Raw genomic sequence first — 57,671 nt, forward strand, 5'->3', positions numbered from 1 at the left:
ATTCCATCACAGGCCCGCTGATCGGAAGACCGAAAAGCGCAACCTTCAGAACGCTGGATGTTGTCGGCCTCGATACTTTTGCCCACGTCGCCCGAAACGTGTATGACAAAGCAGAGGGAGACGAAAAAGAAGTATTTCACCTGCCTGACTTCATGAATGACATGCTGCAAAAAGGCTGGATCGGAAGCAAATCCGGTCAAGGCTTTTATAAAAAAGAAGGAAAAACGATTTATGAGCTTGACCCGATGACGCTTACTTACGGAGAACGGACAAAGATGAAAACGCCGGCTCTTGAAGCGGCAAAACAGGCTAAAGGGACAAAAGCCAAAATGAAAGCGCTTATTTATTCGGAAGACAGGGCTGGCCGGCTGCTGTGGAATATCACGTCGCAAACACTGCTTTACTCAGCCCAGCTGCTCGGAGAAATCGCCGACGATATTCATGCAATTGACCAAGCCATGAAATGGGGATTCGGCTGGGAACTGGGGCCATTCGAAATCTGGGATGCAATCGGTCTCAGACAGTCGGCGGAAAAGCTTGAACAGCTTGGAGCGGAGATTCCTGGCTGGATAAAAGATATGCTGGACAAAGGGAATGAAACCTTCTACATCAGAGAAAACGGAACAGTGCTTTATTACGAAAGCGGCGAATACAGGGCCGTAAAAGAAAACAAGAAACGCATCCATTTACAGTCAGTTAAAGAAACAAACGGCGTCATTGCGAAAAACAGCGGAGCGAGCTTGATTGATCTTGGTGACGATGTAGCGCTTCTGGAATTTCACTCGAAAAGCAATGCCATCGGGCTCGACATCATTCAAATGATCAACAAAGCATTGGAAGAAACAGAGCGGAATTACAAAGGGCTTGTCATCGGCAATCAAGGAAAAAATTTCTGCGTGGGCGCCAATCTTGCCATGATCTTAATGGAAGTGCAGGATGACAACTTTATGGAAGTTGATTTGGTGATACGGCGTTTTCAAGAGACAATGATGAACATCAAATACAGCACGAAACCTGTTGTTGCCGCTCCATTCGGCATGACGCTCGGCGGAGGGACGGAAGTGTGTCTCCCTGCTGCACGGATACAAGCGGCAAGCGAAGCCTATATGGGACTTGTAGAATCAGGAGTCGGCCTTATCCCTGGCGGAGGGGGCAATAAAGAACTGTACATCAATCATCTTCGCCGCGGTCTTGATCCGATGAATGCGGCCATAAAAACTTTTGAAACGATCGCAATGGCTAAGGTGTCAACTTCCGCTCAAGAGGCACGGGAACTGATTATTTTAAAAGAGGCTGACCGTATCAGCACTAACCAGGATCACCTCCTGTACGATGCAAAGCAGCTAGCCGCCTCTTTATACGATACCGGCTGGCGGCCGCCTGTAAAAGAAAAGGTCAAGGTGGCGGGGGAAACAGGCTATGCCGCGCTTCTGCTCGGTGCAGAGCAAATGAGGCTGTCCGGATACCTATCTGAGCATGATATGAAAATTGCAAAAAAACTCGCTTTTGTGATTGCCGGCGGAAAAGTGCCGTTCGGTACAGAGGTGGATGAAGAGTATTTATTAGAAATTGAGAGAGAAGCGTTTTTAAGTCTGGCAGGCGAGGCGAAATCTCAGGCGAGAATGCAGCATATGCTGGTGAAAGGCAAACCTTTACGGAACTAGGAGGGAGTTTATGAAAGAGGCAGTCATTGTGGCAGGAGCAAGAACACCGGTTGGGAAAGCGAAAAAAGGATCATTGGCCACCGTTCGCCCGGATGATTTGGGAGCCATTTGCGTGAAAGAAACGCTGAAACGAGCAGGCGGCTACGAGGGCAATATTGACGATTTAATTATAGGCTGTGCGACACCTGAAGCGGAACAGGGGCTCAATATGGCGAGAAATATCGGCGCGCTTGCGGGTCTGCCATATACGGTGCCGGCGATTACAGTCAACCGCTACTGTTCCTCAGGTCTTCAGTCCATCGCATATGCGGCAGAAAAAATAATGCTTGGCGCTTATGATACAGCCATTGCAGGCGGAGCAGAATCCATGTCACAGGTTCCGATGATGGGGCATGTGACCCGTCCGAACCTCACATTGGCCGAAAAAGCGCCGGAGTATTACATGAGCATGGGACACACAGCAGAACAGGTTGCGAAAAAATACGGCGTTTCCCGTGAAGATCAGGATGCTTTTGCAGTGCGCAGTCACCAGAAAGCTGCCAAAGCTCTTGCAGAGGGGAAATTTAAAGATGAAATTGTCCCAGTCGAAGTCAGAGTGACAGAAATCGGCGAAAACCATAAGCCTCAGGAAAAACATACTGTTTTTTCTCAGGATGAAGGTGTACGCCCGCAAACGACCGCAGATATTTTAGCCACATTGCGCCCGGCCTTTTCCGTTGACGGAACAGTCACTGCCGGAAATTCCTCGCAAACTAGTGACGGGGCGGCGGCTGTCATGCTGATGGATCGCGAAAAAGCGGATGCGCTTGGTTTGACGCCGCTTGTCAAATTCCGTTCCTTTGCCGTTGGCGGGGTGCCGCCGGAAGTCATGGGCATCGGACCCGTCGAAGCCATTCCGCGTGCACTGAAGCTTGCCGGGCTTCAACTGCAGGACATTGGGCTGTTCGAATTGAACGAAGCGTTTGCATCACAAGCCATCCAAGTCATCAGGGAGCTGGGGATTGATGAGGAGAAAGTGAATGTCAATGGAGGCGCTATCGCACTCGGGCACCCGCTTGGATGTACGGGCACAAAGCTTACACTCTCACTGATTCACGAAATGAAACGGAGAAACGAGCAATTTGGAGTCGTCACAATGTGTATCGGCGGCGGGATGGGAGCAGCCGGCGTATTTGAACTATGCTAAAGGGGGAAAAACAAATGACGAGAAAAACGGCTGAAGTACAAAAAGGCGGCGGCTTCTTAATAGAGGAAGTCACATATGATCAGATGTATACACCGGAGGATTTCACCGACGAGCATAAAATGATTGCGAAAACAACGGAGGATTACATTGAACAAGACGTTCTGCCGCATATAGATGACATTGAGAACCATCAATTTGAACATTCTGTCCGGCTTTTGAAGAAAGCGGGAGAACTCGGCCTTCTCGGTGCCGATGTGCCTGAGGAATACGGCGGGCTGGGCCTTGATAAAATCAGCTCGGCGCTGATCACTGAAAAATTTTCGCGGGCGGGAAGCTTTTCACTTTCTTACGGTGCGCATGTCGGTATCGGTTCCTTGCCGATCGTCTTCTTTGGAACGGAAGAGCAAAAGAAAAAATATCTCCCTGATTTGGCTTCAGGGGAAAAGATAGCTGCGTACGCACTGACTGAGCCAGGTTCCGGATCCGATGCGTTAGGCGCAAAAACGACCGCGGTGCTGAATGAAGCAGGAACGCATTATGTATTAACCGGGGAGAAACAGTGGATTACCAACTCAGCCTTTGCCGATGTCTTTGTCGTTTACGCAAAAGTGGATGGCGAAAAGTTCTCTGCTTTTATTGTAGAAAAAGATTTTCCTGGCGTATCAACCGGACCTGAAGAAAAGAAAATGGGAATTAAAGGTTCATCGACGAGAACCCTCATTTTAGATCAGGCTGAAGTGCCGAAGGAAAACCTTCTTGGAGAAATCGGCAAAGGGCATGTTATCGCCTTTAATATTTTAAATATCGGCCGCTACAAGCTGGCAGTAGGAACGATCGGCGCGTCAAAACGGGTGATCGAGCTGTCCGCCGCTTACGCAAATCAGCGCCGCCAATTTAAAACGCCGATCGCAGGCTTTTCGCTGACACAGGAAAAAATTGCGACGATGGCATCAAGGCTGTACGCAATGGAAAGCTCCGTGTACAGAACCGTCGGGCTGTTTGAAGACAATATGAGCCAGTTCACAGCTGAAGACCAAAAGGATGGAAGGCAAATAGCAAAGTCCATTGCCGAATACGCCATTGAATGCTCTCTCAACAAAGTGTTTGGCTCTGAAACGCTTGATTATATTGTTGATGAAGGTGTGCAAATTCACGGCGGCTACGGATTTATGCAGGAGTATGAAGTGGAAAGAGCCTATCGGGATTCCAGGATCAACCGGATTTTCGAAGGAACCAATGAAATTAACCGGTTAATCGTGCCAAGCACCTTCCTGAAGAAAGCAATGAAAGGAGAGCTGCCTCTTTTTGAAAAAGCACAGGCGCTTCAAGAAGAACTCATGATGCTCATGCCTGAGGAGCCCGGCACTGGCGTATTAGAGCAAGAGAAATATATCGTCAAGCAAGCCAAAAAAATCGCCCTGTTCGCCGCGGGTCTAGCTGCGCAAAAATACGGGAAAGCGATCGATCGGGAACAAGAAATCCTCGTAAACGTTGCTGATATTGTCAGTAATGTATATGCAATGGAATCAGCGGTGCTCAGAACGGAAAAGGCGATTGCCGCGCAAGGAAGCGATAAAGCAGCGCAAAAGCTGCTGTACACAGAAATTTTCGTTCAAGAAGCCTTCAATGAAATTGAAGCCCATGCGAAAGAATCTTTACTTGCAATGGAAGAAGGAGATTCTCTCCGTATGATGCTCTCGGCCCTCCGCAAGCTGACACGCGTGACGCCTAAAAATGTCATTCGGAAAAAACGTGAAGCGGCAGCGGGTGTGTTCGAGGCTGAAAAATATATTGTCTGAGTCCCAAGGAGCTCCGCACATCCGGAGCTCTTTTTTTATGAAGCACTGTTTTAGGTTTTTAAAACAAACTGTGTTAAAATAACCTCGATTATTTTATTGAGGGGGAAGAAGATGTCGTTAACTTTTTACTGGTACCCTAAATGCGGAACGTGCCGCAAAGCAAAAAAATGGCTTGAAGAGCATGGAAAAGAAATCAACGAAATACATATTGCAGAGCAGCCTCCAAGCAAAGAGGAGCTAAAATCGCTTTATGAAAAAAGCGGACTGGATGTAAAGAAATTTTTTAACACAAGCGGCATGAAATACCGTGAACTGAATCTGAAGGAAAAGCTGTATCACATGTCAGAGGACGAACAGCTTGAACTGCTGGCTTCAGACGGAATGCTGATTAAGCGCCCACTCACAACAGACGGCGAAAAAGTGACAGTTGGCTTTAAAGAAGATCAATTTGAAGAAAACTGGTCATAATGTAAATTTTTTTTGAAAAGTGTGGTATCTTCTTATTATAGTGCTGTAAAAAATGGAGGGATTCAATTGAGCATACCTAAAGATTTGCGTTACTCAGAAGAACACGAGTGGGTAAAAGTTGAAGGAGAAAAAGCCAAAATCGGCATTACCCATTTTGCCCAGTCCGAGCTCGGTGACATCGTGTTTGTTGAGCTTCCTGAAGTCGGCGCTGAAATCAAAGCGGACGAGCCTTTCGGAAGTGTTGAATCCGTAAAAACGGTATCTGAGCTTTACGCACCGATTAACGGAACTGTAGTGGAAGTAAACGAGGATCTTGATGACAGCCCGGAATTCGTCAACGAATCTCCGTATGAAAAAGCATGGATGATCGTCGTTGAACCGTCTGACGCGTCTGAAATTGAAAAACTAATGACAGCAGAGCAATACGAAGAGATGACACAACAAGACTAAAACTGGATAGCTGAGCAGGCAATTGGATACGCTAACGCTATGGGAGGTGTCCAATATGGCTTTCAGCAAACAAAAGCTCGATGTCACCAATGATGTGACAGGCCGCTTTCAAAATGGCCGGCTCTCGTTATATCATGAAGATGAGATGATCGGCCAAATGACAGGCATGAATGAATATGAGCTAAAGTCCGGCTTTACCTATGAAAATGAAAAATTTTATAAAACAGCCGACGTGGTTTCAGGAGACGATCAGAAATATGTTGATTGTGACTACGAAAGCGGCTGGTGTTGATGTTGGCGGTGAATTTCACTGCCTTCTTTTACAATCTGAACGTTTCAAATTTGACGCGGCAGGTGAAGCAGATGAACATGGACGAACTGGAAAAAGTCATGATTGTTGAAGGGAAATCAGATAAAGAAAAGATCGAAAGCGTCCTGAATGAGCCAGTGCGCATTATCTGCACAAACGGAACAATCAGCCAGCTGAAGCTGGAAGAATTGGCAGACGAGCTTTACGAGAAGGACGTCTATATTTTGGTTGATGCCGATGAATCAGGCGAGAAATTGAGAAAACAGCTGAAAAGGGAATTTAATGAAGCCTACCATTTATATATCGACAGAGCCTATAAGGAAGTGGAGGCGGCGCCCAGACACCATATAGCATCTGTATTACTGAGCGCGAATCTGAATGTCCATACGAATTTTCTTGAAAGAAAGACCTGAGGTGTTATAACGTGAAAGAACTCCAAGAGCAAGAGCTTGAACACATTACTGATGATGTGTATCTCCTATATTTATATACTCCGTTTTGCGGTACCTGCCAGCTGGCAAGCAAAATGCTGACGGTCGTCGAAGACATGCTCCCGTCTGTCGCCTTCTATAAAAATAATCTCAACTATTCTCCGGCGTTTGCTAAAGCATATCAAATTGAAAGCGTCCCTTGTTTTCTGCTGTTTAAGGACGGAAAAGTAATTGAAAGAGGGTATGCGTTTCATTCCGTTTCTTATTTATATGAGCTGATCAAACAAAAATCATCTTCTGCATCTCATTTATGACATTTTTCTCGGCGCATTCCAATGAATTTGTCGTTCGTTTTATAAAGGGGTTCTTGCGCTGAAGAGAGAAATGTGTATGTATGACCAACAAACTAGGAGGTTGTACAAATGGAGAAAGCGGAAGTTTTAGAAGATGATTTACAGCATCTGTTTTTAAAACCCCTTTTGAACGCTTCGACATTGCTTATTACCTTCCAAGGAGAAACAGAAGCCTTAACCGTCTCAATAAACGAACAGGGAGAAATGACAAAAATTTCTCCGCCCCAAACGTCCAACCTGACCTTTTATGGAAACCAAACAGAAATCATTCATCTTTTGCATGGAGACATTTCCCTTCAGCACCTGATCCAGAGCGGAAGCCTAAAGGTAAAGGGTTCATTCAGAGCGCTGTTAAAGCTGGAAGCCATTCTTTGGCTGACAAACGGTTTTTTTCAGAGGATTCTAAAGAATTAAAAAATAGCAAATTATTATAATAGTAAAAGTTTACATCATTTATTTTATTGACATTTTATGATTCGCCATGCTATTCTACATTAAGAATTTCCGGACGAAAAAGACTATATATTTCTCTTATCAAGAGAGGTGGAGGGAAGTGCCCTATGAAGCCCGGCAACCATCAACATTGTTGAAATGGTGCCAATTCACACGAAGCGTTAAGCTTTGAAAGATGAGAGAAAGGCGTTTTATATAAGCCTTTCTGCTCAAGTGTGCAGAAAGGCTTTTCTTTTGCAGAAAAAACCGGAAGATTTCTTAGAATAGTGTTAAGGCAGGTGATCGCTTTGATCAATCTTCAGGATGTTTCAAAAGTGTATAAGTCGAAACATGGAGATGTCAATGCTGTCCAAAATGTCTCGCTTTCCATTAAAAAAGGTGAGATTTTTGGAATTATAGGATATAGCGGAGCTGGTAAAAGTTCCTTAATCCGTCTGCTGAACGGACTTGAGAAACCAAGCTCAGGAATCGTGGAAGTGGCGGGAACGAAGATTAATGAAGTAAACGGACGCAATTTAAGAAAAGCGCGCCATGACATCAGTATGATTTTCCAGCACTTCAATTTGCTCTGGTCGCGAACTGTCAGAGATAACATCATGTTTCCTTTAGAAATTGCCGGTGTGAAAAAAAGCGAGCGGATCAAGCGTGCCAATGAACTGATTAAACTGGTAGGTTTAGAAGGAAAAGAGAAATCTTACCCGTCTCAGCTGAGCGGCGGACAAAAGCAGAGGGTCGGAATCGCCAGAGCGCTCGCAAACAATCCGAAGGTTCTCCTTTGTGATGAAGCGACATCAGCTTTAGATCCGCAAACTACCGATTCAATCTTGGATCTTTTGTCCGATATTAATGAAAGACTCGGTTTGACGATTGTGCTGATCACACACGAAATGCACGTCATCCGCAAAATCTGCAACAGAGTCGCCGTTATGGAAAACGGAAAGGTTGTTGAAGAAGGAGAAGTTCTCGATGTCTTCAAGAATCCAAAGGAAGACATGACAAAACGGTTTGTTCAGCAGGTGACTGAGCCTGAAGAAACAAAAGAAACGCTTCAGCATCTTCTTGACGAAAAAGCGTCAGGAACAACGGTTCAGCTCACATTTGTCGGTGATTCAGCTGAACAGCCTCTGATTACAGAGATGATCAGAAACTTCAATGTCAGCGTCAATATTCTGCAGGGGAAAATCTCGCAGACGAAGGACGGGGCATACGGTTCATTGTTTATCCATATTGACGGTGACGAGGAAGAAGTGCAAAACGTGATCCGGTTTATTAATGACAAACAGGTGAAAGCAGAGGTGATCACGAATGTTTGAAAAATACTTCCCGAACGTTGATGTAACTGAATTATGGAACGCGACATACGAAACGCTTTATATGACGCTGATCTCCTTGGTTTTTGCCTTTGTCATCGGGGTGATCCTCGGCCTGCTGCTCTTTCTTACAAGCAAAGGGAGCCTCTGGCAGAACAAAGCAGTCAACACTGTAATTGCGGCTATTGTCAATGTATTCAGGTCTATTCCGTTCCTCATTTTAATTATTTTATTACTAGGTTTTACGAAGTTTTTAGTCGGCACCATCTTAGGGCCGAACGCGGCACTGCCGGCGTTAGTCATCGGCTCAGCCCCGTTTTACGCGCGGCTCGCTGAAATTGCGCTGCGTGAGGTGGATAAGGGCGTCATCGAAGCTGCGAAATCAATGGGAGCCAAAACATCAACCATTATTTTCAAAGTGCTGCTCCCGGAATCCATGCCGGCCCTTATTTCTGGGATCACGGTTACGGCCATTGCTTTGATCGGCTCAACAGCCATTGCGGGCGCCATCGGTTCAGGAGGACTTGGAAACCTTGCATATGTAGAAGGATATCAGTCTAATAATACTGATGTTACCTTCGTTGCTACTGTATTTATTTTAATCATCGTTTTCATTATTCAAATGATCGGTGATGTCATAACAAATATAATAGATAAACGATAAGGGAGGATTTACTTTGAAAAAGCTATTTTTGGGTGCATTACTACTTGTATTTGCAGGAGTTATGGCTGCCTGCGGTTCTAATAACGCTGAATCCGGCAAGAAAGAAATTGTTGTTGCAGCTACAAAAACACCGCATGCAGAAATTTTAAAAGAAGCTGAACCATTGTTAAAAGAAAAAGGCTACACACTGAAAGTGAAAGTGCTTAGTGATTACAAAATGTACAACAAAGCCTTAGCTGATAAAGAAGTGGATGCAAACTTCTTCCAGCACATTCCTTACCTTGAGCAAGAAATGAAAGAAAACAAAGATTATAAACTTGTGAATGCCGGTGCGATTCACTTAGAGCCATTCGGTATTTATTCTAAAAAATATAAATCATTAAAAGAGCTTCCCGACGGTGCGACAATTATCCTGACAAATAACGTTGCTGAACAAGGCCGTATGCTTGCAATGCTTGAGAATGCAGGATTAATTACACTTGACTCCAAAGTGGAGACAGTCGATGCAACACTGAAAGACATTAAGAAAAACCCGAAACACCTTCAGTTCAAAAAAGTAGCGCCTGAATTAACGGCAAAAGCATATGAAAACAAAGAAGGAGACGCGGCCTTCATCAATGTGAACTACGCGATCCAAAATAAATTAAATCCTAAAAAAGACGCGATTGAAGTGGAATCAACAAAAGATAACCCATACGCCAATATCATTGCAGTGAGAGATGGCGAAGAGGATTCTGCAAAAATCAAAGCGCTGATGGAAGTTCTTCACTCTAAAAAGATTAAAGACTTCATCGAGAAGAAATATGACGGAGCTGTTCTCCCAGTCTCTGAATAAGAATGAAACCCCGGATGAGAAATCCGGGGTTTTTTTCGGGTATTTTCCTAAAAGCTGTTCATAATAAAAAGGAATGTTAAACAGATGGAGGGATTTTCTTTGAATCAAGACAGAGGAAGCATGCAGGACGCGCTAAAACAGTATAAATTAGGTTTAGGCACATTTGAACAAAAGATGCCGCTAATGGGAAGAAAGTTTAACGAGTTTACTGAACAATGCTTTGCCGGCAATTCTCTGACTGAAAGAGAAAAACAGCTGATCGCCCTCGGAATCGCCATCAATGCTCAGGATGAATATTGCATGATCTATCACACAAAAGGCTGTCTTGATGAGGGAGCGACAGAAGAAAACATTCTCGAAGCAGTCAGTGTGGCAGCGGCGTTCGGAGGCGGAGCTGCTCTAAGCCAAGGTGTGACAGTTGTCCAGCAGTGCATAGAGGAATTTGGAAACACTACGCATTAGAAGAAGGAATATTCCAAAAAACGATTCTCATTTTAACTCAAAGGGTCCTTTCGTCTCATCCGATGTTATATCAAGCCATATCCATTTTGCAGCATCGGTCTTGGAGCTGATACAATAGCAGTAAATAAATGAAGGGATTGATTCATTATTTGCAGCAGCCAGGACAGACTGGACCTCGATTATACGTCAGAAATGGAAAAAGCGATGCAGCTGTCTCATGGAATCGGATACGAGGAATACGGACGCCGGCTGGATACAAGAATGGAAGTTGAGCGGCAGAGAGAGCTTGAATATAAAAAATGCAAGCGGTATTCTGCTGAGCTTAATGAGAAAATCGGTCTTTAAAAAAAGGGTGGGAATCCACTCTTTTTCTTTTTCAATTGCTTTAATAAAGTGCTGAACTTTGTTAAACTTGAGAAATGTGCAAGGCACGATAAAAAGTTGTATTTACTTTTCATTTGTTATAAAATTAGAATGAGAATAAAATGAGAATAATGATTATATATTTTTGGAGGTATAGATATGGCTGCTTCAACATTAACGATCAAAGATCTTCACGTTGAAATCGAAGGGAAAGAGATCTTAAAAGGTGTAAACCTTGAAATAAAAGGCGGAGAGTTCCACGCGGTAATGGGACCGAACGGTACTGGTAAATCAACTTTGTCAGCTGCCATTATGGGGCATCCTAAATATGAAGTAACAAAAGGCAGCATCACGCTTGACGGCAAAGATGTACTGGAGATGGAAGTGGACGAGCGTGCGCAGGCAGGTTTGTTCCTTGCGATGCAGTACCCTAGTGAAATCAGCGGTGTGACAAATGCCGACTTCCTTCGTTCTGCGATCAACGCGCGCAGAGAAGAAGGCGATGAAATTTCTCTTATGAAATTCATCCGCAAAATGGACGAAAACATGGAATTCTTAGAAATGGACCCTGAAATGGCTCAGCGCTACCTCAACGAAGGTTTCTCAGGCGGGGAGAAAAAACGCAACGAAATTCTTCAATTAATGATGATTGAACCGAAAATCGCCATCCTTGATGAAATCGACTCAGGTCTTGATATTGACGCTCTGAAAGTTGTATCAAAAGGGATCAACAAAATGCGCAACGAAAGCTTCGGTTGCCTGATGATCACTCACTATCAGCGCCTGTTAAACTACATCACTCCTGATGTTGTTCACGTTATGATGCAAGGCCGCGTTGTGAAATCCGGCGGTGCAGAGCTTGCACAGCGTCTTGAAGCAGAAGGTTATGACTGGATCAAAAAAGAACTTGGCATTGAAGACGAAACTGTAGGCCAAGAAGCGTAAGCGTTAGGGGGATTAATATGACACTAGATACAAAACTATCCGTAGATCAGGAGTATCTCAAAAGCTTTTCCGAAAAGCATCAAGAACCTGCCTGGCTGAAAAACCTGCGCTTACAGGCTCTTGAACAAGCTGAGGATCTGCCGATGCCGAAGCCTGACAAAACAAAAATTACAAACTGGAACTTCACGAACTTCGCGAAGCATACAGTTGATAATGAGCCGCTTTCTTCATTAGAGGATTTGACTGATGAAGCAAAAGCGCTGATCGATGTTGAAAACGAAGATAAAACGTTATATGTTCAGCGTGATCAGACGCCTGCATTCATTTCTCTTTCTCAGGAATTGAAAGACAAAGGCGTCATCTTTACTGATATTTTGACTGCTGCACGCGAGCACAGCGACTTAGTGGAGAAATACTTTATGAAAGACGGCGTGAAGGTTGATGAGCATAAATTAACCGCACTTCACGCAGCTCTTGTGAACGGAGGGGCATTCCTATATGTTCCGAAAAATGTTCAGGTGGAGACGCCGGTTCAGGCTGTTTATGTCCATGAGAGCAACGATACAGCACTATTCAACCACGTATTGATTGTGGCGGAAGACCATAGCTCAGTAACGTATGTAGAAAACTACATCAGCACGGTCAACCCGAAAGATGCTGTATTCAATATTATCAGTGAGGTTATCACAGGTGATAATGCCAGTGTGACATACGGTGCGGTGGATACTCTGTCTTCTGGCGTGACAACTTATGTCAACCGCCGTGGTGCTGCGCGCGGACGCGACAGCAAAATCGAGTGGGCACTCGGCCTCATGAACGATGGCGACACCATTTCCGAAAACACAACAAACCTTTACGGTGACGGCACTTACGGCGACACGAAAACGGTTGTTGTCGGAAGAGGAGAGCAAACAGAAAACTTTACGACACAAATCATCCATTTCGGTAAAGCTTCTGAAGGATATATCTTGAAGCACGGTGTGATGAAGGATTCCGCTTCTTCTATCTTTAACGGAATCGGCAAAATCGAACATGGCGCTTCTAAAGCGAATGCGGAACAGGAATCCCGTGTGCTGATGCTCAGCGAAAAAGCGCGCGGAGACGCAAACCCTATTCTTTTAATTGACGAAGACGATGTAACGGCAGGACATGCGGCATCTGTCGGCCGTGTGGATCCTATTCAGCTTTACTACCTGATGAGCCGCGGTATTTCGAAAGAAGAAGCAGAACGCTTAGTCATCTACGGATTCCTTGCGCCGGTAGTTAACGAACTTCCGATTGAAGGCGTTAAGAAACAATTGGTTTCTGTTATCGAAAGGAAAGTGAAGTAATGAATATCACAGATATTCGTGAACAGTTCCCGATCCTTCATCAGCAAGTGAACGGACATGATCTCGTTTATCTCGACAGCGCGGCGACTTCCCAGAAGCCGCGTGCTGTCATTGAAACACTGGATAAGTATTATAACCAATACAATTCCAATGTTCACCGGGGCGTCCATACGCTTGGAACCAGAGCGACAGACGGTTATGAAGGAGCGCGTGAAAAAGTCCGCAAGTTTATTAACGCGAAGTCAATGGCTGAGATTATTTTCACAAAAGGCACGACCACATCACTGAACATGGTGGCGCTGAGCTATGCACGCGCCAACCTCAAACCGGGTGATGAAGTGGTCATCACCTATATGGAGCATCATGCGAATATCATTCCGTGGCAGCAGGCTGTCAAAGCGACTGGCGCCACATTAAAATATATTCCGCTGCAGGAAGACGGCACGATTTCATTAGATGATGTCAGAGCAACGGTCACAAGCAATACAAAGATTGTTGCGGTCTCTCATGTGTCTAACGTTCTCGGCACGGTCAACCCGATAAAAGAAATGGCGAAAATCGCTCATGACAATGGGGCTGTCATTGTGGTGGACGGTGCACAAAGCGCGCCTCACATGAAAATTGACGTGCAGGATCTCGATTGCGACTTCTTTGCGCTTTCTTCCCACAAAATGTGCGGTCCTACTGGAGTAGGTGTACTGTACGGAAAGAGAGCCCTGCTGGAAAACATGGAGCCTGCCGAATTCGGCGGTGAAATGATCGACTTTGTCGGGCTTTATGAATCAACTTGGAAAGAGCTTCCGTGGAAATTCGAAGCGGGTACTCCGATTATTGCTGGAGCAATCGGTCTTGGTGCCGCCATTGATTTTCTTGAAGAAATCGGCCTTGATGAGATTTCCCGCCACGAGCACAAGCTTGCAGCTTATGCGCTTGAACGCTTCCGTCAGCTTGACGGCGTGACGGTTTACGGACCGGAAGAGCGTGCCGGGCTGATCACATTTAATCTTGATGATGTTCATCCGCACGATGTGGCAACCGTACTTGATGCGGAAGGGATCGCTGTCAGAGCCGGTCACCATTGCGCCCAGCCGCTGATGAAATGGCTGGATGTAACTGCTACTGCGAGAGCAAGCTTTTATCTGTATAATACAGAGGAAGAGATTGATAAGCTTGTGGAAGCTCTTCAAAAGACAAAGGAGTATTTTACAAATGTCTTTTAATGCAAACTTAGATACATTGTACAGACAAGTGATTATGGATCATTACAAAAACCCGCGCAACAAAGGGGTTTTGAATGACAGCATCGTCGTGGATATGAACAATCCGACATGCGGCGACCGTATCAGACTGACAATGAAGCTTGACGGAGACATCGTGGAAGATGCGAAATTTGAAGGGGAAGGCTGTTCCATTTCAATGGCATCCGCTTCGATGATGACTCAGGCGATTAAAGGGAAAGATATTGAAACAGCCCTTTCCATGTCTAAGATTTTCTCAGATATGATGCAAGGGAAAGAATACGATGATTCTATAGATTTGGGTGATATTGAAGCCCTTCAAGGCGTTTCAAAATTCCCGGCCCGTATTAAATGTGCAACCCTGTCATGGAAGGCACTTGAAAAAGGAGTCGCTAAAGAAGAGGGCGGCAATTAAAAGGATTGGAGTGAAAATGGATGGCTAAAAAAATGCCTGATATTGGTGAATACAAATATGGTTTTCACGACAAGGACGTTTCCATTTTCCGTTCAGAGCGCGGATTGACAAAAGAAATCGTAGAAGAAATTTCTCGCATGAAAGAAGAGCCTCAATGGATGCTTGATTTCCGCTTGAAATCACTTGAACATTTCTACAACATGCCAATGCCACAATGGGGCGGAGATCTAAACTCACTGAACTTTGACGAAATTACGTACTACGTAAAACCGTCTGAGCGTTCAGAGCGTTCTTGGGATGAAGTTCCTGAAGAAATTAAGCAAACATTCGACAAGCTCGGGATTCCTGAAGCTGAACAAAAATACCTTGCGGGTGTTTCTGCTCAGTACGAATCTGAGGTTGTATACCACAACATGAAGGAAGATCTTGAAGCGCAAGGCATCGTCTTTAAAGACACAGACAGCGCGCTGAAAGAAAATGAAGACATTTTCCGTGAGCACTGGGCAAAAGTGATTCCGCCGACTGATAACAAGTTTGCGGCGCTGAACTCAGCTGTTTGGTCCGGCGGATCTTTCATCTACGTGCCAAAAGGCGTAAAGGTTGAAACACCGCTTCAAGCTTACTTCCGTATCAACTCTGAAAACATGGGTCAGTTCGAACGTACGCTGATCATCGTTGACGAAGAAGCAAGCGTGCATTACGTTGAGGGATGTACTGCGCCTGTTTACACAACAAACTCTCTCCACAGTGCGGTTGTTGAGATTATCGTGAAAAAAGGCGGCTACTGCCGTTATACAACGATCCAAAACTGGGCGAACAACGTTTACAACCTAGTAACGAAGCGTACAGTATGTGAAGAAAACGCAACGATGGAATGGATCGACGGCAACATCGGTTCTAAACTGACAATGAAATATCCTGCTTGTATCCTAAAAGGCGAAGGCGCGCGCGGTATGACGCTTTCTATCGCTCTTGCAGGTAAAGGCCAGCATCAGGATGCGGGTGCGAAAATGATTCACCTTGCACCAAACACATCATCCACAATCGTATCAAAATCGATTTCAAAACAAGGCGGAAAAGTAACGTACCGCGGAATCGTCCACTTCGGACGCAAAGCGGAAGGCGCCCGTTCCAACATCGAGTGCGATACGCTCATTATGGATAACAAATCTACTTCAGACACAATTCCTTACAATGAAATCTTAAATGATAACATTTCATTAGAGCACGAAGCGAAAGTGTCTAAAGTATCTGAAGAGCAGCTCTTCTACTTGATGAGCCGCGGTATTTCCGAAGAAGAAGCAACTGAAATGATCGTAATGGGCTTCATCGAGCCATTCACAAAAGAGCTTCCAATGGAATACGCAGTTGAAATGAACCGTTTGATTAAATTCGAAATGGAAGGTTCAATCGGTTAATGTAAAAATAAAACCCGGCGGAATACCGCCGGGTTTTATTTGTTTACAGACGAACACTAATCGTGACAACTCCTAGTACGCTTGTTCCCTTATAGATAGTAACTTGAGCAGAACCAGGAATTGACTTGCTGTATACCACTCCGCTTTGACTCACAGAGATATAATCACGACCGGAAGTTACAACATAGCTAGTGGCTCCTTCTCTAGCAATATTTAAGTAACTGTTTACTTTCATTTGGTAAAAGGCATCCATGACTTTAATAGGGCTGTTTGATACATTTTGAATTGAAGGTGTTGGAGTAGCTGACATTTCTTCAGCAGAGGCCACACTGCCTAAGCTTAAAGCCAAAGCTGAAACTGATAGTGCAGAAATAATCGCTTTTTTACATTTCATTTGTACACTCCTTTTTTATTTTTCCTTACACCTTACAATTTGGATAAAGAAAGGTTAGTTCCTGTTACTTAATATGTATAATTTGTTAACATGTGGTTATTGGCTAAATGATGTATACTTTAAATGATGAGAACCGCAGGCATGTTTAAGCCTGCGGTTGCTATTTCAACTTTCGGATATATCATTAGGATGAATATTGATGGTGGATGCTGAGGGAATATCAACTTTTTTCATCTCTAGCAATTGAGCATAGGCTGTGTCGAATTCATCTTTTGTCATCTGCTTTGCGGCTAATGCAGAGCATAAAACGGCAAAGGCAATCGGCATTGTGTCAATGTGAATATCAATATGGACTTCCGAATTGCCGCTGTTTTCAATAACAGAGCCATTTTTGGGCATTTCCGCAGCATGTCTGTTGATAGGAATAATATTTTCGTTCATTACTCTTCCCCGTCTTGTGACTGCGCCTGTGCCTGGTCCTGATCAGTATTCACGTTGACCACAACATTTGAATTGCCGCTGTTTTGGACTTTTGCAACTGCTGTATTGCGGTCTGTGTTTTCTTCATTTTCATGACGATTTTCGCTCATGGTATCATCCTTTCTCTATTGATAGTGACAGGATATTCGATAGGAGAGTGAAGAGATTGGACGAACTTCGCGGTTTTTCCATATTGGGGCTAAAGGTCGAAGGAAAGCACTCTATTTGGTAAAATGAATAGATATTATAAAAGAAAAGGTGTTTGCATATGAAGTCTTACATCATCGTCGGCGCAGGCATACTAGGTGCGTCGACGGCTTATCATCTCGCAAAATCAGGAGCCCGGGTTACGGTGATTGACCGGAATGAACCGGGACAAGCGACTGACGCGGCGGCGGGAATCGTCTGTCCTTGGCTGTCGCAGCGCCGCAATCAGGATTGGTATCAGCTCGCTAAGGGCGGAGCGCGATACTATAATGATTTAATCAAGCAACTGGAAGAGGACGGTGAAACAGACACCGGATACAAGCGTGTCGGCGCGATCAGCATACACACTGATGCGGCGAAGCTCGATAAGATGGAGGAGCGGGCGTATAAGCGGCGCGAGCATGCGCCGGAGATAGGTGACATCACCCGTTTGTCCGCGAGTGAAACGAAAAAGCTGTTTCCCATTTTAGCTGATGGCTATGAATCGGTTCATATCAGTGGTGCCGCCCGTGTGAACGGGAGGTCGCTTTGCCGGTCGCTTTTGAATGCTGCCGAGAAACATGGTGCGGTCATTGAAAAAGGAAATGCGTCCTTGTGTTTTGAAAGCGGAAGAGTCACCGGTGTCCAAACAGACAAACAGCAGTTTGAGGCTGATAGTGTGATCGTGACTGGAGGGGCGTGGGCCAATGAGTTGATGAAGCCTCTGGGCATTCATTTTCAAGTATCCTTTCAGAAGGCGCAGATTATGCATTTTGAAATTCCTGGTGCAGATACCGCATCGTGGCCGGTGGTGATGCCGCCGAATGACCAGTATATTTTGTCCTTTGATGACGGCAGAATTGTAGCAGGCGCCACCCATGAAAATGAGGCCGATCTTAAAGACCTGCGTGTGACAGCAGGGGGACAGCATGAAGTCTTGAGCAAAGCACTTGCCGCAGCCCCTGGGCTTGCTGACAGCACAGTCATTGAAACAAGAGTGGGCTTCAGACCGTTTACACCGGGGTTTCTGCCAGTGGTGGGTGCCGTGCCGAATGTTCAAGGACTTTACGCCGCTAACGGTTTAGGCGCGTCGGGACTAACGATGGGACCGTTTCTCGGTTCAGAGCTCGCAAAGCTAGTTCTCGGAAAGCAGACAGAAATAGACCTTAGCCCTTATGATCTTGCCTGTGCGCTTGCATAATAATGAAAGGCATGACAAACAAATATAGTAAAGCTGTTCTAGCTTTTCTCTCCTGTCTGTGTTAGCATTTATCTTTAATGAAAAAGAGGACGTGAACTGATTTTGATAAAAATTGATATACCCGCACCGAATGTCACCATCACTGAACGACAGCAGTCAGCTAATGATAACGAGCCGAAAATAAAGGCGATTTACGGATTCATCGACTTTCACCAGATACCAAGGGATAAAGGCGGCATCTTCATGTTTTACAACATTCATGACGAACTGCTATTTGTCGGTAAAGCCAGAAAGTTAAGACAGAGAATTAAGAAACATTTTGAAGACACTGTCTCACCGATTAAACATCACAGGGACGAAGTTTATAAAATTGAAGTATGTGTAGTTGAAGATCCAATGGAAAGAGAAATTTATGAAACCTATATCATCAATACACAGCACTCGAAGTATAATATAGACAAGGTATTTTTTAAATAAGAAGTCAGTCTGCGGATTGAACAGCGAGGCCAGAGCTTATATTAAGTTCTGGCTTTTCATTTGGGCATTTTTCCGCAGATAGATCTTTGTCTATTATTCGAGTAAATTAATGAGAAATTTCAGAAAATAATATTGACATTCCTATCTCTGGACTTTAATATAACAATATATAATGTTATATAACGTTATATAATAAAAACGAGGAGTGAAGGATTTGAGTCAGGTCACAGCAAAAGTTAATCGTGAGGTTCAAGCTTTCTTGCAGGATTTGAAAGGAAAAACCATCGACCATGTATTCTTTGTCGCATGCGGAGGGTCTTCGGCCATTATGTATCCGAGTAAATATGTGTTTGACAGGGAGTCAAAATCAATCAGCTCTGACCTTTACAGCTCTAATGAATTTATTCAGCGAAACCCTGTGCAGCTTGGTGAAAAGTCTCTTGTCATTTTGTGCTCGCACTCGGGAAATACCCCGGAAACGGTAAAAGCCGCTGCATTTGCGAGAAGCAAAGGCGCGCTAACGATTGCAATGACGTATAAGCCGGAGTCTCCTTTAGCACAGGAAGCGCAATATGTCGCCCAGTATGACTGGGGTGATGAGGCGCAGGCGATCAATACGAACTATGGTGTTCTATATCAAATCGTTTTCGGCGCTTTGCAGGTATTAGAAAACAATACGACATTTGAACAAGCAATTGAAGGTTTAGATCAATTGCAGGCTGTGTATGATGAAGCCCTTAAGCAGGAAGCTGACAACGCACAGCAATTTGCAAAAATACATGAAAAAGAAAGCATCATTTATACAATGGCAAGCGGTGCAAACTACGGTGTCGCTTACTCCTACAGCATCTGCATTCTCATGGAAATGCAATGGATTCATTCCCACGCCATTCATGCCGGAGAATATTTTCACGGACCGTTCGAAATTATTGATGAATCCGTGCCGTTTATCATCCTGCTCGGTTTAGATGAAACAAGGCCTCTTGAAGAGCGGGCGCTTACCTTCTCGAAAAAATATGGCAAAAAGCTGACTGTGCTCGATGCCGCATCTTACGACTTCACTGCAATTGACGATTCAGTAAAAGGCTATCTTGCTCCGCTCGTTCTTAACCGTGTGCTGAGAAGCTATGCGGACGCTTTGGCAGAAGCGAGAAATCATCCTTTATCTCATAGAAGATACATGTGGAAAGTTGAGTATTGATCTGAAAAAGAGGAACCATTATGCATTAGACTATAATGTTATATAACATTATAGTCTAATGTCCAGAGGAGGCCAACCCTTTGAAGAAAATGTTTTTATTTTTGATCATTGCAGCTGTCAGTATGCTCACCATTGCGGGCTGTTCGAGCCAGGGCAGTTCAGCGGATGGAAAGGTGATATTGAAATTTTTCCACAGATGGCCGAAGGAGCCGGAAAAAAGGTATTTTGAAGAGGTTGTAAAGGAATTTGAAAAAGAGCATCCGGATATCGACATTCAAACTGAAGCGGTTTTGAATGACTCCTATAAAGATAAAATTAAAGTTATGCTGGGAACCAGCAGCCCTCCTGATATTTACTTCTCATGGAGTGATGAGTTTGCTTTTAAATTTATCAGAGGAAAGAAAGCACTTGATCTCTCGTCCTACTACAAAGATGATACAGATTGGTCATCACAGCTCGTTCAATCGCAAGTTACACCATTTACGTATGAAAACAAACAATATGGCGTGCCGTGGCAAATGGACGCTAAATCATTTTTCTATAATAAAGACATATTTAAAAAGCTCAATCTAGAGCCCCCGGCGACTTGGGATGAACTCATCGATGTCTCGAAGAAGCTGAAAGAAAATGGCTATACACCGATTAGTTTCGGAACAAAAGCGACTTGGACAATCTCACATTATATCGGCACGCTGAATCAGCGGATGGTCGATGAAAAAACAAGAGAAAAGGACTATAACGCCAAAACGGGTGAATTTACCGATGAAGGCTATGTGAAAGCACTTGAAAAGCTGCAAAAACTGATGCCTTACTTCAATAAACATGTAAACTCCGTCGACCATGAATATGTGAGACAACAATTTAAGAGCGGAAAGTCGGCGATGATATATGCGGAAACTGCTGAAATCAAACTGGTTGAGCCAGTGAATCTAGGGATGTTCTCATTCCCTGAAATCAGCGGGCAAAAAGGATCTTCAGAAGCGTTAACGGGGGCGCCTGAAGGATTTATGATTTCCTCGAAAACAAAACATCCAAAGGAAGCAGTGGAATTTTTGCAATTTCTGACGTCGAAAAAAATGGGTGAAAAGCTCGTCAAAGACGTCGGCAAATACAGTGCGGTGCAAGGGACGGCAACCGAAGAAAATTCTACAGCCATACAGCGTGAAGCCGTTCAGCATATCGTAGATGCCAAATCAATGGTTCCGTGGTTCGACATGGATGTTGATGTTGAAATCGCAGATGTGTACTTAACAAGCGTCCAGCAAATGCTTGGGGGCGACATGACACCGAAGCAGGTCATGAAAGCCGTTCAAAAAGCAGCCAAGCAAGTGCGGGCGTCAGCTGAATAAATCAAAGAAAAGGTGAAGCGACGCACCTTTTCTTTTTATAAAGGAGATGAGTTATCCTTGGTCAATCAAAATAGAATAATCCCCTATTTGTTTTTGCTGCCGGCTCTTGTTTTTTTACTTTTCGTTTATATCCCGATTTTTGAGAATGTCTTTCTCAGTCTGTTTCAATGGAGCTCTTTTTCTCCGGAAAAAACGTTTATCGGATTGAAGAACTATGTTGAATTATTTCGTGATCCTGTCTTTTATCAAGCCCTCACGAATAACGTGCTCTACGCAGTGATCTCAATTGTATGCCAGGTGTTTGGCGGTTTAATTTTGGCGGCGGTGCTTGAGGATAAGCTGGTCAGAAAATGGTCGCCTTTTTTTCGTACCGTTTTCTTTTTGCCGGTTGTTATCTCGATGACGGTTATCGCGCTTTTGTTTGATTTTATTTACAACCCTGAGACGGGGCTTTTGAATCAGCTGCTTCAGGCGGTTGGTCTTGATCAGCTGACGAGGGCATGGCTCGGGGATGACAGCACGGCTATGCTTTCTGTCATTTTTGTATCTCAGTGGCAGTCTGTCGGTTATATCGCAATGCTGTACATTGTGTCGATTCAAAAAATACCGGATGAACTGTATGAAGCGGCGCGTCTTGACGGCGCGGGAAAAATTCAGCAGTTTTTTCACATTACCATTCCCCAGACGAAAGAGATGTCTTTTGTTGCGGTGGTCATGACGCTGACCGGCGCCTTTACGGTATTTAATGAACCATACATTTTGACAGGCGGCGGACCGGGAAACGCTTCTGAGGTATTAAGCACGTTCTTATATAAAAGCGCCTTTACAAAGGATATGATGGGCTATGCTTCAGCGATTGCCACTGTTGTGTTAATCATTACGCTTGCTTTGTCGCTCATGCAAATGAAGTTCTTTAAAACCGGAAAGGAGGACTAACAGATGCTGCCTCAAAAGAAGACAGATTCATTCAGATTAGAGCCTGTGCCTGACCGGCACATCGAGGTGAAAAGAAGGCCGAGGCGAAAATGGTATATCGGAGAAACGTCTGTGTGGGTTTTTCTGTTTCTCTATCTTATCGCGATTGCTTATCCGCTTTTATGGATGGTCATGAGCGCCTTTAAAAGCTCGGATGATATTTTTGAGAACAGCTGGTCGCTTCCGTCTTCGTGGCATCCGGAGAATTTTGTGTCCGCCTGGAATCAGGGAATTTCTTCTTATTTTATGAACAGTGTGATCGTGACGGCGCTGACATGTGTAATCACTGTCTTTATCAGCGCATGGGGAGCGTACGGGCTTTCGAGGTTCGAGTTTAAAGGAAAAGGGTTCTTTTTGGTGCTTTGTCTTGGCGGTTTGATGCTGACACCTCAGGTCAGTCTTGTGCCGCTTTATTCCATTATTCAGTCGCTGGGGCTTTACAATACGTATTGGGCTTTGATATTGCCTTATGCGGCTTATCGGATTCCGTTTACCATCATTTTGATCCGCTCTTATTTTCTTTCTATTTCTAAAGAATTGGAAGAGGCGGCTTATTTAGATGGGTGTACGAGTTTTGGAGTATTTTTCAGAATTTTCTTACCGATGAGTGTGCCTATTTTAGTGACGTCGGGCATTTTGACGGCTTACCATACGTGGAATGAGTTTATGTTTGCGATTATTTTCATAGATGACGAGAATTTGCGGACCATTCCGGCGGGGTTGATGCAGTTCCGAGATGCACTGCAGACGGATTGGGGCGTCTTGCTGGCGGGATTAACGATTTCTGCTGCGCCGATTATTATTCTATTTTTATTTATGCAGAAATATTTTGTCCGCGGGATTGCAAGCGGAAGCGTAAAAGGATAAAGGAGGAAGCACAATGAAATTAATTGCTGTTGGAGACAATGTTGTAGACTACTATCAGGATCAAGAAACATTCTACCCGGGAGGTAACGCTTTAAATGTCGCAGTGCTTGCAAAACGGCTTGGACATGAGGCTTCTTATATCGGAATCGTCGGCAATGACGAAGCCGCGGCTCATCTGCTGAATGTGCTGAAATTGGAGAAGGTTAACGCGGATTTTATTCGCCAGGCGCATGGGGAAAACGGAATGGCAATCGTTACCCTTGATGAACAGGGGGACCGGATCTTTGTCCGATCGAATAAGGGGGGCATCCAGTCGCGTCTCCGTCTTGTGTTTCAGGAAAAGGACTTATCTTTTATCAGCGGGCATGATCTGCTGCATACCAGTGTGTACAGCAGGCTTGAGAACGATTTGCCGCAGCTGTGCGGTCTGATTCCGGTCTCTTTTGATTTTTCAACAAATCGAGAGGATGAGTATTTGAAAAAGGTCTGTCCTTATGTGACGTACGCGTTCTTTTCAGGTAGCGATCTGAGTGAGACGGAGTGCGGCCAGCTTGCCGAAAAGGCACATGAGTACGGAGCAAAAATCGTTTGTATGACCCGCGGCGGGCAAGGGGCGATCCTGTCTGCGGGAGACCGAATCTATCATCAGCCGATTGTGGAAGCTGATATAATTGATACACTCGGAGCGGGAGATTCATTTATCGCGGGATTTTTGACTGCCTTCTGTGAGAATCAGAATATGGCGGACGCTTTGTGCCAAGGAGCGGAAACAGCTGCGAAAACATGCGGAGTGTACGGGGCATTCGGCTACGGCTATCCCTACCGCTTGGAGGAAGGGGGAAGCAGTGAAAAAACGAGAATACTATAAGCAGTGTCTCGTTTTTTATGCCTGTTATGTGTAGGGGCTGTTGATTGTAAATGTGACACGGTTTGTGTGCATTAAAAACAGTGAGCAGTAGATCGGCTGATCGTTTGAGGTAAATGCGGTTTTATCGATTTCAAACAGTGCATCTCCAATATCGCAATCCAAGTATTTGCTTTCCTCCTGCTGGGCATATACAACGTTTAATAGTTTCGTATTGTGAGTGGGAACAACTTGGTATTGCTGCTTCAAAATATCATGCATAGATACGCCGTCCGCAATAAACGTATTGATGGCAGGAAACAGCTCCAGCGGATAATGCGTGATTTCAAAGGTGAGCGGCTGATCATCATTATATAAAATCCGTTTTAATTCAACGACAGGGCTCTCGGTATTAATTTGAAGCTTTTCGGCAATCGGTTTCGATGCTGGAATGATTTCATGGGACAGAACCTGGTGCTTCGGCTTTTTTCCGGTTGATTCCATAAATTCAGAGTAGCCGTTTACTGCAATCAGCTCTCTCTTCAATTTAGGGCTTTTAACGAACGTTCCTTTTCCCTGCTGCCTGATCAGATAGCCTTCTTCGACCAGATCGAGAATGGCTTTTCTGACGGTAATGCGGCTGACATTATACTTGCTGCAAAGCTCGTTTTCTGTGGGCAGCTTGGCAGCCGGGGAATACAAGCCCTTTTTAATGTCATCTGTTATGATTTGTTTTAGCTGAATGTATAAAGGTGTTGAACTTCCGTTGTTTAACAAGGGGTAGCCTCCTTTTAAGCTATTATTTATATTATAATGTATTATGACGTTATAATACAAATTTACGTTTTTTATTTTAGAAATATAGCAAATATGGGAATTGATTACTCTAAAAATAACAGAAAGACCGAGTTGTTTCCAGTGACGAAATAACGGAGAAAAAAGACAGGGGGGTTTTCTGATGGCTTCATTAACATTTGAACATATCAAAAAATCATATCATTCACAATTAACGGTGAAGGACTTTGATTTAGATGTAAAAGATAAGGAGCTTTTGGTGCTGGTGGGGCCGTCAGGCTGCGGCAAATCGACAACCCTGCGGATGGTGGCGGGGCTGGAAAGCATTTCGGAAGGAAGCCTCTTTATCGATGGGGAGCGGGTCAATGATCTTCCGCCGAAGGAGCGTGATATCGCGATGGTGTTCCAAAACTACGCGCTGTATCCGCATATGACTGTTTTCGATAACATGGCGTTTGGATTAAAGCTCAAAAAAATGCCGAAACAAGAAATTGCCGAGCGGGTGCATGCAGCTGCAAACATTTTGGAGATTGAGCATTTGCTGAAGAGAAAACCGAAGGCACTTTCCGGCGGCCAGCGGCAAAGGGTGGCTCTCGGCAGGTCTATTGTGCGGGAACCGAAGGTCTTTTTAATGGACGAGCCGCTTTCTAATCTGGATGCGAAGCTGAGAGTGACGATGCGGACAGAAATCAGCAAGCTTCACCAGCGGCTAGAAGCAACCATTATCTATGTCACCCATGATCAGACTGAAGCGATGACGATGGGCGATCGGATTGTCGTCATGAATGAAGGCGAAATTCAGCAAGTGGCCAAGCCTCATGATATCTATCATTATCCGGCAAACCTGTTCGTGGCCGGGTTTATTGGCTCTCCCGGAATGAACTTTTTCAAAGGCATGATTGAAGAGCAGCATGGCGAGCTGTTTTTTACAAATCCTTCGATCCGGTTTCATATTCCTGAAGAAAAGGCAAAACGGCTGAAGGAAAAAGGCTATGCCGGACAACCGATGACACTCGGTGTACGGCCGGAGCACATCGCACAAATGACTGGAAATGACCGGCTGTTTGATTCCGTGTTGAAAGCGACGGTGGAAGTGAATGAAAATTTGGGATCTGAGCTGATTGTGCATGCCAGAACCGGGAACGAGCGACTTACGGTAAGGCTGGACGGCAGCAATCGAATCACCGCGGGCGATTCGATTCAGCTGGCGGTGAAAATGGATCACGCCGTCTTTTTCGATGCTGAAACGGAACAGGCTGTGTATTAGAAAAGGTGCTCCCTTCGGGGAGCACCTTTTCTTACGGCCAAATGTCGTCTGCCCATTCAGGGTGATCGATAAATGGATTTCGGTTGTGCTGATATTTTTCATAAATGATTTCATTTCTTTTTCTTTCGCGGGCATCAACAGGATCCTGCCTATTCCATTCAAGCAAGGCGGATTGTTTTCCATGATAAGGAGCAGAGCCGTTTCCTGTTTTATCATTGAGCTCAAGGTCAGGGTAGCCGTCATCTCCTTCATAGCGGACAGCCATGTAAAACAGCATGCGGGCGACATCGCCTTTCACATCATCGCGGGGTTCCCATGAATCTCCATCATAGTAATTTCCAGGCGCTTTCGCATACTCGTTGCCGCCGTTGTCAAAGTCCAAGTTGCCTCTGGCGCTGTTTACTTGGACGTCTGCTGGACGCAAGTGATGAATGTCAGTGCCGGGCCCCTTGCTTGTACCAAAATCGCCATGGGATTTCGCCCAGACATGCTCCCGGTTCCAGTCCCCGACATTGCCGCCGTTTAGGTTTTTCGAACGCGATTCATTCGTATAGAGCAGGATGACGTTATTCGGATTTGCCGGATCTGCATCCGTTTCTTTCAGCGCGTTCCATACCTCGCTGTAAGACAGCATCGTATGTCCGCTGATGATGCGGTGCAGCGCGCTTTTTAACGCCTCTCCGCTTTTTCCTTCAGCACCTTCATAATAATAGGTGTCTGTGTCGGCGTATGGTGCAGCGGGAGAGACCAATGAGAGAATGCCCCCAGAGGCTGCGGGAGAAGTAGCCGCACGGTCATTCAGGTTCAATCCGGTTTGCGCGCTTGCTGAAGCAGAGGGCGCAAACCATCCGGAAATCAGTAATAAACAGACGAGCGGCAGAAACCTTGCTTTTTTTGTCATCACTTGCCCTCCTTTAGATCAGATCATGTCTATTATCTAAAATTGAATGAAAGGTTAGAAGTGTCATTTTGTATATTTTTCATTAAAATTGTAAATTAGTACCTTTGGAGGAGGCGGAACTCTATTGTTTCAGGATCTTTAGTCTGCGTTTTTGCTTGATTGAGTGCTGCTTCATTCGCTTTAAAAACGCTGAGGTCTGCACATTGCTTGCTTCACTGAAATATTTTCTTCCCGTGAATCTCGCTAGTTCATCCCCTTTTTTCGGTTGCTGTTTTTTTAATTCATTGCTGCTTATTGACTCTCTTCCTTACTGGCTGCTTTTTCTAAAATGGAATGGCAGACTGGTTATGATGACTAAAAAACAAACATTTTTTTGGTTTATGTGCTGATGAACTCATGTCTTCCTCCCTCTATAATGAAGTCACCATAACGGCCAGAGGAGGAAGCACATGGAAAAGCAGAGGCTTTCAGTAAAAAGCGGCATTGCTGATTACATTGATTGGCTTGCCCAATTCGGCGTGTCTGCTGATGGCGGGGTAACGAGACTTTTGTACACCAAAGAGTGGATGGACGCGCAGCTCGCCGTGAAAGCGGAGATGTCGGCATTTGGGCTTGACGCCAGGTTTGACGATGTCGGCAATGTCTTTGGAAGGCTTCAGGGCACCCAGTCTCCGGATGATGTGATTTTAGCCGGCTCACATATCGATACTGTGATCAATGGGGGAAAGTATGACGGCTCATATGGCGTGCTTGCGGCAATGCTTGCTTTAAAGCAGCTCAAAGAAACATACGGAGCGCCGAAAAAAACGCTTGAGGCTGTGTCTTTATGTGAGGAAGAGGGCAGCCGTTTTCCGATGACATACTGGGGATCAGGGAATATGATGGGTGCTTTGTCATTGAAGCATGCGGAAGTACCGAGGGACGGATCAGGTGTTTCATTACAAGAGGCGATGTATGACAACGGTTTTGGCAGAGGCGTGTATCCCTCAGCGCACAGGACAGATATCAACGCTTTTATAGAAATTCACATTGAACAAGGACAGACGCTTGAAATGTCAGGACGAGATCTCGGTGTGGTGACAAGTATAGTCGGGCAGAGAAGATATTTGATTACGCTTGAGGGAGAATGCAACCACGCAGGGACCACCTCCATGAAATGGCGCAAGGACCCGCTCGCAGCCAGCAGCCGAATGATTCATGAACTGCTGCTTCGTGCTGAAGAACAGCCGGATGAGCTTCGCCTGACATGCGGAAAAATGACGGTGGAGCCCAATGTGGCTAATGTCATACCTGGACGGGTGCAGTTTTCAATCGATATTCGACATCAGCATCAGCGTGTGCTGGAGCATTTTCATGAAGAAATGACAGCTGTTATCAACGGTATTTGTGACGAAAAAGGGATTCACGCCATGATTGATGAATATATGCGAATAGAGCCTGTGCCGATGGACGAAACGCTTTCTGCCAAGGCTCTTGAGACAGCGGCAGAAAACGGTATCAGCTGTGAAGAAATGGTGAGCGGGGCAGGGCATGATGCGCAAATGATCGGAAGGAGCTGTCCCGCTTGTATGCTGTTTGTGCCGAGCAGAGGCGGCATCAGCCATTCCCCGGAGGAATTTACTTCTGCACGTCAGCTTGAGATCGGCGTCCGCACATTGACTCATTTATTATATAAACTGGCTTACTGATGAAGGAGGAATGGCTGTGTCAGGCAGAAAAGAATTATGTACACCGCTAAGAACGATTATGACACCGGGACCTGTAGAGGTCGATCCGCGTGTATTAAGAGTGATGAGCACGCCGGTTGTCGGCCAATTTGACCCGGCGTTTACCGATATCATGAATGAAACGATGGAGATGCTCCGAGAATTGTTTCAAACGAAAAACCGCTGGGCGTATCCGATTGACGGCACATCACGGGCGGGAATCGAAGCGGTGTTAGCGAGTGTCATTGAACCGGGAGATGACGTGCTAATTCCGATATACGGACGCTTCGGCTTTTTGTTGACTGAAATCGCTGAGCGGTACGGGGCGAATGTTCATACGATTGAGTGTGAGTGGGGAACGGTATTTGACCCTGATGAAATTATACGGGAAATGAAAAAGGTGAAGCCGAAAATTGTGGCGATGGTGCACGGGGAAACATCAACTGGCCGAATCCATCCGCTGAAAGCGATTGGAGAAGCGTGCCGTGCTCGGGATGTACTGTTTATTGTCGATGCGGTAGCGACAATTGGGGGCTGCGAGGTGAAAGTGGATGAATGGAACATTGACGCAGCTATCGGCGGTACGCAAAAGTGTCTGTCTGTTCCGTCTGGGATGGCACCGATTACATATAATGAACGGGTGGCAGATATTATTGCGGCGCGCAAAAAGGTGGAACGCGGAATTGCGACCCAGGCAGACAAGGCGCACCTTTCCGGAAATCGCCCGATCACAAGCAATTATTTTGATTTGAGCCAGCTCGAGGATTATTGGAGCGAACGGCGGCTCAATCATCATACAGAAGCGACAACGATGCTTTATGCCTTGCGTGAGGGCGTGAGACTGGTGCTTGATGAAGGCCTTAAAGCACGTTTCGAGCGGCATCAGCACCATGAGGCCGCGTTAATAGCCGGGATTAAAGCGATGGGGCTGAAACTGTTTGGGGATGAGAGCTGCAAAATGCCTGTTGTCACCTGTGTGCAAATCCCGGACGGCGTAGATGGAGAGTCAGTCCGCCATATGCTTTTGGCACAGTTCGGAATCGAAATCGCCAGCTCATTCGGCCCTTTAGCCGGGAAGATTTGGAGAATTGGTACGATGGGCTACAGCTGCAGGCGGGAAAACGTACTGTTTGTGCTTGCCGGATTAGAAGCTGTGCTTCTCAGACACGGCGCTGTGATTGAAGCGGGAAAAGCACTTCAGGCCGCGCTTGATGTATATGAAGATGCTAAAAGCCAGACGGCGATTTAAAGAAAAAGCGTGCGGAATTCCGCACGCTTTTTTTTCGCTCTTTCTCCAATCTGATTTTCTCTGTTTGACTCTTTTTACAAATCCGTTTTATCTGTGTTGCATTTTCTGACGGGGCATGAGTCATTTTTTCTTTTTTCATCTATTCTTTATACACGGCCCTATTAAATGACGTTTTATTTCTTACGGCATTTTTTGAGAGGAGGATGCGGCATTGGAGTATTTTCACATGATTTTAGATGCGCTTCTGGAAGATCAGGATGAGGCTGTGCTGGCGACCATTGTTCAAGTTGAAGGCTCCGCATATCGAAAAGCGGGCGCCACCATGCTCTTTAAGAAAAATGGAGAAAGAATTGGCTTGCTCAGCGGCGGGTGTCTGGAAGAGGATTTATCCCAAAGAATCGGTGAGCTCGGCGATCAGCTGCCTACAGCGCTTATATCCTATGACATGCGGGTTGAAGACGATCTTTCATGGGGCATGGGAGTCGGCTGCAATGGCGTTATTCATATCTATGCGGAACGAATCTCTCAGGAAAAAAAGCGGCACTATGAAAGAGTAAGAGACTGCCTTTATGCAGGAAAAGCCGTAACAGCTGTTACACAGATTGAATCCTCACCGTCAGGGCGTTATCTGTTTTTGTCAGAGACCGGGCATTTTGGGCACTGGCCGGATGCGCCGCTTCAAGACATTCAACGCACTGCTTCAACGTTTCATTTGCCGCATTTTGATCGATCATCAAACATTTTTATTCAGCGTATTGAGCCGAAGCCGCGTCTCATTCTGTTTGGGGCGGGCCCAGATATGAGACCGCTCGCCAATTTGGCGGTTGAGACCGGATTTTCTGTCATTGTGACAGATTGGCGGCCCGCGTATTGCACAGCCTCTCATTTTCCAAAAGCAGATCAGCTGATCACTGTCTTTCCGGAGCAGATGCTGAGTGAATTTGAATTTTCGCCTCAGGATTTCGCTGTTGTGGCGACTCACCATTTTCAGCACGATCAAGTCATCGTTGAATCCTTATTATCACGAGACCTTCATTATATCGGGCTTCTAGGCTCTGAAAACCGCACGAAACGGCTGCTGAATGGAAAACAGCCGCCCGCTCATTTTTACAGTCCGGTCGGGTTGAAAATCGGCGCGGAAGGCCCAGAGGAAATTGCCGTCAGCATCATTGCGGAAATCCTTCAAACACGAAAACGGCTGGCGGTTATATGAGCATTATTGGTGTATTTCTTGCGGCCGGAAAAAGCGAGAGAATGGGCACAAACAAGCTGGCATTGCCGCTAAAAGGAGAAACGATTGGATCGGCTTCATTAAAAGCAGCTCTATTATCCCGTCTTGACCATGTGCTGATTGTCGAGAGAACAGAACATGCTTCACTTGAGTGGATCGGGGAGCAATATTATTCACCGCCTTTTCTGGATCGCTGGAGCCTGCATGTCTGTAAAGAAGCGGAAAAGGGCCAAGGGCATTCTGTCAGCAGCGGGGTGAGAAAAGCGGAAAGCATGGGGGCAGACGGAGTCGTCATTCTGTTGGGTGACCAGCCGCAGCTTTCCGTCGACCATGTAAATGCCCTGATATCAAGGGCTCACGAATTGTTTGCCGTGTCAGCGTCTTTGCGTACGCTCAGTCCGCCTATTTATTTCTCATCCGCCTGTTTTCCATATGTAAAGGAGTTAAAGGGAGATGAGGGTGCCCGCAGGCTACTCAAAAACGGACAGCTTGGCATCGGAACAGTAGTGGTAGTGAAAGAGTGCGAGGAACTGGAAGATATTGATACGCCGGAGGAATATGACACTGTTAGGAGGCGAATTCATGAACGTACAAGTGACGCAGGCGCGGATGAACATTCAATTATGGAGGCCGGCAGCGCTTGATGAGGCATTTTCTCTATTGGAGCAGTTTGCGCCAGATGTGTGTGCAGCATCGGGCAGCACGCTGCTCCAGCTCCAATGGGACAAAGGAATTCTTCCAAAAACGCATCTCATCAGCCTTGAAGCCATCGAAGAAATGAAAGGCATTACCGCTGATGACACCCACGTGTCGATCGGGGCGCTTACCACGCTGAATGAATGCAGAAAAAACAGCCTCATCAAGCGGGAGCTGGCTTGCTTATGTGATGCAGTTTCTGCTGTTGCAGCGCCGGGGATCCGAAGCCGGGCCACAATTGGCGGTAACATAGCGAGTAAAATAGGGGATTTGATTCCGCTCCTGCTCGTGCTTGATGCGGAGCTCATCGTTTATCAGAAGGAGCTTGTCAGGCTGCCGCTTGCTGAATGGATCTCCAGTGAAGCGTATCCACATGGAATCGTGACCCGTGTGATCATCCCGCGTCCAGAGGGAGATCGTGTGTTTTTCCGCAAGCTGGGAAGGAGGCAGGCATTTACCGGAGCGGTTGCTGTGACGGCAGGACGTTTACTGAAAGACGGTGACATTCGCCTCGCAGCGGGCCATGCCGATATCAGGCCGAAAAGATTAATAGAGAGCGAAGGGAAATGGATGGAGCCTGAATGGGAGGCACATGAACTGTACGAAACACTTATCAAGGAGCTGCCGTTTTCAGCCGATGCTTTCGTGTCAGCGGCATACAGAAAAAAGGCGGCTGCCAACGTCATCATGTCCGAGCTTTTGATTGAGGGAGGTGAATAAATGGGCATAAGCAAACCGTCAAGAATAAGGCCGGATGGAAGGGGAAAGGTCACGGGTGAATTGAAGTATATGACTGATCTCACTTTTCCGGGGATGCTGTATGGCAAAATCCTCAGAAGCGCTTATCCTCATGCGGAAATCGTGTCGATTTGCACCAAAAAGGCTGAAGAACTGGAAGGTGTGCGAGCGGTCGTCACCCATAAGGACGTTCCAGGTTTAAACCGTTTTGGGATCGTCATTCCTGACCAGCCGGTTCTATGCGAGGATAGAGTACGTTATGTCGGAGATGCAGTGGCGGCCGTCGCAGCAAAAACGGAAGACATTGCTGAAGCCGCGCTGGAGCTGATTCACGTGGTGTACAGGAAGCTGACGGTCATTGATTCTCCGGAAAAAGCGCTCGAACCAGATGCGCATATGCTGCACCCGGACGGGAACATCCTTCATCGCGCGTTTTTCTCGCACGGCGATGTGGAAGCGGGGTTCCAATCGTGTCACACGATTCTTGAAGAAACCTACGAACTGCCGCGGCAGATGCATACGTATATGGAAACGGAAGGGGGCGTAGCTGTTCCGGAACGTGACGGGGGTTTTACAATGTACGCTGGCACTCAGCACGGCTACAAGGACCGTTTTCAGCTTGCCCGCATTTTTGGTATTCCTGAAGAGAAGATTCGGGTTGTGTCGAGTCCGATGGGCGGCTCATTTGGCGGAAAGGATGAGCTGAATATTCAGCCGTATGCCGCGCTTTTGGCCCGTAAAAGCGGATACCCGGTCAAAATTCATCAGACGAGGCAGGAATCTGTACGCTCAGGAATCAAACGCCACCCGATGAAAATCACGATCAAAACAGGGGCTGATCAAACAGGAAAGCTTCTGGCTCATGATGTGAAAATCATTGCCGATACAGGCGCTTACGCCACGCTGGGACCGGCAGTCCTGGACTTTTCTGCTGAGCATGCCGCGGGTCCGTACCGAATCCCTAATATCCGCACTGAAGGGATCTCTGTGTTTACGAACAATGGGGTGGCGGGAGAATTCCGAGGCTTTGGCGGCAATCAAATCACATTTGCGCTTGAAACCCATCTTGATCGCCTCAGCAGCATGCTTGGCATCGACCCGCTGGAGCTGCGAAGAAAAAATATCAGAAAACCGCATGACCCGGGGCCGCTTGAGCATCGGATTGCGCCCACTGATGGAGCGGCGCAGGTATTGAACGCCATTTCTGCATCTCCTATTCTCAAAAGAAAACATCAGACGTCTCGGTATACACGAAGGGGTGTTGGAGCTGCGATCACCATGCATGGCGGCGGGCTTGGCTATGGCCGGATGGATGCCGCAGGAGGGCGTCTTTCCCTTTCAAGTGATGGCAACATCACGGCTTTATTTGGATTTGAAGAGTGCGGCCAAGGCATACTCGCCGCGATTGAACATATTGTCACCGAAGAGCTGGGCTGCGCGGCTGAGGATATTTCCATTATCATCGGAGATACCGCAAAAGTGCCAAAGTCAGGCTCCTCCACAGCATCCCGCGGCACGAGCATGGTGTGGCACGCGATCCAGCGTTTGAAGAAACCGTTTCTAGCTCAGCTGAAAAAACGGGCCGCAGAATGGAGCGGTTGTTCAGCGGAAAACCTTACGCTCGGCTCCGCGGGCTTACGTGATCTATACACAAAGGAACTTGTGGTGACGTATAGAGAGCTGGCTGAAAAAGGCCCTTTGATAGAGGAAACAGCATTCGATTTTCCGACAACGCCTGATCCTGTGGTCGGCGGCCATTTTCTCTACTCATTTGGAGCGGCTGCTGTGGAGGTGGAGGTTGATCTATTAACAGGCGATGTCAGAGTGATAGATTGTGAGCACGCCATTGCGGCAGGTCCGGTTGTCAGTCCGCAGGGTTATTTGGGGCAAATCGAAGGCGGCGCTGCTATGGCGCTCGGCTATACGCTGATGGAGGAAGCAAAAATGACGGACGGCCGTTACGCAGCGGAGAATTTGGATCAGTATGTCATTCCGGGAATCAAAGATGTTCCGGCAATGAAACTGACCGCGATAGAAGAGCTGATGGATGGTGACCCATATGGCCCGCGCGGTGTCGGAGAAATAGGGACGATCGCCATCACCCCGGCGATTGTAAAGGCCGTACATGATGCAGTCGGCTGCTGGGTGAACAAGCTGCCGATTTCGCGTGAAGAGCTGCTTGATGCGATAGACAGAAAGGGGATAAAACAATGGACGTAAAAGAAGCAGGATATTTCTCTGAAAGAAAGCAGCGGTTCCGAATGACCGTGAATGGAATAGAGCAGGAGGTTGATGCGGTTCCTACAGCGCGCTTGAGTGACCTTCTGCGGACGGAATTCCAGCTGACCGGAACAAAGATTTCCTGCGGAATCGGCCGTTGCGGAGCATGTTCTGTCCTGCTAGACGGCACGCTCGCCAATGCGTGTATGACCATGGCCTATCAAGCGGCCGGCCATTCGATCACAACCATTGAGGGGCTTCAAAAAGAAGAACTGGATATCTGCCAAACCGCTTTCCTGGAGGAAGGAGGCTTCCAATGCGGATATTGCACACCCGGGATGACGATTGCACTTAAAGCTCTGTTTCAGGAAACCCCGCAACCTACAGACGAAGATATTGAAGAAGGACTGGCGGGCAATTTGTGCCGGTGTACCGGTTATGGAGGGATTATGCGGTCGGCTTGCAGGATTAGAAAAGAGTTGAGCTGCGGGAAAAGGGAGTCATTGGACTTTTCCCGCAGCTACAGCAAAGCACCGGATATAATGAGCTGAAAGCTAAGCATAGAACGAATACTGCTATCTATATGGAGCTTGGCATAATATCGGATCAATTTTATATGTTAAAGAAGCATGCTATCAATGCCATTGCAACAGTCCTTGGAATAATCTAAGGGCTGTTTTTTCCTGAGACGTCAAAGATCTACAAAGTGAGTGAGCCTTAGCTCGGATAATAGCAAAGGTTTTTTACACTGTTGTACTTAATTGTTGCGGCGTTAAAATTGCAATGAATTAAAAGAGGGGATGGAATAATGAATCTAAATAAAAATGGATTCAGAGGGGGTTAATCATGAATACGAATGATAAGAAGAAAGAAGTTCAACAAAAGTATAGATGAAGAAATTAAAAAGAAGACAAAAATGATTTTAAAGAAGCAGTTGTTGTCGTAACAATAATTGTAGTGTTTATCTTTTTGACCTATACACTTCAAGGATTTTAACAAAATGTTCCCTTTGCCCCTTGTGCTTTTTACCCAGTTGTGTTTAAAACTGGAAATAGATAATATTATCAATCTAGAAAAGAGGGAGAGATGATGAATAACTTCAATTGGTGGAAAATACTTTTACTAGCCTTTCTTTGTTCCTTGATTTTTTCTGTCGTCTTTGTCACTGTTCAACGGATTGACTTAATACTCAATCCACCGGAAGTACCTGTTAAATCGATTGAAAAAATCAAATAATTCTTTTTGGGGAACGGCCGCGTTGTGGGAAAACATCACGCTCTCATCTCATATTGTAATGGGGACAGAGAGTATGGTAATAGAAAAAAGAGACATAAGTTCCCTTTCTATGATGAAAAAGAAAATCTCCTTCTCCTGCCATAGTGCCGAGTTGTCAGAGAACATCAGTCAATCAAAAGAGAAATATCGGAAAATCATTCAAGCAGGTATCGCCCAGTGAGGCAAGGATTTTCAAAGTGGCCATATTTAGGTGAATGCTGTAGAAGATTTAACAAAGCTCATAGAGCTTCAGAAAGATAAGGATCTGTAGCAAGTGTTATATTTCCCTGCTCAAAACCTTGTCGCTATAGCAAAACAAACGCCATAAAGGTTTCTTATGGCGTCTGACGGATATGGGGTAAGGTGAGTTCTTAATAGCCACCGAAGAAAGAAGTACCAACGATGATTAATAGGATGAATAGCACCACGATCAAAGGGAATGACCTCATAACTTCACCTCCCTTAAAAGAGGATAGTACATGATATGCTGATGGAGATAACTTGATAGTGACGCTAGTTTAGTAAATTTTAAATGATTTTTTAGTCTAAGTAGAAATAGAGAACGAAAAATTAATAACAAACTCAAATACGAGGTCCGGGGCGGTGAGATGTAATGCCAAGACCACGGGATCCACGCAGATACGAAGCTTTTCGTTTGTGGGGAGAGAGCGGCGGAAGCAAGAAGTTAAAGACAATAGAGAAGGTCTTTTATTTATGCAGTGATCCAGTAAACCCCTAAACATATGCGGAGCCCGCCTCACCAGCGGGCTTCCTTCTTCTTAACTCCCTCTATACACCTGATAACCAAACGGCGACAGCAAAAGGGGGATATGATAATCAGCTTCCGGATCAGAAAGATGGAAACGAACTGTTACAATCGTTAAAAACGGCTCAGCCGTGTTTTCCGCAAAGTATTCCCCTGCATGGAACTCCATTACATACTCCCCCGACTTCAGCTCTTCTCCCGAAAGGAGCGGAGCATCGACTCGGCCGTCTTTATTCGTAAAAGCCCCTTTGATAAGGATAAGACTTTTGTCTTCGCACAGCCGCTTCAATTCGATTTTTACGTTTACCGCGGGTTTGCCGCAGGTTAAATCCAAGATATGTGTTGTCAGCTTCCCCATCAGGCATTCAGGCTCCCTAATACTTCCCCGGCATTCTGTTTTTCTTTCTCGGCGTCTTCTCTCGTCACGGTGAAACGCTGGAAACCGAATGGCGGGCGCGGTTCTGTGTAGACTTTTCCTTTTGTGCCCGGAATCTCTTCGACGACTGTATCCCATGTGTGATTTTGAGATTGGAAGCTGACATTCGTGAGCTGAGGGAACCTCATTAATATTCGGCATCCGATATGATAGATTAAGTTTTGAATGGAAGGAGTTTCGAGCTCGTGAAATACAGTGCTCGCTAAGTCACGGATTTGTTCAGCCGCCACGTAACGGGCTGGATCGGCGGCGTATGCATCCTCCTCATGTTCATAACGCCAGCTGATGTTTAAATAGACAAAGAGCGGACGATTGCCATCTTCAGGAAGAGTCGTATATTCGTCTCTGATAAAGCCGACGAAGGAGTTTCCGCTCACTTTGACAAGCTGGAGATCCGTGATTTCGCTGTATTGCTCCTTCATCGTTATCGTATCCCCAGTTCGTTCTGCTTTGAGCACCGACCGGGCGCGTTCATTGCGCGATCTTCTGAAGACAAGCTGGCTTATACCGAGCTCTTCATCCTCGTATGCAGGCATCGCTTCAAACGGAATGTCTTCACCTGTCAGAGTGATCGTATCCATATGAGAATAGGTGTCTAAAAATCTGTGAGCCACATAATGCAAGAAGCCCTCGGTGGTTGTTCCCTCATAGGAAGCGAGGTGGCGCTGAATAAAGTTTTTCATCGAATCCGTAGCCACGATAAGCGTATTATCTCCGTCTGTAAATGACGGCAAAAAGGCATCTCCGCCAATTTCGCATGTCACATCAATGCCAACAACTGTATTGGTTCTCCCTGTAAAAGAAGACTCAGGGATTTTCTTTATGCCTGTGAGCGGTTTTAAAAACGTTCGGTATGCAAACACATTTCCTTTGCCGTAAGACATGGTTCTTTTCATTTGAATCTCTCCTTTTTCTGTTATGATGTCCTCTAAACGAAAGCGGGCGATGCGGTATATTTCCTCAAGAGCCTGCTGGAATTCTGTTTCCGGTTTGTTCTTCAGTCTTGTCAGCAGAGCTTCGCGGATCTCCTGTTTCGTTTTTTCCTTTACCGCTAAAATAAAAGGAAAACCGAAGTTTTGAGAGTAGTCTTCATTTAGTTTGAGAAACTCCTCGTATTCCTGCTGTTCAAGCTTACTGAGCCCTGCGTTTTGCTGCTCTTTTACTGAGGAAGCGCTCATTGTTTTCTTGGTGCCGAGACGAGGGTGTTTGCAGATGAGCTCAAGCTGTGTCTTGCGGTCGGCAGCTTTTACAAAGCGGGACATTTTTTGATGCAAATCAGAAAGAGAGGAGAAGGGGCGCAGTGCCGCTGCTTCCTCCGCAATCCAAGCAGAGTGCTCAAAAATAGATCCGAGTGTGTCAGTCAGTGTTTGTCTATCCATTTGATTCAGGTCGTCAATTGTGAACATGAGCCATCTCCCCTTTACGTATTGATTTCTGCGCCATGGGGCTGTTTGCATTGAAAAAAAGTGTTCAATGCAATCGCGGTTAAGCTGCCAATGACAATGCCGCTTCCGGTCAACACGGAAGCTGCTCCCGGGAGAGAGGAAAACAAGGCGGGCACCGTGGTGGCGCCAAGCCCTAAGCTGACAGAAGAAGCAATGATCAGCAGATTGCCCTGTGATTCAAAATCGACGCCGGAAAGCATTTTAATACCGTAAGAAATGACCATGCCAAACATAACGATCATCGCGCCGCCGAGAACTGCATTCGGGATCACGGTCGTCAATGCCGCGGCTTTTGGCATCAGCCCGATTGCCATCAGCATAAATCCAGTGGTGGCAATGACATGGATGCTTTTGACTTTTGAAAGCTGAACGATGCCGACGTTTTGCGAGAAAGCCGTATACGGAAACGCGTTAAACAAGCCGCCCAGCACAATTGCAAGCCCTTCCGCACGGTAGCCTTTCTCAAGATCTTTCTCTGTTAGTTTCCGGTTTGTCATATCGGAAAGAGCAAAGTAAACACCCGTTGATTCAACAAGGCTGACAATCGCAACCAATAGCATGGTGAGAATGGCAGGCAGCTCAAAGGTTGGCGTGCCGAAATAAAATATAGAAGGAACATGAACCCAGGACGCCTCCGCGACCTCAGAAAAATCGACTTTTCCCATAGAGAAAGCGGCTGCCGTTCCAGCTGCAAGGCCGAGTAAAATTGCAATGGAGCGGATGAACCCTTTAAAGAAATAAAACAGCACTAAAATAAAGGCTGTAACGGCAAAACCAAGCAGCACGTTGCCTAGTGAGCCGAAGTCTTTGCTGCCTTCACCGCCGGTCAGGTTATTCATCGCCGTCGGAATCAGGCTGATGCCGATAATCATAACGACTGACCCGGTTACGACCGGCGGGAAAAAACGGACAAGCTTTCCAAAGAAGCCCGCGGCTAAAACGACAATCAGCCCGGCTGCGATAATCGCACCGTAAATCGCTGAGACACCGAATATGCTGCCAATGGAAATCATCGGGCCGACTGCAGTAAACGTACAGCCGAGGACAACGGGAAGGCCGATGCCGAAATAGCGGTTTCTCCAGAGCTGTAAAAGAGTGGCCGCCCCGCACATAAACAAATCAATGGCAATTAAATATGTCAGCTGGCCCGCATTCAGCCCGATCGCAGCTCCGACGATCAGAGGGACGAGAATGGCTCCCGCATACATCGCCAGCATATGCTGAAGCCCAAGCATCAAAAGCTGAAAGGAATTTTGCTGTTCCTTCATCTCTATTTACACCTCTTTTTCTAAAACAAGTTTGTTTTCTAATATGGGCAGTTCTTCCTTCTGAACGATTTTTTCCTTTTTGGCGCGCAAACTGAAGAATAGGTTTAAAAAGATTGCAGTCAGGCTTCCTGTGATCATGCCGTCACTGACCAGAATGCGGATCGGAGCGGGAAACTCTGTGAAAATCGCCGGTACTGTGCTGGCGCCGATACCGAGTGCGATTGAGCAGGCGATGGTCAGCAGATGATATTGGTTTTTCAGATCCACTGTACTGAGCATTTTTACTCCGGAAGCAATAACCATGCCGAACATGACAACGGTTGCGCCGCCGAGTACAGCCGCGGGAACGGAGGAAGCAAGAGCGGCAAACTTAGGAATCAGCCCAAAGAAAAGAAGGATACAGCCCGCGGTGACGACGACATTTCTCGTTTTCACCTTTGTCAGCTGCAATAATCCGGCGTTTTGTGCAAATGTATTATAGGGAAAGGCGTTGAACAGCCCGCCTATCATAATGGCGATTCCCTCTGCCCGATAGCCTTTGACCAGGTCTTTTTCGGTTAGAGGCCGGCCGCATATCTTTCCGATGGCGTAAAAAACGCCGGTTGATTCAACAATAATGACAATTCCGACGAGCAGCATCGTGATGATTGGACCGATTTCAAAAGATGGAGCGCCGAAGTAAAACGGCTTCGGGATTTGAAAGAATGGGGCTTCAGATACAGATGAAAAGCTGACCTTGCCCATGACGGCAGCCGCCGCAGTGCCCGCAGCAATCCCGATCAGAACGGAAAGCGTTCGGGCAAACCCTTTGAGAAAGCGGTTGAGGACTAAGATCAGGATAAGGACGCCGACAGAAAGAAGAAGGTTTTCGAGCGAACCGTATTCGGGATTGGCGTTGCCGTTTACTTTTTCTCCGCCAGCCATATTTTTCACACCTGTCGGAACAAGAGAAAGACCAATCAAGGTCACAACAGTTCCTGTTACGACAGGAGGGAATAACACGGTCAGCTTGCCGAAGAAACGGGCACACAAGAAGATCAAGACACCGGCTGCAATGATTGAACCGTAAATCGCTGAAATGCCGTAGTTTGCACCAATTGCAATCATCGGGGTGACGGCCACAAACGAGCTGCCGAGCATGACGGGAAGGCCGATGCCGATGTACGCTCCTCGCCAGGTCTGCAAAAGCGTCGCGGCTCCGCATGTTAACAGGTCAATCGCCAATAGGTAAGACAGCTGTTCCGACGTTACATTCAGCGCTCTGCCGACAAGCAGAGGCACCAAAATCGCACCTGCGTACATGGCCAGCACATGCTGCAGGCCAAGAGTGAACACCGCAAACGGTTTTTGTTTCACTATAGCTCCTCCTTTTACATGTGAACTTTAGTAACATGATAGCGTGCCGTTTGCCAGATGTCATTGGGTACAGTAGCTGAAAAACAGGAGCGTTATTGCTGAAAGTAACGAAAAGCCATTTCTTTTGTAACATAATGTGACAAATGCTAGCTGATCAGCCGCTGCATCCGCAAGGCAAGCCGCAACCGCATGGTCGTTTCGGGATCTTTTAAGCTTTTGCCCAGTAATTCTTCACATTTTTCGAGGCGGTAGATGACCGTATTGCGATGCACGTACAAGCGTTTTGCCGTCTCGGAAATCTGGCAGTGTGTCTCTAGATAGACAGACAGTGTGTGAAGCAGGCTTTGATCCTCCTGCTGCTTTTCAGCCAGGCTTTGAAGAGTGGAATTGTAAAATTTCTTCAAATCCTCAACCGGGAGCAGGCGGAGAAGCTCAGGTACATCTTTCGCGTGGTACACTTGGATAAACTCCGTGCTTCTTGATAAATGTCCTGATTGGAGAGCGTCAGACGCTTCTGTGAAAGCGTCCGGAACATCGATCAGCTTTTGGCAAATGTTGCTGATGCCAAAGGACAATGTCCGTTTAAATTGGTTTTTAACCTGTGCCTGAAACTGTTCTAAAAAGCTGATCACCGAGGCGTGCATTTCACTCCAGCTGTCTGTCGCTTCGATCAGCAGAATGCCGACATTTCCTTTAATAAAGAGGTGAGGCGGAAATGGGAAGGCAGACAATTCGCCTTCGAGAAATTCAAATACACTGTCAGAGGCCAGCTGATTTTCAGTAAAGCTGATCGACCTGTCATTCCGGTCGAGCTTTCCGGCGATGCACATATATTTTTGATCCCAGCTGAGCTTAAATTCTTTTGCCCGGTTTTTGATTTCGTCGTCTGAAGAGAACGACCGCTCGATAAAATTACTGAAAAATTCATTCCGCGCCCGCCGGCTGTATTGCTTCAGCGCGTTTTCCTTCAGCAGCTCAAAGGAAATCACGTTTGCAGCCTGTTCAATGGTGAGAATCAATCCTTTATCAGCGGCTTGGATCATTTCCGGTATCAGCAGGTAGCCGCAGCTTTTTTCGTGATTATAGATAGGAAGGACAGAATATGTTTTCTGATTCGAGATCGAAGAGAAACAAGTGAAAAACGGTCCGGACACGGTGTGCAGCGTGCTCTTGAGCTTTTCGGTTTCAACTGACATCTGATGAGAGGCAGAAAGCATTTTGGCATGCTGGTCAAGGAGCAGCACGGGAAGATGAAGGAGGTCTGATACCTTTTTGAGCAGAGATTGCAGCCCCTTGCCGCTCATAATGTGGTTTGTGAACTTTTTATGTGCGTAAATGGCTTGCTGAAGCTCGTTTGAACGCATGTCAAGAATATGGCTCAGCGTGGCATTGACAATGTCTCCGAGGCGTATATGCTCAGGGAGCTCGATAATCGGAAATGCGTGTGATTCGGCCAGGTTGATGATTTCTTTCGGGATATCCTCCAGGTAGCGTTTTGTTTTAATGCCGAGACCGGCACAGCCGCGTTTTGCCATTTGCTGAATCAGCTCTGATAGCTGGTGAGGATTGTCCTTCAGGTGATATGCGGTGGTGACGAGCAGCTCGTCTTTATGCAAAAAATCCGCGATATCAGGAGCATCCATCATGTTGACATGCTGAACCTCTCTTTCTCCCCCCGCTTTTCCCGCAATGAAAACTGCATTTTCGTAAGCCGGTATTTTCATCACATCAAAAATATTCATAGCTCATTCTCCTTTTCTTGCAAAAAATAATCATTGGTTAAGATGAATAAATTTCATTATTAATTCTAGCTGTTTTGCTGATGTAATACGATCATAGTAACAGTAAAATGTTGAAAATAGACTGAATGTGTTACATAAACTGACATAAAAATTCATCATCATACAGGGGAGGGATCAGTATGGCTTACGATTTGGTGATAAAAGGAGCGAAGGCAGTCACGCCGGATGGTGTTAAAGAAGCTGATATTGCAATGAAAAACGGGATCATTGCCAAGATTGGTTCTGCAATTGAAGCAGAGGGGGCACCGGTTGTGGAGGCTGGCGGTCAATATGTTTTTCCGGGTGCGGTCGATTGTCATGTTCATTTCAACGAACCCGGCAGAGAGGATTGGGAAGGGTTTGAAACGGGCTCACGGATGATGGCTGCAGGCGGCTGCACCACTTATTTTGATATGCCGCTGAACTGCATTCCATCCACGGTGACGGCTGAAAACCTTCTCGCAAAAGCTGAAATCGGCAGGCGAAAATCGGCGGTGGATTTTGCGTTATGGGGCGGCCTTGTGCCCGGTCATATTGATGACATACATCCAATGGCTGAAGCGGGTGCGATAGGATTTAAAGCATTTTTATCAAAATCAGGCACAGAGGAGTTTCGCTCTGTTGATGAACGGACCTTGCTTAAAGGCATGAAAGAAATCGCGGCCGCAGGAAAAATCCTTGCTCTTCACGCAGAAAGCGATGCGATCACAAGCTTTTTGCAGATGGAATGGGCGAATAAAGGGAAAGTGAATGCAGGTGCGTATGCGGCCTCCCGCCCGGAGGAAGCTGAAGCTGAAGCGGTGTATCGCACGATCCAGTACGCGAAAGTAACTGGCTGTCCGATTCATTTTGTCCACATCAGTACGGCAAAAGCGGTCCGCTTGATACGGGAGGCCAAGCAGGAGGGATTAGATGTCACGGTGGAAACATGTCCTCACTATGTCTTGTTCAGCCATGACGATTTACGCGAAAGGGGCTCTGTCGCAAAATGCGCCCCTCCGCTCAGATCGCAGCCATCAAAAGAGGCGTTAATTGATACGCTGATCGCAGGGGATATTGACATGGTGTCCTCGGACCACTCCCCTTGCCGTCCTTCTCTGAAGCGGGAGGATAATATGTTTTTGTCATGGGGCGGAATCAGCGGCGGGCAGTTTACTTTATTGGCCATGCTTGAACTGGCCCTTGAGCGGGACATTCCATTTGAAACCATTGCTGAATGGACAGCGGGGGCACCCGCGAAGCGATTCGGCCTTCAGCAAAAAGGGCGGCTTGAAGAGGGACGGGACGCGGATGTCGTTCTCGTCAGCATGGAGCCGTACACAGTCACAACAGAGACGATGTTTGCAAAGCATAAGCAGAGCATTTATGAAGGACATACCTTCCCCTGCCGCATCTCATCCACCTACAGCAGAGGACGGTGCGTGTACAGTGATGGGGAGAAAGCAGACAGCGGAATTGAGGGAGCGCTGGTCGTTCCTTCGTAAACCCGGCAGATTGAAATCTGCGGGTTTTTTTTATGTCAGTGACTTTGGTTTTTAAAAATCAAGCATCGTGGTATCTTTTTAAAAAGGGGGCTGCGATGATGGAACACGTCAAACACATACTAAACCAATCATGGTCGCTGCATACGAGTTCTAAATGGACGAAAGAATGCCCGGCATGCGGCCAATGCGGCGTGACGGCATTGGTGGTACAGGAGCAATTCGGGGGCGATATTTTCAAAACAAAGGTCGGTGAGAGCTGGCACTTTTATAACAGCATAAATGGGGCTGTGTATGACTTTACGAGTGAACAGTTTCAGGAGCCTATTGTGTACCAAAATATCCCTTCCTCAAGAGAGGAGACGTTTTTGGATACCAATGAGGAACAATATCAGCATCTGCGCTCAGCGTTTTTCCGCAATATGAACAGCATTTCCGAGGAAACCTGAAAACGCGTGTGATAAACTGGAAGAGAGGTGAATGATTGTGATTTATATCGGACTGACGGGATGGGGGGATCATGACAGCATTTATCCGCCGAAAACGCCCAGCCAGAAAAAATTGCAGGCCTATTCCTCCCATTTTCCGATCGTGGAAGTAGACGCGAGCTTTTACGCGATTCAGCCGGCGCGCAACAATGAAAAGTGGGTGAAGGAAACACCGGAAACCTTCCAATTTATCATTAAAGCGTACCAGGGCATGACGGGGCATCAGCGCGGCGACATTTTGTTTGACTCGAAAGAGGAGATGTTTGATGCTTTTAAGCTGTCCTTAACGCCATATTTACATAGCAATAAGCTCGCCATGGTGCTGTTTCAATTTCCGCCGTGGTTTGACTGCAAGAAAGAAAATGTCGCTTATTTAAGATGGTGCAAAAATCAAATGGGTGATATTCCTTGCGCGCTTGAGTTCAGAAACCGCTCCTGGTTTTCACCGCCATTTTATGAGCAGACGCTTTCCTTTATGAAAGCGGAAGGCTGGATTCACAGTGTCTGTGACGAACCGCAAATCGGCGAGGGAAGCGTTCCGACTGTTTTGCGGGCGACCGATGAAAACAAAACGCTCGTCAGGTTTCACGGACGCAACAAGCAGGGCTGGATGAAGCCCGATGGCGGGAAGAACTGGCGTGAGGTCAGATATTTATACCGCTATAACAAACAGGAGCTGGAAGACTGGAAAAAGCATCTGAACGCATTGCAGCAGCAATGTAAAGATGTATTTGTTCTCTTCAACAACAATTCCGGCGGAGACGCCGCGGATAACGGCAAGCAAATGCTTGAACTGCTTGATATCGAGTACTCCGGACTTTCTCCGAGACAGCTCGGTTTATTTTAGAAAAGAGGTTTTGATTGATGTCGTTTGTGATTTTGGCCGTACTGGGATTTATTGCGGGTACGGTAGGAAGTTTGATTGGACTCGGCGGCGGGATTGTCATCGTTCCGGCCATGATGTTTTTAAGCGCGGTGACCCCGTATTTTCAGGATGTGACGCCGCAGGTCGCCATCGGTACTTCGCTTTTGGTCATTATTTTTACGGGTCTTTCCTCAACTTTGGCTTATATTAAATATAAAACGGTTGATTATAAAAGCGGGCTCATTTTCTTTATCGGTTCAGGTCCCGGCAGCATAATCGGGGCCTATGTATCAAAGCTTTTTAATTCCAGCTCGTTTTCCATTTGGTTTGGCATATTTATGATTCTTATTTCATTATCCTTAATGCTGAAAGCGAAGGCACGGCCGGTAAACAAAGAGCACAGAGGAATAATACGGACTTTTCAGGATGATGCCGGAGAGCCCTATACTTACTCGTATCAGGCGTCTGTCGGGATTGCCATCGCCTTTGTTGTCGGCTTTTTAGGCGGGCTCTTTGGAATAGGCGGCGGCTCGCTGATGGTTCCGGCCATGATGTTGTTATTCCTGTTCCCGCCAAAGGTTGCGGTGGCAACGTCCATGTTCATTATTTTCCTGTCTTCTATGACAGGATCTGTATCACATATTATGTCTGGGCATGTGAATTGGCTGTACGCCCTCGCGCTTGTGCCCGGCGCTTGGTTCGGCGGAAGACTTGGAGCCGCCATCAACCGAAAAATGCAGACGAAAACGATCGTCATGATCATGCGGATCGTATTAATTTTGATCGGCTGCCAGCTCATTTATGAAGGCATTTTCAGCTGAACGATTAGGAGAGAATGGTATGAAAGAGAAGCTCCGCTTATATCACACAAATGATTTGCACAGCCATTTTGAAAATTGGCCAAAAATAACAGATTATATTGAGCATAAAAGAAAAGAACATCAGCTGCACAGCGAAGAGACGCTCGTTTTTGATATTGGTGATCATATTGATCGTTTTCATTTTGTGACTGAGGCAACATTCGGAAAAGCGAATGTAGACCTCTTAAACCGTCTTCAAATTGATGGAGCGGCTATCGGCAATAACGAGGGAATTACGCTTCCTCATGAAGAGCTTGCTTCTTTATATGATCATGCCGAGTTTCCCGTTATCGTCTCTAATCTTTATGACAAAAACGGAAACCGCCCGTCCTGGGCGGTTCCTTACCATATCAAAACATTGAGAAACGGCATGACCATCGCTTTGTTAGGCGTAACGGTGCCGTATTATCCCGTCTATGACAAGCTGGAATGGACTGTTACTGATGCGCTCGAAAGTATAAAAGAAACCATACAGGAAGTGAAAGGGCAGGCTGATATCATCGTTCTCCTGTCGCATTTGGGAATTCTTGACGATCAAGCGGTTGCTGAAGCAGTTCCGGAGATTGACGTAATCCTCGAGTCTCATACTCACCACCTGCTTGAAAATGGACAGATGGTCAACGGTGTATTGCTTGCCAGCGCTGAGAAATACGGAAACTATGTCGGCTGTGTAGACATCACGTTTGACAGCGAAAAGCGAAAAATCATCAGCAAAACAGCGTCTGTTCAAAATGTGGCGGAATGGACAGGGGAATCGGCGGAAACCAAAGCATTTCTTGAGGAAAAAGAACGTGAAGCCGAGGAAAAGCTGTCCGTTGCCGTTGCGGAGCTTGCGCAAGATGCTGAAGTCAAGTGGTTTGAAGAATCCGAGCTGCCTTTACTTTTGGCATATGCGTTAAAGGAATGGTGCGGAGCCGACATCAGCATGGTGAATTCCGGCGTCATCCTCGGACCGCTTAAAGCCGGCCCGGTGACGAAGCTTGACCTGCACCGCATCTGTCCTCACCCCATCAACCCGGTTACTGTCCGCCTGACGGGAGAGGAACTGAAAGAAACGATTCTCCATGCTGCTTCAGAACAGGTGGAGCAGCTTCGAATTAAAGGATTGGGCTTCCGGGGAGAAGTGATGGGGAAAATGGTGTACGCGGGTGTCGATGTCGAAACGAAACGGCTGGACGATGGGATGACGCACGTTACCCGGATGACACTGAACGGTGATGACATTGATAAACATAAACAATACGCTGTGGCTGTGCTTGATATGTTTACGCTCGGCAGGATGTTTCCGATCATCCGCGACGCCGCAGAAAAAGAATATTTTATGCCGGAATTTTTGCGGGATCTGCTTGCCTGGAAGCTTGCACAATAAGGAAGTCAGCCCACAACAAGCCGTGCCCTTCATCATAAAGTGATAAATGAAGGGAGTTGGTTGACGTGGTAAATCTGACACCGATTATGATAGAAGGACAGCCTTTTACAGCTGTGACAGTAAAACTTCCAAAAACAAATTTCATGGCAGTCTCCAATGATCACGGATATATTATGTGCGGCGCGCTTGATGTGGCGCTGCTGAATGAAAAATTAAAGGAGCGTGGAATTGTGGCGGGACGGGCGGTTGGTGTACGAACAATTGACCAGCTGTTAGACGCCCCTTTAGAATCCGTCACCTATGCCGCAGAGGATCTTGGCATTCATGCCGGCATGAGCGGCAGAGAAGCGCTTTTAAAAATGGTGAAATAAAATAAATTGGCCCGGCTATTACTATGTCCCCCCTTACAAGCATACATTGTGATATGTAAGGGGGGATTTTCTTGCCAAGATATCGCGGCCCTCTTCGCAAGAGAGGACCTTTGCCTTTCCGGTACGTGCTGTTGCTGTCACTCGTATTTTTTATCATATCGACAACAGTCAGCCTTTGGATGATCAACGGCTCTATTAAACCGGTTTTAATGAGCATCGGTGAAATGGAAACGAAGCGTGTGGCAACTGAGGTGATTCAGGATTCCATTGAGGATTATATGTCTGACAGCGAAAATATGAAAGATATGTTTCAAATGAATTCTGATGAAAACGGAAATTTAACGACAATCGATTTTAATACACAGGTTATAAACAGTGTGAAAACAAAGGTGACAAAGCAGCTTCAATCTCATCTGAAAGAGATGGAAACCCACACGGGACACAGCGGTGCCAGTGAAAATATTATGATCAACATCCCATTGGGACAGGTGACAGGAAACAGCCTTCTTGGAAACCTCGGCCCGAAAATTCCGGTCCGGTTCAATTTGATCGGTGACGCCTTTACGGACGTCAAAACAAAAATAAAGCCATACGGCATTAATAACGCACTGATTGATATCAGCATCTTTGTAGAAATTAAAGTGAAGGTCATCATCCCGTTCGCAAGCAAAACGGCCGTGGTCACCAATAATGTTCCTGTATCAATTAAAGCAGTGCAGGGCGAAGTCCCGCAATTTTATAACGGAAGCGGCGGTTCAGGTGTTACGCCTTCTGTCCAGCTTCCAAGCAGCAAAGAAGAAGAAAGCCATGATTCAAAAAATGAAAAAAACAAAAAATAAAGCCGCCTTTTCATGAGGCGGCTTTCGTCATTTCTTTTTCTTGTACTCATAGCGCTCCCACGCTCTCAAATGAGGATAAGGATCAAACGACCATTCCGTTTTTCCATTATCCTTATACATGCCATAGTGCAGGTGCGGCGGAAATTTTCCGGCTGTGCCGGGCGGGCCGTATCCTGAGCTGCCGACTGACCCGATCACTTGGCCGGGCTCAACGATCTGCCCTGGTTTAATGCCTTTCGCAAACCCATTGAGGTGGGCGAAATAATGATACGTATTGTTAATATCTCTGATGCCGATTCTCCATCATCCAAAGCGGTTCCAGCCTTTCATTTCAATGACGCCGTAACAGGTGGATTTTACAGGAAGGCCATAATGGGCAAAGATATCCGTTCCTTCATGAATCCGCCTTCCTCCAAAGCCGCGGGCGTCCCCCCACGTGCTGCGATAGCTGTAATCCGTTCTGATTGGAAGCGGAAACGCATGCTCGCCCAAATCAATATGACCGTATGCCTTAAACAGCTTCATGAACTCGGATATGATTCCCACTGTTTGATCACGGCGGTAGTAATTCCAGAGCCCGATGCGGATATTTTCCTCATCTGTGCCGTACGACAGCAGATATTGTGCGAATGTATACAAAATGTCTTCGTCATTGCTGACTTCGGCTTTCCCATCGCCGTCACCGTCCATTCCGATTCCGTCAAACACTTTTATGCTTAACGGTGCATCGTCTTTCGGATTCGGGTTTTCTGGTCCGCTCCAGATTTCATCCGGTACATAGATGCTGATGATTCCCGTTTTGTCAGGCAGATCCTTTCTGTTGCTCCGCACATTCTCCTCGTATTGATCAACAGCGGCTAGCGCATACCAAGGAATCTGCGTCACAGCTTCGACTTTATGATATAATTCCATCCGTTTAGAAAGCACCGGATCTGAAAGCTCTTTTCCAGACGCAAAAGGTTCAAATGCAAACAAAAGGAGAAGAAGGACAGATAACACAACTTTCACAAAATAATCTCCTTTCAATATTGAATACACATAGTTTGCGGCAACCCGGCAAGAAAATGTCAGTAATCATCTTCCCTTGTCGAGAAATTTTTCCTATGTTAAAGTGTCTAAAGAAAAGACTTTCTTTAGTTAGAAAAACATTATTTTTGTTGCAGAAATGAAAGAACTGCACCTATCTCGTTTTCAGAATGTTTCGTGTCAGAAATTGAGTATATTGGATATTGGAGATGATGGGAATTGGCAAAGAAAGACGAACACCTCAGAAAGCCCGAATGGCTCAAAATCAAATTAAATACAAATGAAAATTATACAGGGCTCAAAAAACTCATGCGGGAAAACAATCTGCACACCGTATGTGAAGAAGCAAAATGTCCGAATATTCATGAATGCTGGGCAGTGAGACGTACAGCGACATTTATGATTTTAGGATCTGTTTGTACGAGAGCGTGCCGTTTCTGCGCTGTCAAAACGGGCCTTCCGACTGAGCTTGACCTGCAAGAGCCGGAACGCGTAGCAGATTCCGTCGCTCTGATGAATCTGAAACACGCGGTTATCACAGCTGTTGCGCGTGATGACCAAAAAGACGGCGGTGCGGGTATCTTCGCGGAAACTGTCCGTGCAATCCGCAGAAAAAGCCCATTTACGACTATTGAGGTGCTTCCGTCAGATATGGGCGGAAACTATGATAACTTAAAAACGTTAATGGATACGCGCCCTGACATCCTGAATCACAATATCGAAACGGTTCGCCGCCTGACGCCAAGAGTCCGCGCGCGTGCGACATACGACCGTTCATTGGAATTTTTGCGCCGCGCGAAAGAAATGCAGCCAGACATTCCCACAAAATCAAGCATCATGATCGGACTCGGTGAAACGAAAGAAGAAATTATCGAAGTGATGGACGACCTCTTGGCAAACAATGTTGATATTATGGCAATCGGCCAATACCTGCAGCCGTCGAAGAAGCACTTAAAAGTCCAAAAATATTATCATCCTGATGAATTTGCAGAATTGAAGGAAATCGCGATGCAAAAAGGCTTCAGTCACTGTGAAGCCGGTCCGCTTGTCCGTTCCTCCTACCATGCGGATGAACAGGTTAACGAAGCATCAAAAAAACGCCAAGCGCAAGCATAATGCCAAAACGCCAGATCATCTGGCGTTTTTGTCATTCCTATTCGCTTCCTTGTCCTGGCGTGTTTCTCCATTGGCATTTTCGTTTTCCGAGACAGGGCTTCCTTGCGGGGAGTTTTTCATTTCTTGTATCGTCCCTGACATGATGTCTCTGACATCTCTTGAACCGGAGCCCAGATTGCTGTAATTTTTGATGGCCTGCATATGATTCGGATTGTCAGAAATGTACACATGATAGTAACGCGGAATCACCGAAACAGCCGTTTTTTTCACTTGATCAGCTGTCAGTTCACGGTTTCTTGAATCGGTTTTGTACACGACAAGCGCTTCTTGGTCAGTTACGAGCACTGCGGCATCTTGAATATGAGGGAGCTGAACCGTTAAGCTTGATATGATGTGAGCGGTTTCTTCACGGTCTGGCGCCGGTGTCTCCTGCTGTTCGCCGTCAATTTGTTCTTTTTGATAACGAACATAACCAAATTGTTCATTCTTATCATGCCTATTAAAAGCCTCATCGCGGTCAGATACATGAATGGGCTTGGTTTCATTTTGATGCTGGACATTCTGCTCAGCGTTATTGAATCCTGCGCCTCCGCATCCGGATAAAAGCCCGGTCATCAGGCAGAGGCTGACAGCAGTTCGTTTCATTTGTAATCCCTCCTTATGTGTAGGGTAGCCAAATCACACGAATTATTCTTTAGCAATTGATGGGGAAGGGGCAATGAATTATGATAGGAATGAGTGAAAAAGAGGTGAGATCATGATTCTTATTCAAAATGCCGAATTTGAGTTGGTGCACAATTTCAAAGACGGCTTTAACGAAGAGGCTTTTAAAGCTCGTTATTCCGATATTTTAAATAAATACGATTACATTGTGGGAGACTGGGGATACGGCCAGCTCAGGCTCAAGGGCTTCTTTGATGACCAGAATCAAAAGGCGACCTTTGAAACGAAAATCAGCACATTGGACGAATACATTTACGAATACTGTAATTTCGGCTGTGCGTATTTTGTCTTAAAACGGATCAGAAAATAACTATTTCACAAAGGGGATGCTGTCATGTATTTTGTTGACAGAAACAAGATAGAGCATACACTCGGGTTCTTCGAGCGTCAGCTGGCGCTGTTTCATTCGCAAACAGACTGGAAATCCGAGATCGAGGGGCTCGCGCTTGAACGCATCGGCCACCTGTTAATCGAATGCATTCTAGATACAGGAAATGACATGATCGACGGTTTTATTATGCGGGACCCGGGCAGCTATGATGATATCATGGACATACTGGTTGATGAAAAAGTCGTAACGGAAGAAGAGGGAGCACAGCTGAAGCAATTGATTGCGTACCGAAAAACATTGGTTCAGCAATACCAGCTCGCTGACAGCGCAGAGCTTTACAAGCTGATCACCGCGCATCTAGCGGTCCTTCAAGCCTTTCCGAAACGAATCAGAATCTACTTGGAAACAGAGCTGGGCCCTGTTTCCGCGTTTAAATAACGACAGGAAAGCCACAGGAGTGTTAAAGATGAAAACATATAAAGGGTATTTAATTGATTTAGACGGAACGATGTACAACGGCACAGAAAAAATTGAGGAAGCGTGTGAATTTGTCAGAACGCTGAAAGACCGCGGCATTCCTTATCTTTTTGTGACAAACAACTCTTCCCGTACACCGAAGCAGGTGGCGGACAAGCTAGTCTCTTTTGATATTCCGGCAACAGAGGAGCAGGTCTTTACGACAAGCATGGCGACTGCCCAGCATATCGCCCAGCAGAAAAAAGACGCGTCTGTGTATGTGATCGGGGAAGAAGGAATTCGCCAGGCGATTGAAGAGAACGGCCTGACCTTTGCAGAGGAAGACGCGGACTTTGTTGTTGTCGGAATTGACCGTGGGATTACATATGAAAAACTTGCCATTGGCTGCCTCGCAATCAGAAATGGCGCCCGCTTTATTTCCACAAACGGTGACATTGCCATACCGACTGAAAGGGGTCTCCTGCCGGGCAATGGTTCACTGACCTCTGTGTTAACCGTATCCACAGGCGTGCAGCCGGTGTTTATCGGCAAGCCGGAATCCATTATCATGGAGCAGGCGATGCGTGTTCTCGGCACTGATGTATCCGAAACACTTATGGTCGGCGACAACTACGCGACTGATATTATGGCAGGCATGAATGCAGGGATGGATACACTGCTTGTCCACACAGGCGTAACGAAAAGAGAGCATATGACAGACGATATGGAAAAACCGACTCACGCTATTGATTCTCTGACTGAGTGGATTCAACATATATAAAAAAAGGGCGCCCCAAAAGGGTGCCCTTTATTCTGTATGCCGTGCGCGGTGTGCGAGCCTGCTGGAGGCCGCAGCGGAAATGGCGCCGACAATGTCATCAAGAAATGTATGGCATTCGCCGGTTGATTTATCATTCAAACGGCCGAGGATACCGGGTTTTTCTTTGTCAATGTAGCCATAGTTTGTAAACCCGATGGACCCGTAAATATTCACGATGGAAAATGCCAGAACTTCATCTACTCCATATAGGCTTTCATCTATCTCCAGCATCGTTTGCAGCGGTTCAGACAGTTTTTTGTGCTCAGCAAGAACGTCCAATTCAATGCCCGTTAAAATCGCGTTTTGCACCTCGCGTTTTGCGAGGACCCGATTCACATTCAACGTGCATTCATCCATGGTTAAATCCGGATGATATTTTTTCTGCAGAAAAAAGACAAGCTCGGCAATATCGGATACCTCAACGCCGCGCTCCTTCATCCGTTCTCTTGCTTTAGCTTCCATCTGACTGATTTGTTCTTTATCTGACATCAACTTCACCCAATCTTTTTTTACTAGTTTATACAAAACGTATGAGATGTTTACGACTTTTTCTTGCTCCTTCGTCGGATTAAAATATGTATTCATAATTCCGGCTGTGTATGACTACGATGTGATGAGTCCTAATTCAACAGGCAGGTGATCATTGTGAAAGGCACAATAAAAGAAAAATACGGCATTCATATCAGGCAGCTTTCCATGTATCAGCATACGTATCAATGCTTTCAAACACCGAATTCCTTCTTTTTGATTGTTCCCGTTTCCCATTTTTCAGATGCGGAGCTGGCGGAGCTTTATTACATGAGTCAGTATTTACAAGAACAAAGTGACCCATACGTTTCCGTTTTTATCTTTACAAAAGAAGGTGAACTGACCTTTGAACATGAGGAAAAAACGTACGCCCTGCTGAAGGCGGCTCCTCCTTTTTCAAATCGTGCATTTTCCATAGGGACAGAACTGGCGGAGTTTCACCGAAAGGGCAGAGGATACCCGTACGAAGTGAAGGAGGCAGGGAGAATCGGGCAGTGGAAAGACCTGTGGGGAAAACGCATTGATCAGCTTGAAGCGTTTTGGCAGCGAAAGGTTCATACCCCTCCGCACGAGCCTTTTGATAAAAAAATGATTGAATCGTTTCCATACTATTTAGGGCTGTCAGAAAACGCGATTCAATATTTAGTCGATACTGAGCTCGATGACAAACCGCAAGCAACTGATTCAGGAACGATATGCCATCAGCGGATGGAAAGAAATACGTGGTCTCCTGAATCCCTTATCAGGATTCCGGCTGACTGGGTATTTGACCACGCTGCACGCGATTTAGCCGAATATATGAGACACTCATTTTTGCATCACCGTGATGATTTTAACCGGCAGGGCTTTCGCTTTTTGCAGGAATACGAGCAAATCACACCGCTGTCTTCATTTTCGAAGCGTCTTTTGTACAGCCGTCTCCTTTTTCCGCTTCATTACTATGAAATCGTGGAAGGCTACTATATTTCTTCAGAGTCGGAAAAGCACTATTATGAAGAGCAGCTCGACTACATTCTCAGTGATTCGGGCTATGAACAATTTCTGAATGCCGCCCAGGAGTTTATGAACATGAGAGCGCAGAACTTGTTTGTTCCCCCTGTCAGCTGGCTCGGAAAGGGCGGCTTGTAAGGAAGGAGAAAATCTGACAAAAATAATTAGAAAATAAAGAATCTTGTCATATCAATTGATTAAGCGTTTACATTCACAAAATTCAGCAGATTGTTGTCTTGTCAAAACAGGAGTGGGCTTATATAATATTTGTAACTTATATGTCTGTGTTGAGTTAACAATTGTCTATCTTGAGAGGACAATCTGAAGAAGGGTGGAGTTTTTTTGAAAGCAATTCGTGTAGGGCTTTTGGGCTTAGGTACCGTCGGAAGCGGTGTCGTTAAAATTATTCAAGACCATCAGGATAAGCTGATGCATCAGGTTGGCTGTCCCATTACGATAAAAAAAGTGCTTGTAAAAGATTTAGAGAAAAAAAGAGAAGTAGATTTGCCGAAGGAAACGCTCACGACAGAAGTATATGATGTGATCGACGACCCTGATGTTGATGTCATCATCGAGGTCATCGGCGGTGTTGAGCAGACAAAACAATATTTGCTCGACGCTTTGAGATCGAAAAAACACGTTGTCACGGCGAACAAAGATTTAATGGCCGTGTACGGTTCTGAACTGCTCGCAGAAGCAAAGGAAAATGGCTGTGACATTTACTTCGAAGCCAGCGTTGCCGGCGGAATTCCAATTCTTCGCACATTAGAAGAAGGCCTCTCATCAGACAGGATTACTAAAATGATGGGAATTGTAAACGGAACAACGAACTTTATCTTAACAAAAATGATTAAGGAGAAAAGCCCTTACGAGGATGTGCTTAAGGAAGCGCAGGATCTGGGGTTTGCTGAAGCTGACCCGACTTCAGATGTTGAAGGGCTTGACGCCGCGCGGAAAATGGCAATATTGGCGCGTCTCGGCTTCTCAATGAACGTCGATCTGGAAGATGTCAAAGTGAAGGGGATCTCCCAGATTACAGACGAGGATATCAGCTTCAGCAAACGCCTCGGCTACACAATGAAGTTGATCGGGATTGCCCAGCGTGACGGCAGCAAAATTGAAGTCAGCGTTCAGCCGACGCTGCTTCCAGACCACCATCCGCTTTCTGCCGTGCATAATGAATTTAACGCCGTCTACGTATATGGCGAAGCTGTCGGAGAGACGATGTTCTATGGCCCGGGAGCGGGAAGCATGCCGACAGCCACATCAGTTGTGTCTGACCTGGTCGCTGTCATGAAAAACATGCGTCTCGGCGTAACCGGCAATAGCTTTGTTGCGCCGCAATACGAGAAAAACATGAAGTCGCCGTCCGACATTTACGCACAGCAATTTTTGAGAATTCACGTGAAGGATGAGGTAGGCTCATTCTCAAAAATCACGTCTGTGTTCTCAGAACGGGGCGTCAGCTTTGAAAAAATCCTTCAGCTGCCGATTAAGGGGCATGATGAGCTAGCAGAAATCGTCATCGTCACACATCATACATCAGAAGCTGATTTCAGTGATATCCTGCAAAACTTAAATGATTTGGAAGTCGTTCAAGAAGTAAAAAGCACATATCGTGTAGAAGGGAACGGTTGAAGCTAATGTGGAAAGGACTTATCCATCAATATAAAGAGTTTTTACCTGTAACGGATCAAACACCGGCGCTTACGTTACATGAAGGCAATACGCCGCTCATTCATTTGCCGAAGCTTTCTGAACAGCTTGGGATTGAGCTTCATGTCAAAACAGAAGGCGTAAACCCTACTGGATCTTTTAAAGACCGCGGGATGGTTATGGCGGTGGCAAAGGCGAAAGAAGAAGGCAACGACACGATTATGTGTGCGTCAACCGGAAATACATCAGCGGCTGCGGCTGCTTATGCAGCCCGCGCCAATATGAAATGTATTGTCATCATCCCGAACGGAAAAATCGCGTTTGGCAAGCTTGCTCAGGCAGTCATGTACGGAGCTGAAATCATTGCGATCGATGGCAACTTTGACGATGCGCTTAAAATTGTCCGCTCAATTTGCGAAAAATCACCGATCGCGCTTGTCAACTCGGTCAACCCTTACCGTATTGAAGGCCAAAAAACAGCTGCCTTCGAAGTGTGCGAACAGCTGGGCGAAGCCCCGGACGTTTTGGCGATTCCGGTCGGAAACGCGGGAAA

At 46.2% G+C, this 57,671-nt stretch carries 61 protein-coding genes, 2 pseudogenes and 1 riboswitch (2 of these 64 cut by a window edge); of the genes and pseudogenes, 49 read left to right on the plus strand and 14 right to left on the minus strand.

Annotation, left to right across the window (positions count from 1 at the left end):
• From NST16_RS01680 to sufB, 19 genes are all read left to right on the plus strand, one after another.
• On the plus strand, nt 1-1,664 hold the 3' portion of the coding sequence (locus NST16_RS01680; RefSeq protein WP_340883678.1) for a 3-hydroxyacyl-CoA dehydrogenase/enoyl-CoA hydratase family protein. The gene continues 706 nt to the left of window position 1, outside the view; only the last 1,664 of its 2,370 coding nucleotides appear in the window; the start codon falls outside the window, past its left edge; it ends in the stop codon at nt 1,662-1,664.
• Nucleotides 1,665-1,674: 10 nt separating this feature from the next.
• Entirely contained in the window at nt 1,675-2,850 is a 1,176-nt protein-coding gene (locus tag NST16_RS01685) for an acetyl-CoA C-acetyltransferase (protein ID WP_340883682.1), read from the plus strand.
• A 14-nt stretch (nt 2,851-2,864) separates the two neighbouring features.
• A complete protein-coding gene (gene fadE, locus NST16_RS01690; protein ID WP_268504676.1) occupies nt 2,865-4,649 on the plus strand; it encodes an acyl-CoA dehydrogenase FadE in 1,785 nt (594 codons plus the stop codon).
• A 111-nt stretch (nt 4,650-4,760) separates the two neighbouring features.
• Complete coding sequence (locus NST16_RS01695; protein WP_101864083.1) at nt 4,761-5,117, plus strand: arsenate reductase family protein; 357 nt, start codon at nt 4,761-4,763, stop codon at nt 5,115-5,117.
• Between the two features lie 66 nt (nt 5,118-5,183).
• The gene (gene gcvH / locus NST16_RS01700; RefSeq protein WP_010331800.1) at nt 5,184-5,567 is read left to right on the plus strand and encodes a glycine cleavage system protein GcvH; all 384 of its coding nucleotides are present in this window, start codon (nt 5,184-5,186) and stop codon (nt 5,565-5,567) included.
• Nucleotides 5,568-5,622: 55 nt separating this feature from the next.
• On the plus strand, nt 5,623-5,859 hold the full coding sequence (locus NST16_RS01705; protein WP_010331799.1) for a YusG family protein: 237 nt from the start codon (nt 5,623-5,625) through the stop codon (nt 5,857-5,859).
• 77 nt (nt 5,860-5,936) lie between these two features.
• Nucleotides 5,937-6,290, plus strand: coding sequence for a toprim domain-containing protein (locus NST16_RS01710; protein WP_010331797.1), 354 nt, complete (start codon nt 5,937-5,939; stop codon nt 6,288-6,290).
• Nucleotides 6,291-6,301: 11 nt separating this feature from the next.
• On the plus strand, nt 6,302-6,622 hold the full coding sequence (locus NST16_RS01715; protein WP_168748696.1) for a thioredoxin family protein: 321 nt from the start codon (nt 6,302-6,304) through the stop codon (nt 6,620-6,622).
• 108 nt (nt 6,623-6,730) lie between these two features.
• The gene (locus NST16_RS01720) at nt 6,731-7,075 is read left to right on the plus strand and encodes an SCP2 sterol-binding domain-containing protein (protein ID WP_010331795.1); all 345 of its coding nucleotides are present in this window, start codon (nt 6,731-6,733) and stop codon (nt 7,073-7,075) included.
• Nucleotides 7,076-7,189: 114 nt separating this feature from the next.
• Nucleotides 7,190-7,296: riboswitch (SAM riboswitch) on the plus strand.
• Nucleotides 7,297-7,401: 105 nt separating this feature from the next.
• A complete protein-coding gene (gene metN / locus NST16_RS01725; protein ID WP_168748695.1) occupies nt 7,402-8,427 on the plus strand; it encodes a methionine ABC transporter ATP-binding protein MetN in 1,026 nt (341 codons plus the stop codon).
• Nucleotides 8,420-9,088, plus strand: coding sequence for a methionine ABC transporter permease MetP (metP, locus tag NST16_RS01730; protein ID WP_010331792.1), 669 nt, complete (start codon nt 8,420-8,422; stop codon nt 9,086-9,088). The genes metN and metP overlap by 8 nt, the downstream gene beginning before the upstream one ends.
• A 13-nt stretch (nt 9,089-9,101) precedes the next feature.
• The gene (metQ, locus tag NST16_RS01735; protein ID WP_010331791.1) at nt 9,102-9,923 is read left to right on the plus strand and encodes a methionine ABC transporter substrate-binding lipoprotein MetQ; all 822 of its coding nucleotides are present in this window, start codon (nt 9,102-9,104) and stop codon (nt 9,921-9,923) included.
• Between the two features lie 84 nt (nt 9,924-10,007).
• Nucleotides 10,008-10,385, plus strand: a complete 378-nt coding sequence (locus NST16_RS01740) for a carboxymuconolactone decarboxylase family protein (RefSeq protein WP_003222796.1) — start codon at nt 10,008-10,010, stop codon at nt 10,383-10,385.
• Between the two features lie 192 nt (nt 10,386-10,577).
• Complete coding sequence (locus tag NST16_RS01745; RefSeq protein WP_010331789.1) at nt 10,578-10,730, plus strand: hypothetical protein; 153 nt, start codon at nt 10,578-10,580, stop codon at nt 10,728-10,730.
• A 177-nt stretch (nt 10,731-10,907) separates the two neighbouring features.
• Nucleotides 10,908-11,693 (plus strand): Fe-S cluster assembly ATPase SufC, encoded by a 786-nt coding sequence (gene sufC / locus NST16_RS01750; protein WP_168748694.1) that lies wholly within the window; start codon nt 10,908-10,910, stop codon nt 11,691-11,693.
• 17 nt (nt 11,694-11,710) lie between these two features.
• Nucleotides 11,711-13,024 carry a Fe-S cluster assembly protein SufD gene (sufD, locus tag NST16_RS01755; protein WP_326130183.1) on the plus strand — a complete coding sequence of 438 codons (1,314 nt, stop codon included), beginning with the start codon at nt 11,711-11,713 and terminating at the stop codon, nt 13,022-13,024.
• The gene (gene sufS / locus NST16_RS01760) at nt 13,024-14,244 is read left to right on the plus strand and encodes a cysteine desulfurase SufS (protein WP_010331786.1); all 1,221 of its coding nucleotides are present in this window, start codon (nt 13,024-13,026) and stop codon (nt 14,242-14,244) included. Before sufD ends, sufS begins: the two co-directional genes overlap by 1 nt.
• Nucleotides 14,234-14,677, plus strand: a complete 444-nt coding sequence (gene sufU / locus NST16_RS01765) for a Fe-S cluster assembly sulfur transfer protein SufU (RefSeq protein ID WP_003222809.1) — start codon at nt 14,234-14,236, stop codon at nt 14,675-14,677. The genes sufS and sufU overlap by 11 nt, the downstream gene beginning before the upstream one ends.
• Before the next feature lie 20 nt (nt 14,678-14,697).
• Nucleotides 14,698-16,095 (plus strand): Fe-S cluster assembly protein SufB, encoded by a 1,398-nt coding sequence (gene sufB / locus NST16_RS01770; RefSeq protein WP_003228608.1) that lies wholly within the window; start codon nt 14,698-14,700, stop codon nt 16,093-16,095.
• A 43-nt stretch (nt 16,096-16,138) separates the two neighbouring features.
• Here the strand turns inward: sufB and NST16_RS01775 are convergent, their stop codons facing one another.
• The 3 genes from NST16_RS01775 to NST16_RS01785 all read right to left on the minus strand — a co-directional run bounded on the left by NST16_RS01775 (nt 16,139) and on the right by NST16_RS01785 (nt 17,079).
• Nucleotides 16,139-16,489, minus strand: a complete 351-nt coding sequence (locus NST16_RS01775; RefSeq protein ID WP_268448373.1) for a hypothetical protein — start codon at nt 16,487-16,489, stop codon at nt 16,139-16,141.
• A 165-nt stretch (nt 16,490-16,654) separates the two neighbouring features.
• Nucleotides 16,655-16,930, minus strand: a complete 276-nt coding sequence (locus NST16_RS01780; RefSeq protein WP_268448374.1) for a hypothetical protein — start codon at nt 16,928-16,930, stop codon at nt 16,655-16,657.
• The gene (locus NST16_RS01785) at nt 16,930-17,079 is read right to left on the minus strand and encodes a spore protein (RefSeq protein WP_168748691.1); all 150 of its coding nucleotides are present in this window, start codon (nt 17,077-17,079) and stop codon (nt 16,930-16,932) included. The genes NST16_RS01780 and NST16_RS01785 overlap by 1 nt, the downstream gene beginning before the upstream one ends.
• A gap of 158 nt (nt 17,080-17,237) precedes the next feature.
• Here NST16_RS01785 and NST16_RS01790 point away from each other — a divergent pair, with 158 nt between their 5' ends.
• The 7 genes from NST16_RS01790 (at nt 17,238) to NST16_RS01820 (ending at nt 24,093) form a co-directional block, all read left to right on the plus strand.
• Nucleotides 17,238-18,356 (plus strand): NAD(P)/FAD-dependent oxidoreductase, encoded by a 1,119-nt coding sequence (locus tag NST16_RS01790; protein ID WP_268448376.1) that lies wholly within the window; start codon nt 17,238-17,240, stop codon nt 18,354-18,356.
• 102 nt (nt 18,357-18,458) lie between these two features.
• Nucleotides 18,459-18,833 (plus strand): nucleotide excision repair endonuclease, encoded by a 375-nt coding sequence (locus NST16_RS01795; RefSeq protein ID WP_041521064.1) that lies wholly within the window; start codon nt 18,459-18,461, stop codon nt 18,831-18,833.
• A 214-nt stretch (nt 18,834-19,047) separates the two neighbouring features.
• Entirely contained in the window at nt 19,048-20,034 is a 987-nt protein-coding gene (gene frlB / locus NST16_RS01800) for a fructosamine deglycase FrlB (protein WP_268448378.1), read from the plus strand.
• An 80-nt stretch (nt 20,035-20,114) separates the two neighbouring features.
• A complete protein-coding gene (locus NST16_RS01805) occupies nt 20,115-21,383 on the plus strand; it encodes an ABC transporter substrate-binding protein (RefSeq protein ID WP_340883690.1) in 1,269 nt (422 codons plus the stop codon).
• A 57-nt stretch (nt 21,384-21,440) separates the two neighbouring features.
• Nucleotides 21,441-22,319, plus strand: a complete 879-nt coding sequence (locus NST16_RS01810; protein WP_168748687.1) for a carbohydrate ABC transporter permease — start codon at nt 21,441-21,443, stop codon at nt 22,317-22,319.
• Nucleotides 22,320-22,322: 3 nt separating this feature from the next.
• A complete protein-coding gene (locus tag NST16_RS01815; RefSeq protein WP_339191479.1) occupies nt 22,323-23,225 on the plus strand; it encodes a carbohydrate ABC transporter permease in 903 nt (300 codons plus the stop codon).
• Nucleotides 23,226-23,238: 13 nt separating this feature from the next.
• On the plus strand, nt 23,239-24,093 hold the full coding sequence (locus NST16_RS01820) for a fructoselysine 6-kinase (RefSeq protein WP_340883692.1): 855 nt from the start codon (nt 23,239-23,241) through the stop codon (nt 24,091-24,093).
• Nucleotides 24,094-24,117: 24 nt separating this feature from the next.
• Here NST16_RS01820 and frlR read toward each other — a convergent pair whose 3' ends face one another.
• On the minus strand, nt 24,118-24,846 hold the full coding sequence (frlR, locus tag NST16_RS01825; protein ID WP_168748684.1) for a transcriptional regulator FrlR: 729 nt from the start codon (nt 24,844-24,846) through the stop codon (nt 24,118-24,120).
• A 181-nt stretch (nt 24,847-25,027) separates the two neighbouring features.
• On the opposite strand from frlR, the gene NST16_RS01830 reads away from it, so the two are divergent.
• The gene (locus NST16_RS01830; protein ID WP_340883693.1) at nt 25,028-26,131 is read left to right on the plus strand and encodes an ABC transporter ATP-binding protein; all 1,104 of its coding nucleotides are present in this window, start codon (nt 25,028-25,030) and stop codon (nt 26,129-26,131) included.
• Nucleotides 26,132-26,162: 31 nt separating this feature from the next.
• On the opposite strand, the gene NST16_RS01835 is transcribed toward NST16_RS01830, so the two are convergent.
• The gene (locus NST16_RS01835) at nt 26,163-27,032 is read right to left on the minus strand and encodes an endonuclease I family protein (RefSeq protein WP_268448386.1); all 870 of its coding nucleotides are present in this window, start codon (nt 27,030-27,032) and stop codon (nt 26,163-26,165) included.
• 449 nt (nt 27,033-27,481) lie between these two features.
• Here NST16_RS01835 and allC point away from each other — a divergent pair, with 449 nt between their 5' ends.
• The 7 genes from allC to pucE all read left to right on the plus strand — a co-directional run bounded on the left by allC (nt 27,482) and on the right by pucE (nt 35,423).
• Nucleotides 27,482-28,720, plus strand: coding sequence for an allantoate deiminase (gene allC / locus NST16_RS01840; protein WP_268448387.1), 1,239 nt, complete (start codon nt 27,482-27,484; stop codon nt 28,718-28,720).
• Nucleotides 28,721-28,736: 16 nt separating this feature from the next.
• On the plus strand, nt 28,737-29,987 hold the full coding sequence (locus NST16_RS01845; RefSeq protein WP_268448388.1) for a pyridoxal-phosphate-dependent aminotransferase family protein: 1,251 nt from the start codon (nt 28,737-28,739) through the stop codon (nt 29,985-29,987).
• A 226-nt stretch (nt 29,988-30,213) separates the two neighbouring features.
• Entirely contained in the window at nt 30,214-31,200 is a 987-nt protein-coding gene (locus NST16_RS01850) for an XdhC family protein (RefSeq protein ID WP_412096222.1), read from the plus strand.
• Nucleotides 31,197-31,862, plus strand: a complete 666-nt coding sequence (gene pucB, locus NST16_RS01855; protein WP_168748678.1) for a xanthine dehydrogenase accessory protein PucB — start codon at nt 31,197-31,199, stop codon at nt 31,860-31,862. Before NST16_RS01850 ends, pucB begins: the two co-directional genes overlap by 4 nt.
• Nucleotides 31,801-32,634 carry a xanthine dehydrogenase subunit C gene (gene pucC / locus NST16_RS01860; protein ID WP_268448392.1) on the plus strand — a complete coding sequence of 278 codons (834 nt, stop codon included), beginning with the start codon at nt 31,801-31,803 and terminating at the stop codon, nt 32,632-32,634. The genes pucB and pucC overlap by 62 nt, the downstream gene beginning before the upstream one ends.
• Nucleotides 32,635-34,872, plus strand: coding sequence for a xanthine dehydrogenase subunit D (pucD, locus tag NST16_RS01865; protein ID WP_340883694.1), 2,238 nt, complete (start codon nt 32,635-32,637; stop codon nt 34,870-34,872).
• Nucleotides 34,863-35,423, plus strand: a complete 561-nt coding sequence (gene pucE, locus NST16_RS01870; protein ID WP_268448396.1) for a xanthine dehydrogenase subunit E — start codon at nt 34,863-34,865, stop codon at nt 35,421-35,423. Before pucD ends, pucE begins: the two co-directional genes overlap by 10 nt.
• Nucleotides 35,424-36,518: 1,095 nt before the next feature.
• Here the strand turns inward: pucE and NST16_RS01880 are convergent.
• Entirely contained in the window at nt 36,519-36,596 is a 78-nt protein-coding gene (locus tag NST16_RS01880) for a YjcZ family sporulation protein (RefSeq protein WP_072175780.1), read from the minus strand.
• A 164-nt stretch (nt 36,597-36,760) separates the two neighbouring features.
• Here NST16_RS01880 and NST16_RS01885 point away from each other — a divergent pair.
• Nucleotides 36,761-36,877, plus strand: a pseudogene (locus NST16_RS01885) (phage terminase small subunit-related protein); the annotation flags it as partial.
• A 49-nt stretch (nt 36,878-36,926) separates the two neighbouring features.
• Here the strand turns inward: NST16_RS01885 and uraH are convergent.
• The 5 genes from uraH to NST16_RS01910 all read right to left on the minus strand — a co-directional run bounded on the left by uraH (nt 36,927) and on the right by NST16_RS01910 (nt 43,160).
• Complete coding sequence (uraH, locus tag NST16_RS01890) at nt 36,927-37,271, minus strand: hydroxyisourate hydrolase (RefSeq protein ID WP_339191463.1); 345 nt, start codon at nt 37,269-37,271, stop codon at nt 36,927-36,929.
• Nucleotides 37,271-38,755 (minus strand): factor-independent urate hydroxylase, encoded by a 1,485-nt coding sequence (gene pucL / locus NST16_RS01895; protein ID WP_340883696.1) that lies wholly within the window; start codon nt 38,753-38,755, stop codon nt 37,271-37,273. Before pucL ends, uraH begins: the two co-directional genes overlap by 1 nt.
• Nucleotides 38,756-38,769: 14 nt before the next feature.
• Nucleotides 38,770-40,062: a nucleobase:cation symporter-2 family protein gene (locus tag NST16_RS01900; protein WP_340883697.1), complete on the minus strand. Its 1,293-nt coding sequence runs from the start codon at nt 40,060-40,062 to the stop codon at nt 38,770-38,772.
• Nucleotides 40,063-40,068: 6 nt separating this feature from the next.
• Complete coding sequence (locus NST16_RS01905) at nt 40,069-41,364, minus strand: nucleobase:cation symporter-2 family protein (protein WP_445684604.1); 1,296 nt, start codon at nt 41,362-41,364, stop codon at nt 40,069-40,071.
• A 200-nt stretch (nt 41,365-41,564) separates the two neighbouring features.
• Nucleotides 41,565-43,160 carry a PucR family transcriptional regulator gene (locus tag NST16_RS01910; protein WP_340883699.1) on the minus strand — a complete coding sequence of 532 codons (1,596 nt, stop codon included), beginning with the start codon at nt 43,158-43,160 and terminating at the stop codon, nt 41,565-41,567.
• A gap of 179 nt (nt 43,161-43,339) precedes the next feature.
• On the opposite strand from NST16_RS01910, the gene NST16_RS01915 reads away from it, so the two are divergent.
• From NST16_RS01915 to yunB, 7 genes are all read left to right on the plus strand, one after another.
• Nucleotides 43,340-44,683 (plus strand): allantoinase, encoded by a 1,344-nt coding sequence (locus NST16_RS01915; RefSeq protein ID WP_340883701.1) that lies wholly within the window; start codon nt 43,340-43,342, stop codon nt 44,681-44,683.
• Nucleotides 44,684-44,781: 98 nt separating this feature from the next.
• Entirely contained in the window at nt 44,782-45,129 is a 348-nt protein-coding gene (locus NST16_RS01920) for a YunG family protein (RefSeq protein WP_326329702.1), read from the plus strand.
• 37 nt (nt 45,130-45,166) lie between these two features.
• On the plus strand, nt 45,167-46,015 hold the full coding sequence (locus NST16_RS01925) for a DUF72 domain-containing protein (RefSeq protein ID WP_340888253.1): 849 nt from the start codon (nt 45,167-45,169) through the stop codon (nt 46,013-46,015).
• 17 nt (nt 46,016-46,032) lie between these two features.
• Nucleotides 46,033-46,854, plus strand: a complete 822-nt coding sequence (locus NST16_RS01930) for a sulfite exporter TauE/SafE family protein (RefSeq protein WP_340883702.1) — start codon at nt 46,033-46,035, stop codon at nt 46,852-46,854.
• Nucleotides 46,855-46,873: 19 nt separating this feature from the next.
• The gene (locus tag NST16_RS01935) at nt 46,874-48,262 is read left to right on the plus strand and encodes a bifunctional metallophosphatase/5'-nucleotidase (RefSeq protein WP_340883704.1); all 1,389 of its coding nucleotides are present in this window, start codon (nt 46,874-46,876) and stop codon (nt 48,260-48,262) included.
• Between the two features lie 65 nt (nt 48,263-48,327).
• Nucleotides 48,328-48,633 (plus strand): YunC family protein, encoded by a 306-nt coding sequence (locus NST16_RS01940; RefSeq protein ID WP_010331750.1) that lies wholly within the window; start codon nt 48,328-48,330, stop codon nt 48,631-48,633.
• Nucleotides 48,634-48,704: 71 nt separating this feature from the next.
• Nucleotides 48,705-49,472, plus strand: coding sequence for a sporulation protein YunB (gene yunB / locus NST16_RS01945; protein WP_010331749.1), 768 nt, complete (start codon nt 48,705-48,707; stop codon nt 49,470-49,472).
• Nucleotides 49,473-49,499: 27 nt separating this feature from the next.
• Here yunB and lytH read toward each other — a convergent pair.
• A pseudogene (lytH, locus tag NST16_RS01950) lies at nt 49,500-50,480 on the minus strand (L-Ala--D-Glu endopeptidase).
• Between the two features lie 237 nt (nt 50,481-50,717).
• Between lytH and lipA the strand changes: the two are divergent.
• Complete coding sequence (gene lipA, locus NST16_RS01955) at nt 50,718-51,614, plus strand: lipoyl synthase (RefSeq protein ID WP_010331747.1); 897 nt, start codon at nt 50,718-50,720, stop codon at nt 51,612-51,614.
• A 15-nt stretch (nt 51,615-51,629) separates the two neighbouring features.
• On the opposite strand, the gene NST16_RS01960 is transcribed toward lipA, so the two are convergent.
• Nucleotides 51,630-52,259, minus strand: a complete 630-nt coding sequence (locus NST16_RS01960; RefSeq protein WP_268448404.1) for a YhcN/YlaJ family sporulation lipoprotein — start codon at nt 52,257-52,259, stop codon at nt 51,630-51,632.
• 112 nt (nt 52,260-52,371) lie between these two features.
• On the opposite strand from NST16_RS01960, the gene NST16_RS01965 reads away from it, so the two are divergent.
• The 3 genes from NST16_RS01965 to nucF are packed head-to-tail and all read left to right on the plus strand — an operon-like array spanning nt 52,372 to nt 53,905.
• Complete coding sequence (locus NST16_RS01965; protein ID WP_003228682.1) at nt 52,372-52,647, plus strand: YutD family protein; 276 nt, start codon at nt 52,372-52,374, stop codon at nt 52,645-52,647.
• Between the two features lie 24 nt (nt 52,648-52,671).
• Complete coding sequence (locus NST16_RS01970; RefSeq protein ID WP_010331745.1) at nt 52,672-53,106, plus strand: DUF86 domain-containing protein; 435 nt, start codon at nt 52,672-52,674, stop codon at nt 53,104-53,106.
• A gap of 28 nt (nt 53,107-53,134) precedes the next feature.
• A complete protein-coding gene (gene nucF, locus NST16_RS01975; protein WP_168748664.1) occupies nt 53,135-53,905 on the plus strand; it encodes a 5' nucleotidase NucF in 771 nt (256 codons plus the stop codon).
• Nucleotides 53,906-53,932: 27 nt separating this feature from the next.
• Here nucF and NST16_RS01980 read toward each other — a convergent pair whose 3' ends face one another.
• A complete protein-coding gene (locus NST16_RS01980) occupies nt 53,933-54,433 on the minus strand; it encodes a phosphatidylglycerophosphatase A family protein (RefSeq protein WP_340883709.1) in 501 nt (166 codons plus the stop codon).
• 153 nt (nt 54,434-54,586) lie between these two features.
• Here NST16_RS01980 and yutH point away from each other — a divergent pair, with 153 nt between their 5' ends.
• The 3 genes from yutH to thrC form a co-directional block, all read left to right on the plus strand.
• Entirely contained in the window at nt 54,587-55,600 is a 1,014-nt protein-coding gene (yutH, locus tag NST16_RS01985) for a spore coat putative kinase YutH (protein WP_268448508.1), read from the plus strand.
• 204 nt (nt 55,601-55,804) lie between these two features.
• Nucleotides 55,805-57,100 carry a homoserine dehydrogenase gene (locus NST16_RS01990; RefSeq protein ID WP_229149123.1) on the plus strand — a complete coding sequence of 432 codons (1,296 nt, stop codon included), beginning with the start codon at nt 55,805-55,807 and terminating at the stop codon, nt 57,098-57,100.
• A gap of 5 nt (nt 57,101-57,105) precedes the next feature.
• Nucleotides 57,106-57,671 carry the 5' portion of a threonine synthase gene (thrC, locus tag NST16_RS01995; protein ID WP_106019930.1) on the plus strand. The gene runs 493 nt beyond the window's last position, so only the first 566 of its 1,059 coding nucleotides appear in the window; its start codon is at nt 57,106-57,108; its stop codon lies off the right edge, out of view.

The organism is Bacillus sp. FSL K6-1005, from assembly GCF_038000225.1.
Lineage (GTDB): Bacteria > Bacillota > Bacilli > Bacillales > Bacillaceae > Bacillus > Bacillus mojavensis.

Excerpts from the sequence above, each read along its gene's own strand:
- NST16_RS01685 (WP_340883682.1), top strand. The coding sequence starts at position 1,675 with ATGAAAGAGGCAGTCATTGTGGCAGGAGCAAGAACACCGGTTGGGAAA.
- NST16_RS01905 (WP_445684604.1), bottom strand. The coding sequence starts at position 41,364 with ATGTACGCAGGTGCGATTTTGGTGCCTCTGCTTGTCGGCAGAGCGCTG.
- NST16_RS01775 (WP_268448373.1), bottom strand. The coding sequence starts at position 16,489 with ATGAAATGTAAAAAAGCGATTATTTCTGCACTATCAGTTTCAGCTTTG.
- NST16_RS01740 (WP_003222796.1), top strand. The coding sequence starts at position 10,008 with ATGGAGGGATTTTCTTTGAATCAAGACAGAGGAAGCATGCAGGACGCG.
- allC (WP_268448387.1), top strand. The coding sequence starts at position 27,482 with ATGGAAAAGCAGAGGCTTTCAGTAAAAAGCGGCATTGCTGATTACATT.
- nucF (WP_168748664.1), top strand. The coding sequence starts at position 53,135 with ATGAAAACATATAAAGGGTATTTAATTGATTTAGACGGAACGATGTAC.
- NST16_RS01745 (WP_010331789.1), top strand. The coding sequence starts at position 10,578 with ATGGAAAAAGCGATGCAGCTGTCTCATGGAATCGGATACGAGGAATAC.
- NST16_RS01980 (WP_340883709.1), bottom strand. The coding sequence starts at position 54,433 with ATGTCAGATAAAGAACAAATCAGTCAGATGGAAGCTAAAGCAAGAGAA.
- NST16_RS01850 (WP_412096222.1), top strand. The coding sequence starts at position 30,214 with ATGATTTTAGATGCGCTTCTGGAAGATCAGGATGAGGCTGTGCTGGCG.
- metP (WP_010331792.1), top strand. The coding sequence starts at position 8,420 with ATGTTTGAAAAATACTTCCCGAACGTTGATGTAACTGAATTATGGAAC.
- fadE (WP_268504676.1), top strand. The coding sequence starts at position 2,865 with ATGACGAGAAAAACGGCTGAAGTACAAAAAGGCGGCGGCTTCTTAATA.
- NST16_RS01915 (WP_340883701.1), top strand. The coding sequence starts at position 43,340 with ATGGCTTACGATTTGGTGATAAAAGGAGCGAAGGCAGTCACGCCGGAT.
- pucB (WP_168748678.1), top strand. The coding sequence starts at position 31,197 with ATGAGCATTATTGGTGTATTTCTTGCGGCCGGAAAAAGCGAGAGAATG.
- NST16_RS01965 (WP_003228682.1), top strand. The coding sequence starts at position 52,372 with ATGATTCTTATTCAAAATGCCGAATTTGAGTTGGTGCACAATTTCAAA.
- uraH (WP_339191463.1), bottom strand. The coding sequence starts at position 37,271 with ATGGGGAAGCTGACAACACATATCTTGGATTTAACCTGCGGCAAACCC.
- pucE (WP_268448396.1), top strand. The coding sequence starts at position 34,863 with ATGGACGTAAAAGAAGCAGGATATTTCTCTGAAAGAAAGCAGCGGTTC.
- NST16_RS01835 (WP_268448386.1), bottom strand. The coding sequence starts at position 27,032 with ATGACAAAAAAAGCAAGGTTTCTGCCGCTCGTCTGTTTATTACTGATT.
- sufD (WP_326130183.1), top strand. The coding sequence starts at position 11,711 with ATGACACTAGATACAAAACTATCCGTAGATCAGGAGTATCTCAAAAGC.
- NST16_RS01785 (WP_168748691.1), bottom strand. The coding sequence starts at position 17,079 with ATGAGCGAAAATCGTCATGAAAATGAAGAAAACACAGACCGCAATACA.
- pucD (WP_340883694.1), top strand. The coding sequence starts at position 32,635 with ATGGGCATAAGCAAACCGTCAAGAATAAGGCCGGATGGAAGGGGAAAG.
- NST16_RS01970 (WP_010331745.1), top strand. The coding sequence starts at position 52,672 with ATGTATTTTGTTGACAGAAACAAGATAGAGCATACACTCGGGTTCTTC.
- NST16_RS01910 (WP_340883699.1), bottom strand. The coding sequence starts at position 43,160 with ATGAATATTTTTGATGTGATGAAAATACCGGCTTACGAAAATGCAGTT.
- NST16_RS01930 (WP_340883702.1), top strand. The coding sequence starts at position 46,033 with ATGTCGTTTGTGATTTTGGCCGTACTGGGATTTATTGCGGGTACGGTA.
- NST16_RS01830 (WP_340883693.1), top strand. The coding sequence starts at position 25,028 with ATGGCTTCATTAACATTTGAACATATCAAAAAATCATATCATTCACAA.
- sufC (WP_168748694.1), top strand. The coding sequence starts at position 10,908 with ATGGCTGCTTCAACATTAACGATCAAAGATCTTCACGTTGAAATCGAA.
- NST16_RS01900 (WP_340883697.1), bottom strand. The coding sequence starts at position 40,062 with ATGAAGGAACAGCAAAATTCCTTTCAGCTTTTGATGCTTGGGCTTCAG.
- NST16_RS01705 (WP_010331799.1), top strand. The coding sequence starts at position 5,623 with ATGGCTTTCAGCAAACAAAAGCTCGATGTCACCAATGATGTGACAGGC.
- sufS (WP_010331786.1), top strand. The coding sequence starts at position 13,024 with ATGAATATCACAGATATTCGTGAACAGTTCCCGATCCTTCATCAGCAA.
- sufU (WP_003222809.1), top strand. The coding sequence starts at position 14,234 with ATGTCTTTTAATGCAAACTTAGATACATTGTACAGACAAGTGATTATG.
- sufB (WP_003228608.1), top strand. The coding sequence starts at position 14,698 with ATGGCTAAAAAAATGCCTGATATTGGTGAATACAAATATGGTTTTCAC.
- NST16_RS01720 (WP_010331795.1), top strand. The coding sequence starts at position 6,731 with ATGGAGAAAGCGGAAGTTTTAGAAGATGATTTACAGCATCTGTTTTTA.
- NST16_RS01920 (WP_326329702.1), top strand. The coding sequence starts at position 44,782 with ATGGAACACGTCAAACACATACTAAACCAATCATGGTCGCTGCATACG.
- NST16_RS01710 (WP_010331797.1), top strand. The coding sequence starts at position 5,937 with ATGGACGAACTGGAAAAAGTCATGATTGTTGAAGGGAAATCAGATAAA.
- NST16_RS01790 (WP_268448376.1), top strand. The coding sequence starts at position 17,238 with ATGAAGTCTTACATCATCGTCGGCGCAGGCATACTAGGTGCGTCGACG.
- NST16_RS01935 (WP_340883704.1), top strand. The coding sequence starts at position 46,874 with ATGAAAGAGAAGCTCCGCTTATATCACACAAATGATTTGCACAGCCAT.
- NST16_RS01960 (WP_268448404.1), bottom strand. The coding sequence starts at position 52,259 with ATGAAACGAACTGCTGTCAGCCTCTGCCTGATGACCGGGCTTTTATCC.
- pucL (WP_340883696.1), bottom strand. The coding sequence starts at position 38,755 with ATGTTCACAATTGACGACCTGAATCAAATGGATAGACAAACACTGACT.
- NST16_RS01695 (WP_101864083.1), top strand. The coding sequence starts at position 4,761 with ATGTCGTTAACTTTTTACTGGTACCCTAAATGCGGAACGTGCCGCAAA.
- NST16_RS01820 (WP_340883692.1), top strand. The coding sequence starts at position 23,239 with ATGAAATTAATTGCTGTTGGAGACAATGTTGTAGACTACTATCAGGAT.
- pucC (WP_268448392.1), top strand. The coding sequence starts at position 31,801 with ATGAACGTACAAGTGACGCAGGCGCGGATGAACATTCAATTATGGAGG.
- NST16_RS01880 (WP_072175780.1), bottom strand. The coding sequence starts at position 36,596 with ATGAGGTCATTCCCTTTGATCGTGGTGCTATTCATCCTATTAATCATC.
- NST16_RS01780 (WP_268448374.1), bottom strand. The coding sequence starts at position 16,930 with ATGAACGAAAATATTATTCCTATCAACAGACATGCTGCGGAAATGCCC.
- NST16_RS01815 (WP_339191479.1), top strand. The coding sequence starts at position 22,323 with ATGCTGCCTCAAAAGAAGACAGATTCATTCAGATTAGAGCCTGTGCCT.